A 55,314-nucleotide genomic window follows, 5' to 3' on the forward strand; every position below is an offset into this window, starting at 1 on the left:
AGCCTCGCCTGACCCCGATCCGCCTCGCCCACCGAACAACTCCAACCCGCATCACATTGGAACGGCTACCAAGCCCAGACGAATCGCGCCTATAGACCACGCAACGAAAAATGAGGGGATTCCTGAGACGCCGATCTCCTCCCCGTCGGGGTTTCGGTGAGGGAACCGAAGTCCAGCCTCGCCAGTAAGACCGTGGACCGCGCCCTGTTTTGAAACGTAACTCTCTCAAATTGCACTCGACCTTTGTAAATATCCAGAATAAAATTCTCCTTTCCATCGAAAGACTCAAGATCAACGATTAGCTTTCCACCCATATCAGGCAGATCGAGCTCTGTTGTGCTGGACCTTTTCTTATGCATAAAGAAAAGCATGTCAGCGTCTTCCTGCGAAAGGCCAATCACAGCGCCACCCCCAGCAGCTCGGCGATGCGCGGCGTGGCCTTCAGCCCGCTGCCGGTCAGCACTACCACATTCCTCTGCTCCGGGCTGATGGTCCCGGCCTGCAGCAGCTTGGCGAAGGCCGCCGCCGCCTGGGCGCTGGTCGGCTCCACATAGATGCCGTTCCGCGCCAGCTCGCGCGTCGCGCCGGCGATCTCCGCCTCCGTCAGCATCACCGCCCCACCCTGGCTCTGCCGCAGCACGCCGAGGCATTCGCGCAGGCGCAGCGGCTGGGCGATGGCGGTGCCCTCCGCGATGGTCGGTTGCGGGGCGATGGGCTCCAGCCCGAGGAATTCCCGCGCGATGGGCGCGCACTGCGCCGGCTGGGCGGCGAAGATGCGCGGCAGCCGCTCGATCTGCCCCGCCGCCAGCAGCTCATGGAAGCCGATGCCGCAGCCGAGCACGTTCGACCCCGCGCCGCAGGGCACGATGACGTTGTCCGGTGGCTGGAAGCCCAGATCCTCCCACAGCTCGTAAGCCAGCGTCTTGGTCCCCTGCAGGAAGAATGGGTGCCAATTATGGGAGGCGTAGAAGATATTCGCCGCCTCGCGCAGCGCCGCATCGGCGCAATCCTGCCGGCTGCCTGGCACCAGTTCGATCTCCGCCCCCGCGGCGCGGCTCTGCACCGTCTTGGCCGGGGAGGTGCTGGCGGGGACCATGATCTTCGCCCGCATCCCGCCCGCCGCGGCATAGGTGGCGATGGCCGCGCCGCCATTGCCGGAACTGTCCTCCAGCACCGCCTCCACCCCCTGCGCGCGGAGCAGGGAGAGCATCACCGAGGCGCCGCGATCCTTGAAGCTGCCGCTCGGCATCAGCCATTCGCATTTCAGCAGCGCGGTCGCGCCGGCCAAGGCGCGCGGGAGGAGGTCGCCGGCGATCTCCCGCGGCACCAGCGGGGTGCAGCCCTCGCCCAGGGTGATCGGGTCTCCCGCCAGGGGCGGCAGGGCGGCGCGGTAGCGCCAGAGGCTGCGCGTGCCGCGCTCGATCCGCTCCGGCGTCAGGCCGGGGATGTCGGTCAGCAGCAGCGGCTCCTGCTGGTCGCCGCACCAGCGGGGCGGGTCGAGCGGCCAAGTGCGGCCGGTGCGGGGGTCGAGATAGGCGAGGGGCTCGGGCATGCCGCGAGACTTGCCCTTTGCGCCGCCACCCGGCAAGGCTCCGCCCCATGACCGAGAGTGATATCGCCCGCCTGACCGCCGAGCTGGTCGCCATCGACAGCCGCAGCTCCGTCTCCAACCTGGCCATCGCCGAGCGGATCGAGGCCGAGCTGCCCGGTTTCGAGATCGAAAAGCTGGATTACCGGGACGCCGCCGGGGTGGCGAAGCGGGCGCTGGTCGCGCATCGCGGCCCGAAGGGTGGCTACGCCCTCTCCGGCCATATGGATACCGTCCCGGAGACCGGCTGGACCGAAGACCCCTGGACCCCGCGGCGCGATGCCGAGGGCGTGCTGCACGGCCTCGGCAGCGTGGACATGAAGGGGGCGGTCGCCGCCTGCATCCTGGCCGCCCGCAGCGTGCCGGCGCATGTGCCGGCCACCCTGCTGATCACCACGGATGAGGAGACGACGAAGCAGGGCGCCCAGGCCGTCGCCGCCAGCGAATTCGCCCGCTCGCTCGGCCTCAAGGGCATCGTGGTGGCGGAGCCGACCGGGCTGGCGCCGGTGCGCGGCCACCGTTCCTCGGTGAACATCACCGCGACGTCGCGCGGGGTGCAGGCGCATTCCTCCACCGGCCTCGGGGTGAACGCCAATTGGGCGCTGATCCCCTTCCTGGCGGAGCTGCGGGAGATCCAGGAAACCCTGCGCCACGCCCCGGAATGGCAGGACCCCGCCTATGACCCGCCCTTCTCCGACTTCAACCTCATCATCGACAATCACGGCACGGCGGTGAACGTGACGCCGGCGCTCGCCACCTGCCGCATCAAGTATCGCTCCAGCCATTCCCGCCCGCCGGGGCCGATCCTGGAACGGGTGAAGGCCGCCGCCGCGCGCGCCGGGGTGGAGCTGGCGCTGCGTGCCGAGGGCCCGCCGCCGGAGCTGCCCGTGGAGCATCCGCTGATCCGCCTGGCCAGCGCGCTTTCCGGCCGGCCGGCCGGCACGGCGCCCTATGGCACGGATGCCTCGGAGCTGTCGGCGCTGGCCCCCTGCGTCATCCTCGGCCCCGGCAGCATCGCCACGGCGCATACGCCGCGGGAATGCGTGGCCGTGGCGGCGCTGGAAGCGGCGGTGCCGCTCTTCGCCCGGTTCCTCACGAGCGCGTGACGAACCTCGCCCCATTTCCGCCGTAAGCATTTGTAACGAAAGCGCTGAACCCCGGTCAGGCCCGCCGTGTTAGAAGCCAGCCTGCCCGGATCCGCCGGGCCATGAGAAGACGATCCCCATGATCAGCACCCGTCCGCTTCGCACCCTCGCCGGCCTCGCGCTGCTGGCGCCGCTGGGCCTGGCCGGCTGCACCGTGGCGCCACCCACCGGGCCGCAGGTGCTGGCCATGCCGCCGGCGGGCAAGAACCTCACCATCTTCCAGGGCGAGGATGCGCAGTGCCGCAACTACGCCTCCGCCAGCATCGGCAATACCGATCCGGCGCAGGCGGCGAACCAGTCGGCGCTGGGCAGCGCCGCGGTCGGCACCGCACTCGGCGCCGCGGCGGGGGCGCTGATCGGCTCGGCCACCGGCAATTTCGGCGCGGGCACGGCGATCGGCGCCGGCACCGGGCTGGTCGGCGGCTCGCTGGTCGGCGGCGGCAATGCCCGCGCCTCCGCCGGCGCGCTGCAGCAGCGCTACGACACCGCCTATGCCCAGTGCATGGCGAGCTACGGCAACCAGCTCCAGGCGCCGATCGGCGCCGCCGGCTATGCCTACCCGGCACCCGGCCCCTATTACGCGCCCAGCGGGCTTTCCGTCGGGGTTGGTTACGGCCGCGGCTACTGGTAAGCCGTCACCGCCAGGGTTCCGGGCGCCGCCCTGCCGCGCCGCCCCGGCCTGACGGAGAGAGCCCATGCCTTCGGACAGCCCGTCCTGGACCCCCTGGTCGCCCTGGGATCCGCTGGCGCCGCTCGCCCATCCCAACGCCCCGGCGGGCGGCACCGGGCCGGGCTTCTGCACCCTGCCCGGGCCGGTGGTGGGCGACCATATGTGCCTCAACCTGCCGCATCCGGACAGCCCGGCCGCCATCTACACCTGGCTGGACCCGGCGCGGACGGCGGAGGAGCATGCGGCCCCGAACGACCCGCCAGTCAAGGACCTCAACGACAACGCCCGCAGGCTCGCCGCCGTGGCCTATGGCGAGAGCTCGGTCGCGAACATCTATGAGGAGATGGCGGCGATCGCCAATGTGCTGGTGCGCCAGCAGAAGGCGCGCGGCTACGGGACTGTCTCCACCTTCATCGAGACGAACAAGACCTACGCCTTCGCCGCGCATGACGGCAACCAGCGCTATGCCAGGCTGATGCGGGCGACGCTGAAGCAGATCAACGCCGATGCCGGGATGAAGCTGGCGGTGAAAGGCGCGGTGAACGCGCTCTCCGACAACCCGCAGGACTATTCCAACGGCGCCTATTTCTGGGACGGCGCCGACATCAGGTCCAACTACGCCAAGCACGCCAAGGTGCGGAGGGGCGTGCGCATGACCGACCCCAAGCACAACATCTACGGCATCAAGGACAAGGACGTGCCGGGCGAGGAGTTCTGGCGCGACAAGGACGGCAAGCCGACCAAGAAATCGCGCGGCAAATGGGATTACTGCTACGAATCGACGGCGGCCTGGGGCGGCACCATCTTCTGGAAGTACAATGACGCCTATCTGAAGGCGACGGCGAACAAGGCGCATGACTGAGGGCGGGGGCGCGGAACCTCGGCCGGGCTGAGGCGAGCTGGCTGGCTCCTCGCCGCCCTTCCGTGATTCGGCTGCGGGAGGCGTGCGAAGCCCTGGGTATTCGGGGCCGCCCGGCGCAAGGCCGCGCAGCGGATGCTATTCCAGCTTCAAATCCAGCTCCTTCGCCTTCTGGGCCCAGAAGGCGCTTTCCTGCCGTACCGCTTCGGCGAATTCGGCCAGGGGCCGCTCCGGTGCCGGCTCCAGCCCGTCATGCTCCAGCCTTTCGCGGAATTTCGCCGTGGCGGCGGCGCGCCTGGCAGCGGCGGCAAGCCGCTCGAGCTGCGCCGGCTCCATCCCCGCCGGGGCGAAGACGCCGTGCCAGCCGGTGATGATGGCGCCGGGCAACCCGGCCTCGGTCAGGGTCGGCACCTCCGGCAGGGTGGCGATGCGCTTCTCCCCGGTGACGGCGATGGCGCGCAATTTCCCCTCCCGTACCAGTGGGATGGCCGGCGGCGGGGAGGAGAAATTCATCGTCACCCGCCCCGCCACCACATCCAGCAGCGCCGGCGCGGTGCCGCGATAGGGGACGTGTTCCATCTGCACCTTCGCGGCCTCCGAGAAGAGCAGCCCGGCCAGGTGGTTGGCATTGCCGACGCCGCCCGAGGAATAGGTCAGCTCCCCTGCCGGCCGGCTGCGGATATGGGCCAGCAGCTCCGCCAGGTTCTGCGCCGGCACATCCGGGTGGATGACCAGCAGGTACTGGTAGGAGGAGACCTGCGCGACGGGCGCGAGAGCGGTGGCGAGGTCGATGCGGTCGCCCCGCTGCAGGTGCGGGTTCACCACGATGTTGGTGGAGACGGCGAAGAGCAGGGTGGCGCCGTCCGGCCGCGCCCGCGCGACGGAGACCGAGCCGACATGGCCGGCGGCGCCGCCGCCATTGTCCACCACCACGGTCTGGCCCAGCTCCGGCGCGAGGACCTGGGCGAATTCGCGGCCGGTGATGTCCGTGCCGCCGCCCGCCGCATAGGGCACCACCAGCGTCACCGGCCGCGCGGTCTGGGCCAGGGCCGGCGTAACGGGAAAGGGCGTGGCGAGCAGCGGCGCGGCGAGTAGGGCGCGGCGGGGAAGGGGCATGGCGGGGGTTCCGGTCGGGCTCGGCCGGAGATTGCGGCGGTGGCGATGGGCGCGCAACCGGCGGCGCGCGGCCACGCCGTTGGCGGCTCGCCGCCACCGCCCGAAGCGGGGAGGGGGATGGGTGTCGTCACGCGCTGCCCGGTGCCGGCCGCGGCTTCGCCATGGCCGGCTATGCGAGGCCCCAGGACGCCAGCGACTTCAGGCGTTCCCATGGCGCCGCGCAGCGGCGCCATGGGAAAGAACAGGGGCTCCCACGGAGCCGCGCAGCGGCTTCGTGGGGATTTAAAGGCTCGCCCCGCCATCCACGGCGATCTCGGCGCCGGTGACGTAAGCCGCTTCGTCGGAGAGCAGGAACAGCACCACGCGCGCCACATCCTCCGCCGTGCCCATCCGCCCCAACGGGATCTGCGACAGCCGCTTCGTCCGCTGCTCGTTGCTCCAGACCTTCACCATCTCCGTGTCGATCGGGCCCGGATGCACGGAATTCACCCTGATCTGCTTCGGCGCCAGATCCACCGCCGCCGCCTTCGTCATGCCGCGCAGCGCCCATTTGGTGGAGGAGTAGGCGATGGCGCCCGGGGAGCCGCGCAGCCCGGCCGTCGAGGAGATGTTCACCACGGACCCGCCGCCGCCGCGCTCCATCGCCGGCACCACCGCCTGCATGCCGAGGAAGCAGCCGAGCTGGTTCACCTGGAAATGCCTCTCCCAATGCGCCGCATTGGTCTGCATCAAGGGCAGGGGCTGGTAGATGCCGGCATTGTTCACCAAGCCATGCAGCCCGCCGAATTCCTTCTCCGCCAGCGCCACCGCCGCCGCCCAATCCTCCGCCCGGGTCACGTCCTGGCGGAGGAAGCGGGCGGCCGCGCCGAGCTCCTCGGCCAGGGCCTGGCCCTCCGCCTCCAGCACATCGCCCAGCACAACCCGGCCACCCTCGGCGACGACCTGCCGCGCCTCCGCCGCGCCCTGGCCACGCGCCCCGCCCGAAATCAGCACCACCTTGCCGCTGAACCGCGCCATTCGTCCCTCCCGTGCTTCAAGGTCCCGGCGCAGGATGGACCAGCCGGCGGCGCTACGCCAAGGAGACGCCCGATGCGCCTTTCGCCGACCCTCGCTTTGGCCTTGCTGCTGCCGCCCGCGGCGGCGCGGGCGCAGGATGCCGCGCTGCAGCAGGAACGCCTGGCCTATGGCCGCGCCGTCGCCATCAATTGGTGCGCCAATTGCCATGTGGTCGGCCCCGCCCAGGCCAGCGCGCCCGGCGACGCCGCGCCGCCCTTCGCCGCCATCGCCCGCATGCCCGCCGTCACGGAGATGTCGCTGCGCGCCTTCCTGCGGATGCCGCATGCCGACATGCCCGACTACCGGTTGAGCCAGCCGGAGCTGGACGGCGTCGTCGCCTATATTCTTTCGCTCCGCTGAGCGCGGGGTTGATCGAGGGCAAGGCGCGCGGCGTGAAGGCGCTTGATGCTGCACTGCGATCCGCGCTCATTTGGGCGCATGGGCCGGCGCCGCCGCAGGCTGCGCGCCGCAGGCACGGGAGACAGGGGCATGGCGAGGGTTGCATTGGTCACCGGCGGGCAGCGCGGCATCGGCGCCGCGATCAGCGAGGGGCTGAAGGCCGCCGGGCGGACCGTGGTGGCGAGCTATGCGGGCAATGACGCCGCAGCCGCCGCCTTCACCGAGCGCACCGGCATTCCCTGCATGAAATTCGACGTCTCGGATTATGAGCAATGCGCCGCCGCGGTGCAGAAGATCGAGGCCGAGTACGGCCCCATCGAGATCCTGGTGAACAATGCCGGCATCACCCGTGACGGTACGATGAAGCGCCTCACCCGCAAGATGTGGGAGGAGGTGATCGATACCAATCTCGGCTCCTGCTACAACCTCTGCAAGCTGGTGTGGGACGGGATGACGGCGCGGAAATTCGGCCGCATCGTCAATATCGGCAGCATCAACGGCCAGGCCGGGCAGTATGGCCAGGTGAATTACGCCGCCGCCAAATCCGGCATCCATGGCTTCACCAAGGCGCTGGCGCAGGAAGGGGCGCGGGCGAACATCACGGTGAACGCCATCGCCCCCGGCTATGTGGATACGGAGATGGTGCGCGCCGTGCCGCCGGAGGTGCTGGAGAAGATCGTCGCCCGCATCCCGGTCGGGCGGCTGGGCCGGGCGGAGGACATTGCGCGCGGCGTCGTCTTTCTCACCGCGGATGAGGCGGAGTTCATCACCGGCTCCACCCTCTCCATCAATGGCGGCCAGCACATGTACTAGTTCCCCAAGAAGCCGCTGGCGCGGCTTCTTGGGGGGGCCCGGGGCGCCGTTCTCCGGATGCGTCGCACAGCCTGAAGCGGCAAAGCCGCTTCAGGCTCCGGGCGGCCCGGGTGCAGCTGGGCGCTTGCCGCCTGGCGCTCCGCCGTTCCACCGGAGGGGCGTCGGGAACATCCTGGCGCGCCTGCCGTTGCTGGCGGAGATGGCAGGAGGCAGCCCATGGCCAACAAGCATCCGCAAGGGCCCAACAACCGGGGCGGCGCGATCGACGCGGGCGATACGCCCCGGCCGCCGGACGACCTGAAGCGCAACCCCGGCATCGGCAGCAGCAAGGGCGGCGACCGGGAGGAACTCCTCACCGGTGACAACACCGAGGAAGGCGATGTGATGAACGACACGACGCGGGAAGGCGGCGTCGATCCGGCGCAGCAGGGCCGCACCAACCGGTAGCCTTCGCCGCCATTCGGCGGCATTCTCCCCCGCCGACGCGGCGGGAGAGACAGCATGGCCTATGCGGTGTTCGGCTGGGATGGCGAGGATGACGGCGCCGCCGCCCGGCGCATGGCGGCGCGGGAGCGGCATCTCGCAATCCTCACGGAATGGGCGCGGGACGGGCGGCTGGCGCTCGGCGTGCCGCTCTTCACCGCCGCCGGCAAGGTGGCCGGCTCGCTGATGATCCTCGAAGTGCCGGACCAGGCAGGGCTCGACGCCTATCTGGCGGCGGAGCCGTTCAATGATGGCACGGACCCGGCGGCAAGGGTCTGGCAGCGCGTGGAGGCGCGCCCCTTCCGCATCGCCCCGCTGCCCTACCGCCCGCTGCCGCAGCCGGGCACGCCCATGGCCACCTCCCGCACCCATACCGTCATCCTCGCCATGGACGGCACCGACCCCGGCGCGGAGCAGCGCCGGCTGGGCGTGCGGGAGGCGCATATGGCCCGCGTCAAGCCCATGGCGGCGGATGGCACCCTTTCCCTGGGCGGCGCCATCCTGGACCGGCCGGAGGGGCGGATGATCGGCTCCGTCGTCGTCCTCGCCCGGGACAATGACGCCGCCGCGCGGGAGTGGATGGCGGCCGACCCCTATGTGACGGGCGGCGTCTGGCGGGATGTCACGCTCTACGGCACCCGCTTCGCGCCGCTGCCCTACCGCAAGCTGCCGGGCGCCGCCTGATGCCGCGACTCATCGAATATGACGCGGCGCCGCCCGAGGTGCGCGCCGTGTTCGACGCCATCAAGGCGGCGCGCGGCGTGCCGGACGTGAATAATTTCTGGAAGGCGCTGGCGGTGGATCCGCCCAGCCTGAAGCGCACCTGGGACAGCCTGCAGCAGGTGATGACGCCGGGCGCCCTGGATGCGCGAATGAAGGAGATGCTCTACCTCGCCGCCTCCATGGCTGCGGGCTGCGCCTATTGCACCGCCAGCCACACCGCCGCCGCCCGCCGCGCCGGCATGGATGAGGCGATGTTCGGCGAGCTGCTGGCGGTGGTCGGCATGGCGGCGGAAACCAACCGCCTGGCGGAAGCCCTGCGCGTGCCGATCGACCCGGATTTCGACTGATGCGCGACCTGCGGATCTGCTTCCTCGGCGACAGCTTCACCGCCGGGGCGGGGGATGAGACCGGGCTCGGCTGGGTCGGCCGCGTCACCGCCCATGCCTGGGCGCAGGGCGTGGCGCTGACGCCCTACAATCTCGGCGTCCGCCGGGACACCAGCGCGGACATGCTGCGCCGGGCGGAGGCGGAGGTGCTGGCCCGGCTGCTCGGCAACCCCGGCGATGGGCAGGGGCTGGTGCTGTGCTGCGGCGGCAACGACACCACCTTCCTCGACGACGCGCCGCGCGTGCCGCCGGCGCAGGTGGCGGAGAATGTGGAGCGGATCCTGGCCTGGGGCGTGGCGCGCTGGCCGGTGCTGCTGCTGGGCGTGCCGCCGCTGTGCCATGACGCGGCGCATGATGCGCGGGCCGCGGCGCTGGAGCCGCTGCTGGCGGCGGTGGCGGCGGAGCTGCAGGTGCCTTTCCTGCCCTTGCATGCCGCGCTTTCCGCCACGCCGCACTGGCGCGCCGCGGCGCTGCGGCGGGACGGGGTGCATCCGGACGGCGCCGGCTATGCCGCGCTCGCCGGGCTGGTGGAGGCCTGGCCGGGCTGGCGGGCGATGTTGGCGGGGTAGGCTGGGGAGCTCCGCCGCCCAGCCCCCGGCAGGGGGCGCTGCCCCCGGACCCCGGCGTGAGCTTTGCGCATGACGGTCGAACCAGCAGACTCAAGGCGGGGTCCGGGGGGAAGCTTTCCCCCCGGCGGGGTGCAGGGGCAGAGCCCCTGCCCGGGGTCCGGGGCGGAGCCCCGACCTATTACCTATTCCTCCCGCCCCCTTCCCGTTGCCCAGCTCACCACCGAGACCAGCAGCGCCCCCAGCAGCGCCGGCCCGAACCCCTCCACCCGGAAGCCCGGCAGCAGCCAGGCCGTCAGCCCGAGCATCGCCGCATTCACCACCAGCAGGAACAGGCCGAAGGTCAGCAGCGTCAGCGGCAGGGTCAGCAGCACCGCCAGCGGGCGGATCAGCGCATTCACCAGGCCGAAGACCGCCGCCGCCAGCAGCAGCGAGCCGAGGCCCCTGACCTCGATCCCCGGCACGATCTCGGCCGCGACCCAGAGGGCGAAGGCGGTGAACAGAAGCCGGACCAGGAACCCCATGCCATCTCGCCCCGAAGCTGTCCTGGCGGCATAGAACAGGGTGGCGGCGGGGGAAATGCCCGAAGCCGTGAACCTTCCCCAACCGCAGGAGAATGCCCCTGTCCGCCTCGCGCCGCGCCATCCTTGCGGGCTGCGCCGCCCTTGCGCTCTGGGCCTTCCTGGCGCCGCTCGCGCGCCTGGCCCAGCCCTTGCCGCCGCTGCTCATCACCGCGCTCGGCTTCGCCGCGGGCGGGGGGCTGGGGCTTGCCGTCGTGCTGGCCCGCGGGCGGCTCCGGGCCCTGCGCCAGGGCCCGGCCGCCTGGGCGCATGGGGTGGGGGGGCTGGCCGGCTTCCATGCCCTCTACTTCGCAGCCTTGGCCCTGGCGCCGCCGGTGGAGGCCAACCTGCTGAACTATCTGTGGCCCCTGCTCATCGTGCTGCTCGCGGCGCCGGTCCAGGGGCTGCGCCTCGGGAAGCAGCGCCTGGCGGGGGTGGCGCTGGGGGCGGCGGGGGCGGCTATCCTGCTCGGCGGCGGCGCCCGCTTCCCGGCGGAGGCGCTGGCCGGCTTCGCCTGCGCCCTGGGGGCCGCCTTCACCTGGGCGCTCTATTCCGTCACCGCCGCCCGCTTCGCCCGCGTGCCGACCGAGGCGGTGGCCGGCTTCTGCCTGGCCTCCGCCGCCCTGGCCGGGCTGGCGCATTGGGCGCTGGAGCCGCCGGCGGCGCTGGCGGCGCGGCACTGGCTGGCGGTGCTGCTGCTGGGCGCCGGGCCGATGGGGGCGGCCTTCTTCCTCTGGGATCTCGGCATGAAGCGGGGCGATCCGCGGCTGCTGGGCACGCTGGGCTATGCCACGCCGGTCGCCTCGACCCTGCTGCTGGCCGCGATGGGGGAGGGGCGGCTGAGCTGGCAGGTGCTGCTGGCGACCGCCCTGGTGGCCGGGGGCGGGCTGCTGGCGGCCCTCGCCGGACGCAGCGAGGCCAGGACAAGCGGCCGTCAGGCCGATATCGGCGCGCCCGGCGAAATTTGACGCATATGGCCTGGCTGCCGTGGCGTTGCGGCGACGCCCGTCCATCGGGCTAGAGCAGATCGCCGGAGGGCGGCATCGCCCGGAGGCGTGAAGCTGCTCTACAACCCATAAGCTAGAGGGGTTTCGCGCTGCACAGTCAGCGTGAAACCCCTCTAGGACGGCTGCGCCTGTGTTTCGAGGGCACGCCCAGGCTGACCGCTGCCGGTCAGCGTGAACCTGCCCCCGAGGGCCTCAATCCGGCTTGATGCCCGCCTGCTTCACCACCTCCGTCCAGGCGGCGATCTCCCGTGCCAGCCGGGCGGCGACGGCCGGGGCCTCTGCATAGGTGACGAAGGTGCCGGCCTCCATGGCGCGGGATTGCACGGCGGGGTCGGCCAGCACCGCCTGCACCTCCCGCCCCAGCTTCTCCAGCACCGGCGGCGGCGTGCGGGCGGGGGCGTAGAGCGCGTACCAGACATTCACCGGCATGTCGGCGATGCCGGCCTCCGCCAGGCAGGGCACTTCTGGCAGGGCCGGGTGGCGCTGCTGGCCGGTGGTGGCGATGGCGCGCAGGCGGCCGTCCCGGACGAAGCCGATCACCGGCGGCGGGGAGTTCATGTAGAATTGGATGCGCCCGGCGATCAGGTCGCTGATCGTCTCCCCCGTGCCGCGATAGGGGACATGCACCAGGTCGATGCCGGTGCGGCGCTTCAGCAGCTCCGTCCCGAGATGATGCAGCGAGCCATTGCCGGCCGAGGCGTAGTTGAGCTGGCCGGGCCGCTGCTTCGCATAGGCGACGAATTCCGGCAGGGTGCGGACCGGGAGGGAGGGATGCACTAGCATCACCTGCGGCGTGTCGGTCAGCAGGGCGACGGGGGCGAAATCCTTCTGCGGGTCGAGATCGGCGACGCCCTCCACCGCCGGCCTTCCGGTCATGGTGCCGGAATAGCCGACCGTCAGCGTATGGCCGTCCGGCCGGGCGCGGGCGGCGGCGAGCAGCCCGATGCTGCCATTGCCGCCCGGCCGGTTCTCCACCACCACCGGCTGCCCGAGGCGCTGCGCGAGCGGCTCGGCGATCAGCCGGGCGGAGAAATCCGTGCCGCCGCCGGCGGGGGAGGCGACGAGGATGGTGACGGGGCGGTTCGGAAACGCCTCCTGCCCGCGGGCCGGCAGGGCCAGCAGGGCGGGGGCGGCGAGCAGCGCGCGGCGCGGCATCGGGCCCGGCCGGTGCAGGCCGCCGCGCGATGCGCCGGGCTGTGCCGGCAGCGCCGTGTCAGCGGCGGCGCGCCGGCCACCGGGCGCGCTCATACCGGCCCCGCCGCGGTGAAGCCGCCATCGACGATGATCTCGGTGCCCGTCACGTAGCGCGCCTCGTCGGAGACCAGGTAGAGCACGGCATGGGCGATGTCCCAGGCGGTGCCCATATGGCCCATCGGCACGCTGGCATTGCGCTTGGCGATCAGCGCCTCCGCGTCGTTGGCGCCGAGCTGGCGGACCAGGCGGTGCTCCACCAGCGGGGTGTGCATCAGGCCCGGCACCACCGTGTTGCAGCGGATGCCCTTTTTCGCATAGCCCATGGCGACCGATTTGCTGAAGCCGATGATGCCGGCCTTGCTGGCGGAATAGGCGACATGGACGCGGCCCGAGCCCATGCGCAGCCCGGCCACCGAGGAGAGGTTGACGATCGCCCCCGCGCCCTGCGCCTCCATCACCGGCAGGACGTATTTGCAGCCGAGGAAGGCGGTCTTCAGGTTGAAGTCGATCTGCCGGTCCCACAGCTCCTCCGGCATGTCGGCCGGACCGCCGGGGGCGGAGCCGCCGACATTGTTCACCAGGATGTCGATGCGGCCGAAGCGCTGCATGCAGGCGGAGACGGCGGCTTCCACCGCGGCGCTGTCCAGCATGTCGCAGACATGGGCGCTGGCGGTGTTGCCCTCGGCGGCGATGAGGCCGAGGGTTTCCTCAACGGCTTCGGGCACGATGTCGATGGCGAAGACGCTGGCGCCCTGGCGGGCGAGCAGCACGGCGGTGGCCTTGCCGTTCCCCCAGCCGGGGCCGACGGAGCCCGCCCCGGTGACGATCGCGACCTTTCCGGCCAGGTTGAGCATGCGTTCCTCTCCCCACGGGTGTTGCCTGGAACCCTAGCCCTTGGCGGCGGGAGGGCAAGCCACCGTCCCCTCCCCGGCTGGCGGGGGAGGGGGTGAGAACCTACTCCGCCGCCATGTGGCGGAACATCGCCCGGCGCGCCTCGTCATCCATCTCGGCCTTGAAGGCGTGGCGGTCCTTGATGGCGCTGGCCCGCGCCGCCGCCGGCCGCGCATTGATGGCGGCGAAATGCCGCTGCACATGCGGCACCGCGGCCCAGCCTTCGGCGCCCAGCACATAGGCGGCGGCGCGTTCCCAGCCCCAGGCCGCGATATCGACGATGGAGTAGCTGTCCCCCACCAGCCATTCCCGCGTCGCCAGCCGGTCGTTCAGGATGCCCCAGTGGCGCTTCGCCTCGAAATCGTAGCGGCGGATGGCATAGGGCAGCTTTTCCGGCGCGTGGTTGGCGAAATGCACGCTCTGCCCGGAATAGGGCCCGATGCCGGAGGCGATGAAGAACAGCCAGGAGAGCGTCTCGCCCCGCAGCTCGGCCGGCGGCAGGAACTTGCCGGTCTTCTCCGCCAGGTAGAGCAGGATGGCGTTGCTGTCGAAGACCGGCTTGCCGTCATCGACGATCGCCGGCGTCTTGGCATTGGGGTTGATGGCGAGGAATTCGGGGGTGTGCTGCTCGCCCTTCCGCGTATCCACCGGGATGGCCTCGTAGGGCAGGCCGGATTCCTCCAGGAAGAGCGCGACCTTCATCGGGTTGGGCGCGGTGTGGTAATAGAATTTCAGCATGGCAGGATCCTCCTCCGGCCGGATTGGACGCCGGTTCCGCCTGCCCGGCAAGCGCCGCGCACGCGCCGCGTCACGCCGCGCGCCGCTGCCTCCTGCCCCGGCACGTGCCGGACCCCGCGGTCTTGACAGCAGCCCGCCGGACAAGGCGGATGCGGGAGGCGGCAATGCCGGCCGGACCGACAAAGCGCACCCGTTCAAGCGGTGCCGAGGGGGAAACGAATCATGGCAATGCGAAGGAGAGGGCTGTTCCAGGCGGGTGCCGCAGCGGTGGCGGCCGGCCTGCCATCGGGCACGGCGCGGGCGCAGGGCGCCAATACCATCCGGATCGGCGTGCTCACCGACATGTCGGGACCCTATCGCGACATCAACGGGCCGGTGTCGGTGGCCTGCACCCGCCTTGCGGTGCAGGAATTCGCCGGCCGGGGCTTCGATATCGAGGTGCTCGTCGCCGACCACCAGAACCGTCCGGACGTCGCCCTGAACATCGCCCGGCAATGGTACGACCGCGACGGCGTGGATGCGGTGGCCAATGTCGCCTCCTCCGCCGTGGCGCTGGCGGTCGCCGAGCTGACGCGGGAGAAGAACAAGGTCGCGCTCGCCACCTCGCCCGCGACCTCCGACATCACCGGCCGCGCCTGCACGGCGAATACCGTGCAATGGGTATACGACACCTACATGCTGGCGAATTCCACCGGCGCGGCGACGGTGCGGGCCGGCGGCGACACCTGGTTCTTCATCACCGCCGACTACGCCTTCGGCCACTCGCTGGAACGCGACACGATGAGCTTCGTGCAGGCGGCCGGGGGGCGGGTCGTCGGCACGGTGCGCACGCCGTTCCCCGGGACCACGGATTTCTCCTCCTTCCTGCTGCAGGCGCAGGCCTCGCGCGCCAAGGTCATCGGCCTCGCCAATGCCGGCACGGATACGGTGAACTGCATCAAGCAGGCGGCGGAATTCGGGCTGGCGCGGCGGGGGGTGAAGATCGCCTCGCTGCTGATGTTCCTGCCGGACGTGCATGCGCTCGGCCTGCGAACCGCGCAGGGCCTGGTCTGCACCGAGACCTTCTACTGGGACCTGAACGACCGCACCCGGGCCTTCGCGCAGCGGGCCCGGGCCATGGCCGGGCAGGTGCCGCTGAGCATGATCCAGGCCGGCGAATACTCCTCGGTGCTACACTATCTCAAGGCGGTGGCCGATCTCGGCGTCCGGGCCGCCAAGGCCAGCGGCGCGGACACCGTGGCCCGCATGAAGGCGATGCCCACGGATGACGACGCCTTCGGCAGCGGCACCATCCGCGCCGACGGCCGTAAGCTGCACCCCGCCTATCTCTTCGAGGTGAAGAAGCCCGAGGAAAGCCGCGGGCCGTTCGACTACTACAAGCTGCTGCAGACCACCGACGCCGCCGACGCCTTTCGCCCGCTCAGCGAGGGCGGCTGCGCGCTGGCCCGGGCCTGAGCGCCGGAGCGGGATGCGTTCGCCGTCGCTCACGCATCCCGCTCTGGCTCCTTGTTCGGCCGCGTGATCGGTTGCGGTCGGGTCAACCGCAACCGGTCACGCTCCGGCCCTGCTGCCGCCACCAGGTCAGGGCCGGGGCCGATCTCCTGCCCGCGACCTGCGCCGGCCCGGCCAGCGTCGCAGGCAGGCGGGCCGTTGCAGGCCGTCGCTCCTGCCCGGACTTCTGGGACGTCCGGTCGGATGCGTCCGCCCGGCCGCCATCGCCCGGCGGCGCCCGGGCCGCTGGTGGGAGGATGCGGGGGCGGCGACCCCTCAGCCCAGCGCCGGCGCCGCCGCCAGCCTCGCCCAGCGCCGCAGCATCAGCCCCGCCACCACGGCGAGCCCCGCCGCCAGCCCCAGCCAGATGCCGAGCGGCCCGAGCCCCGCCAGGAAGGCCAGCCCCAGCCCCACCGGCATGCCGAGGCCCCAATAGCCGAGCGCCGCCAGCAGCATCGGCACCCGCGTATCCTTCAGCCCGCGCAGCGCCCCGCTCGCCACCGCCTGCACGCCATCGGCCAGCTGGAACACCCCGGCGACGGTCAGCAGCACCGCCCCCAGCCCGGCCGCGGCGGCGGCCACCGGGTCCCGCTGGTCGAGGAAACCCCAGGCGATCCAGCGCGCGCCCAGCATCAGCCCCAGCGCCGCCGCCGCCATGAAGCCGGCGCCCAGCGCCACCGCCAGCCACCCCGCCCGGCGCGCCCCCGCCGCATCGCCGGCGCCGGTCAGCACCCCGACGCGGGCCGTCGCCGCCTGGCCGATGCCCATCGGCACCATGAAGGTGCAGGCCGCCACCTGCACCGCGATGGCATGCGCCGCGACCGCCGCCGCGCCGAACCAGCCCACCGCCAGCGCCGCGGCGCTGAACACCCCGATCTCCAGCAGCAGCGTGCCGGAAATCGGCAGCCCCACCCGCCAGATTTCGGCGATGCGCGCCGCATCCCAGCGCCAGAACCGCCCGAGCAGGCGGAAGCGGCCGAGCTGCCGGTCCAGCGCCACCACGGCGTAGAGCCCGCCGAACAGGATGAGGTCGGCCAGCAGGCTGGCCAGCCCCGCGCCCGCGATGCCGAACCCGCCCCACGCGCCGGTGCCGAAGACCAGCAGCCAGCAGAACACCGCGTTCAGCCCCACGGCGAGCAGCGTCACCACCAGGGCCGGCCGCGGCCGCTCCATCGCCGCGGTGAAGCTGCGCAGCACGAAGAAGCCGGCGCAGGGGACCAGCCCCCACATCATCCAGTTCAGATAGGTGCCGGCCAGCGCCGCCAGGGCAGGGTCCTGCCCCAGCGCCCGCAGCACCGCCTCCCCCTGCCACAGCAGCAACAGGCAGGGCAGGGTCAGCAGCAGCGCAGCCAGCAAGGCGGCCCGGGCGCCCCGGCGCATCTCCCGCACCCAGCCGCGGCCCGCCCCGCCCTTCAGCCGGCCCCGGCCGCGCGCCTGCGCCAGGATGGGCCCGGCGGCGAAGGCGCAGCCCAGCATCGGCGCCATCACCACCCAGTAGAGGTTGGCGGCCAGCGTTGCCGCCGCCAGCGCCTCGGTGGACAGCCAGCCGAGGATGACGGCGTTGGTCAGCGTCATCGCATGCTGGCTGAGATTGGTCAGCGCCAGCGGCCAGGCGAGCGCGATCAAGGCCCTTACCTCCGCCCCCCGGCTCGGGGGCGGGGCCGTGTGATCCGGTGGTTCCCTCATGCCGCGGCTTGTAGCCCGGCCGGGGGGCCGCCGGGCAGCCCCACCCCCCGCATTCCGGCAGTCCCGCTGGCCTGCTAGCTTCCGGGCAACGCCCTTCCGGAGTGACGCCATGCAGCGCCGCGCGATTCTCGCCGCCCCGCCCCTTCTGGCCGCCAGCGCCGCCGCCCTGCCGGCCGCGGCGCAGACCGCCTCGGCCGCCCCGGTGGTGACCGAGGAATTCATGGTTCCGTCCCGCGATGCGGGGATCGAGCTCTTCGTGCGCAACAAGCGGCCGGAGGGGCTGGCGGCGCGGCCCGACCGCACCCTGCTCTTCGTGCACGGCGCCACCTACCCGGCGCATTCCGCCTTCGACCTGCCGCTCGGCGGCCTGTCCTGGATGGACTACATCGCCGGCCGCGGCTTCGACGTGTGGTGCATGGATCTGCGCGGCTATGGCCGCAGCACGCGGCCGCCGGAGATGAGCCAGCCGCCGGAGGCGAACCAGCCCTTAGTCCGCGGCGAGGTGGCGGTGGCGGATATCGCCGCCGTCGCGGGTTTCATCCGCCAGCGCCGGTCGCTGCCGAAGATCGTGCATATGGGCTGGTCCTGGGGCACCAGCCTGATGGCGCGCTTCGCCGCCGACAATCCGGCGCTGGTGGAACGCCTGGTGCTCTACGCGCCGGTATGGCTGCGGGAAGGGCCGAGCCTGGCCGCCGCCGGCACCGGCGGGGAACTCGGCGCCTATCGCTGGGTGACCCAGGCCCAGGCGCGGGAGCGCTGGCTGAACGGCATGCCGGAGGCGAAGAAGGCGGCGCTGATCCCGCCCGGCTGGTTCGAGCATTGGGCCGGCCTGACCTGGGCGACGGACCCGGACGGGTTGCGCCGCAACCCGCCGGCGCTGCGCGCGCCGAACGGCGTGCTGCAGGACCTGCGGGAGTTCTGGCAGGCGGGCAAGCCCTTCTACGATCCGGCGAAGCTCACCGTGCCCACCCTGCTGGTGGTGGCGGAATGGGACCGGGACACGCCGCCGGCCGAGGCCAGCACGCTGTTCCCGCTGCTGACGGCCAGCCCGGGCAAGCGGCTGGTGGTGCTGGGGGAGGGGACGCATACTATCCTCATGGAGCGCAACCGCGGCGCGCTGTTCCAGGCGGTGCAGGTCTTCCTCGAGGAGGCGATCGGCTAATCCCCATAAAGCCGCTGCGCGGCTCTATGGGGGCCCCGGAGTCGCTGCCTGCCGCAGGGCATCGCACAGCCTGAAGCGGCAAAGCCGCTTCAGGCACCGGGCGGCGCGGTTACGCGGGATGGGCCGCCCTGGATTGAGGCAGCGGCGGAATCATCGCATCCTCCCCGGCAACCAACCCGGGAGGAAACCGCGCATGCAGCGCCGCGCCCTGTTGCACGCCTTGCCCTTGCTTGCCGCGCCGCCGCTGTGGCGCCGCGCCATGGCCCAGCCGCGCTGGGCGCCGGACCGGCCGGTGCGGATCATCGTCGCCTTCCCGCCGGGCGGCTCCACCGATGTCGTCTCCCGTCTTATCGCCACGCCTCTGGGGGAAGCGCTGGGCCAGGCCGTGGTCATCGAGAATCGTGGCGGCGCCTCCGGCATGATCGGCACCGAGGTGGCGGCGCGGGCGGCGCCGGACGGCCACACCCTGCTGATGACGGCGAGCGGCCCGCAGGCGATCAACCCCAGCCTCTTCCCCTCAATCCCCTATGAGCCGGTGCGCGGCTTCGCCCCCATCCTGCTCGTCGCCATCTACCCGCTGCTGATGGTGGCGCCGGTGGACCGGGCGCCGCGCTCCGTCGCGGAATTCGTGGCGCAGGCCAAGGCGCAGGCAGGGCGGCTGAATTACTGCTCCATCGGCACCGGCCAGCCCTCCCATCTGGCGGGGGAGCTGTTCAAATCCATGGCCGGCATCGAGATGACGCATATCCCCTATCGCGGCAGCGGCCCGGCGGTGACGGCCGCCGTCGCGGGCGAATGCGACGTGCTGTTCGACAGCGCCCTCTCCTCCGGCCCGCAGGTCCGCGGCGGCAGGCTGCGCGCCCTGGCGGTGACGACGCAGGAGCGCATCCCCTCCTGGCCCGATCTGCCGACCATCGCCGAGGCCGGGCTGCCCGGCTACGACGCCTATACCTGGAATGCGCTGGTGGCCCCCGCCGGCACGCCGCCGGCGGCGATCGAGCGGCTGAACGCGGAGGTCGGAAAGATCCTCGCCGCCCCCGCTTTCCGCAGCCAGCTGGAAGCCCAGGGCGCTGTCCCCGGCGGCGGCACGCCGGAGGCGATGGGGCGTTTCCTGGAAGCCGAGATCGCCAAATGGGCCGCGGTGATCCGCGCCGGCAACATCCGGCCGGATTGAGCGGCACGGGCCGGCTGGCAGAAAACCCCACCGGGGTCCGGGGAGGTGTCCCCTCCCAGGGGGGCCAGGGGCAGCGCCCCTGGCGGGGGTTTGGGGGCAAAGCCCCCAACCCGCCCTACTTCGCCACATACCCCCCATCCACGCACCAGCACTGCCCGGTGACGAAGCTGGCCCGCGCGGAGGCGAGGAAGAGGATCACCTCCGCGATCTCTTCCGGCTTGCCGTAGCGCCCCATCGGGATGTTCCCGACCATATCCGCGAAGATCTGCGGATCGGCGCGGCTCCGCTCGGTCAGCGGCGTTTCGGTCGGACCGGGCCCCACCGCATTCACCCGCACGCCGCGCGGGGCGTATTCCAGCGCAATGGAGGCGACGAGCCCGTTCAGCCCGAATTTGCTCGCCGCATAGGCCGCGCCGGCGCGGAAGCCGACGGTGCCGAGCTGCGAGGAGATGATGACCGCGCCGGGCAAATTCGGCGAGGCCTCGAGCGAAGGCAGCACTTCCCGCAGCACGCGGAAGCCGCCGGTGAGGTTGATTTCCATCAGCCGATCCCATTCCGCATCGGTCATCGCCGTGGCGGTGGTGCGGATCATGATGCCGGCGCAGTAGATCACCGCATCCAGCCCGCCCAGCTCGCCGGTCAGGCCGGCGAGCACGGGCCCCACCTGGTCGCGCTGCTGCAATTCCAGCTTCCGGACCAGCGCGCCGGGCAGCGCCGCCGCCGTCGCTTCGGCCTCCGCTGCATTCAGCACGGTGACGGCGAGCCGTGCCCCACGCCGCGCCGCCAGACGGGCGGTCGCCTGACCGATGCCGGAGCCGCCGCCGACCACGAGGATGCGCCTTCCGGCCAGTTCCTCGCTTTCCCCGGACGTCACAGCCTGCATTTGCTTGCTTCCCTCGCTATAACCCGATTAGAGCAGACCCCGGAGGACAACACCGGTGTCACACGAAAACCTGCTGGCCGCGCCAAGGCCGCGTGGCCGCCCGCGCCTGGAAGGCGCGGAGGACCGCGCCTTGGACGCGGTGATCGAATTGCTGGAAATCGCGCCCGTCCATGACATCACCATGGAACGGATCGCGGAGCGTGCCGGGCTTTCCAAGATCACGCTCTATCGCCGCTGGCCCTCGCGGCTGGCGCTGTTCATCGACGCCCTGCTGCGGCGTGTCACGGAAACCCAGCCGCTGGACGAGGCGCTGGCGCCGCTGCCCGCGATCGCCAACAACCTGGCGACGATGGGACGGCGGCTGAACGGCATGAACGGCGCGCTGGCCCGGGCCGTGCTGGGCGAGAGCCTGGCCGACCCGGAAATGGCGCATATTCTCCGCGACCGCTGGCTGGCGCATCGGCGCGACGCCGCCATCAGGCTGATCGGCCGCGGCCAGGCGGATGGCAGCTTCCTCGCCGAAGGCGAGGCGGAGGAGTTGCACGACATGCTCTACGGCGCGCTCTGGTACCGCTTCCTGTTCGGCGTCGGCCGCTTCAGCGAGACGGTGGCGCTGGATTTCATGGCGAAGGTGCTGCGGCCGAAGCCCGGCTGGCAGGCAAGCTGGACCGCGCCGGACTGAGACTTCCCGCGGCACCGCTGCGCGGCGCGGCGGGGGCTTATCCCCATGACGCTTATTCCCGTGACGTTGCTGCGCAACGTCACGCGGGCCCCGGCATCCCTGGAAGCCTGAGGCCTCGCGCAGGCTGAAGCGGCGAAGCCGCCTCAGCGCAGCGGGCAGCCCGTGTTGCGCCGTGCATGGCATGAGGCAGCCGCTGCGGCCTGCGGCGCTCAACGCGCCATGGTCACCGGGACGAAATCCTGGAACCAGCTCTGCGCCTGGACGAAGCCCTGCACCCGGCGGGTCATCGCCCGGGCGTTGAGGTCGTGGACGATGAACACCCAGGGGGCGTCGTCCACGAAGATCTCATGCGCCTCGCGCAGCGCTGCCTCGGCCGCCGCCGGGTCCCGCGCCAGCTCCATCCGCTCCAGCAGCGCGTTGTAGCGCGGGTCCTTGTAGTGGGACCAATTCACGCCCGCCGGCGCGGCGGAGGCGGCCGCGGTGTAGCGCACGATCTGCGCCGGGTCCGAGGTGGGCGGCGCGGTGTTCAGCGCCAGCGAGCCGCGCAGCCCGGGGCTGTCCGGCGCCGAGCGCGTCTGGATCAGCACCGTGCCGAATTCCACCACCTCGAAGCTCACCTCCACGCCGCAGCTCTCGCGCATGTTCGCCTGGAGGAATTCGTTCATCGGCAGCGGCATCATGTGGCCGGAGCCGCTGGTGGAGATCAGCACCTTGAAGCGCAGCGGCTTCTCCGGCCCGTAACCGGCCTCCTTCAGCAGCGCGCGGCCGAGCGCCGGGTCATGCCGGTAGCGCTGCTGCGGGCTCCCGAAAATGTTGTCGGCGGTGCGGAAGATGCCGACGGCCGGCTCCGCCGTGCCGTTCAGCAGCGCCACCATGCCGTCCCGGTCCACGCAGTAATTCAGCGCGCGGCGCACCCGCACATCGGTGAAGGGGGTGTTCGGCTTGGCGAGGCTCAGCAGCCAGCCCCAGGTATGCGGGTAGGGGTTGGTGACGATGGTGAAACCGGCCTGGCGCAGGGAGGGAATGGAATCCGGCGGCGGCGCCTCGATCCAGTCCACCTGGCCGGAGCGGAGCGCGTTCACCCGCGTCATCGCCTCCGGGATCGGGATCAGGGAGATGCGTTCGATCTTCGGGCGGCGCGCCGCGTCCCAGTATTCCGGGTTGGGGACGATGTCCGCCTGCACCCGCGGCGTGACGCGTGCCAGGCGGAAGGGCCCGGTGCCGGCCGGCATGGCCAGCGCCACCTTGGCCCAGTCCCGCCCGCCCTTGTCGAAGGAGGCGGGCGAGGTGAGGAGGATATAGACCGCCATATAGGGGAAGTAGGAGGCGGGGCGGGTGGTGGTGATGGCGACGGTCCTGTCGTCGATCTTGCGATAGCTCGCGACCAGCGTCGCCCGGCTGCGCACCACGCCGCTGCCGGCGGCATCGAATTGCGGGCTGTCCTGCTTCCAGAAGCGGTCGAGGTTCCAGATCACCGCATCGGCGTTGAACTCGGTGCCGTCATGGAATTTCACCCCCTGGCGGAGGTGGAAGATCCAGGTCTTCGGGTCCTGCTCATCCTGTTCCCAGCGCTCGGCGAGGCCGGGGCGAAGGCCGGCCCGGACGTCGGAGCGGGAGAGGTCCCAGAGCACCAGCGCCTCGAAGACCGGGTAGCCGAGGACACGCGTCCCTTCGAAGCCGTTGTCCGGCATGCCGCTGGTGGTCGGCACGTCGGTGGCCGTCATGCCGATGCGCAAGGTCTGCGCGGCGGCGGTCTGCGCCAAGCCAAACAGCAGCGCGCAGGTGGCAAGGAGGCGCGGAAGGCGCCACCCGGCCGCCTGCTGTCCTGCCGCGGCTTCGCCGCGGCAGGCGGTGCCGAAGCGTCGGTCGCGGAGCCCTGAACGGGGCCCCCGCGGAGCCGCGCAGCGGCTTCGTGGGGAATGAATCATGCGGCGATCCCGGCCAGCGAGGTGTAGAGGCCGCAGGCGCGGCGATGCGCGGCGCGGGCCTCTTGCGTCAGCTCCTGCGTCAGCCGCGTCTCGCGCTCGAAATGCCCGTAGCGGTCCTCGCCGCGCACCAGCAGGGCGGAAGGCCGCACATCGCCGGTCGGCCGGCAGCGCGTCGGGATGTAGCTGAGGGTGAGGCCGATGCGGCGGTCGTCGCTGTCATTGGGGCCGGAGGCGTGCAGCGTATGGGTGTGGTGCAGCGACATCTCACCCGCCTTCAGCGGGGCCAGCACCCCGTCCTCCCAGGTCAGGCCCTCCACCGTCATGCCGCGGCGGATGATGTTCTCCTCGCCCGGCTTGTCGAAATGGCTGACGGTGCCGCGCTTGTGGCTGCCCGGCAGCATGCGCATGCAGCCGGAGAGGGCGGAGGCTTCCGAGAGCGCCAGCCAGGCGGTCACCTGCTCCGGCGGGTCCAGGCGGAAATAGGCGTCGTCCTGGTGCCATTCGGCATAGGTCGGGCGATGCGCTTCCTTGGTCTGCAGGGTGAAGTGGAAGAGCATGATGTCCGGGCCGATCACATCCTCCACCGCATCCAGCACGGCAGGGTGGTGCACCAGCGCATCCGCCCAGGCGAAGAGCAGGTGGCATTTGGACTTTTCCGGGAAGGCCAGCGGCTTGCCCTTGATGCCCTCATAGGCTTCCAGCGCGGCGCGGTGCTGCCGCACCTCCTCCGGCGTCAGGATGGAGATAGGGGCGGTGAAGCCCTGCTCCCGGTACTCCGTGACCTGCGCCTCGGTCAGCTTCTTCGGCATGGTGGGGGTCTTTCTGATACTGCTGAACCATTAGGCGGGGAGCCGGGCGCGCCTGTCAACGCGGTTGTTGCGCTGCAGCGCGGCTTTGCCATCGTTGACAGGAAAGGGGCGGCGGATTCAGGGTCCTGGCATCAGGGAGTGCGCGCCATGGCCGGTTCCGACCAGACCAAGAAGAGCTTCAAGCTGCGCAGCCAGCGCTGGTTCGACGACCCGGAGGACCCGGGCATGACCGCGCTCTATGTCGAGCGCTTCCTGAATTTCGGCATGACGCGCGGGGAGCTGCAATCCGGCAAGCCGATCATCGGCATCGCCCAGACCGGCAGCGACATTTCTCCTTGTAACCGCCACCACGTGGCGCTGGCCGACCGGATCAAAGCAGGGGTGCGGGACGCCGGCGGCATCCCCCTGGAATTCCCCATCCACCCGATCCAGGAGACCGGCAAGCGCCCCACCGCCGCGCTGGACCGCAACCTGGCCTATCTTTCCCTCGTCGAGGTGCTGCACGGCTACCCGATCGACGGCGTGGTGCTGACCACCGGCTGCGACAAGACCACCCCCGCCTGCCTGATGGGCGCCGCCACGGTGAACATCCCCGCCATCGTCTTCAGCGGCGGCCCGATGCTGGACGGCCATTACGGCGGCCGCCTGACCGGCAGCGGCACCATCGTCTGGGAAGCGCGCAAGATGCTCGCCGAGGGGAAGCTGGACTACAACGGCTTCATGGAGCTGGTGGCGAGCAGCTCCACCAGCGTCGGCCATTGCAACACGATGGGCACGGCGCTCTCCATGAACTCCCTGGCGGAGGCGCTGGGGATGTCGCTGCCCGGCTGCGCCGCCATCCCCGGGCCGTACCGGGAGCGTGGGCAGATGGCGCATGCGACGGGCATGCGCATCGTGCAGATGGTGCATGAGAACCTGCGGCCTTCGGACATCATGACCCGCGCCGCCTTCGAGAATGCGATCGTCGCGGCCAGCGCCCTCGGCGCCTCCACCAATTGCCCGCCGCACATCATCGCCATCGCCCGCCATATGGGCGTGGAGCTGAAGATCGAGGCTTGGGACCGCATCGGCCACGACATCCCGCTGCTGGTGGATTGCCAGCCTGCCGGCCGCTTCCTGGGGGAGGCCTTCCACCGCGCCGGCGGCGTGGCGGCGGTGATGCGCGAATTGCTGTTCGCCGGGAAGCTCCATGGCGATGCCCTGACCGTCACCGGAAGGACCATGGCGGCGAATGTCGAGGCGCTGCCGGAGCCGGACCGCGAGGTGATCCGCGCCTACGCCAACCCGCTGAAGCCGCATGCCGGCTTCGCCATCCTCTCCGGCAATATCTTTGACAGCGCCGTGATGAAGATCAGCGTCATCGACGACGCGTTCCGGAAGCGCTTCCTGAGCAGCCCGCCCGGCGTCTTCGAGGGCAAGGTGGTGGTCTTCGAGGGGCCGGAGGACTACCACGACCGCATCGAGGACCCCGCCCTCGGCATCGATGAGCGCACCGTGCTGGTCATCCGCAATAGCGGCCCGGTGGGCTACCCCGGCAGCGCCGAGGTGGTGAACATGCAGCCCCCCGCCGCGCTCATCCGCGCCGGCATCGACAGCCTGCCGACCATGGGCGACGGGCGGCAGAGCGGCACCTCCGCCAGCCCCTCCATCCTCAACATCTCCCCGGAATCCGTGGTGGGCGGCGGGCTGGCGCTGCTGCGCTCCGGCGACCCGATCCGCATCGACCTGAACACCCGCAAGGTGGATGTGCTGATCCCGGCGGCGGAGCTGGCCGCCCGCCGCGCCGCCTGGGTGAAGCCGGACCTGCCGCACAAGACGCCCTGGGAGGAGATCCAGCGCAGCATGGTCGGCCAGCTCGGCCTGGGCGGTTGCCTGGAGCCGGCGACCGCCTATCTCAATATCCTGGAAACCAGGGGCGAGAGCCGCCATAACCACTGACCCTTCGTCCCCGCTGGCGGGGGAGGGGAGACCCGGATGAGGGGCGGAGCCGGCGCCAGGGCCGCGCCGCGCCCTATTCGCGTCTCGGATGCCCCGCATCAGGCTTTCGCATTTGTGCATTGCGACATTCCTCCCCATCTTGCCGGTCAAGCGCCGGCCTGGGCCGGCAGGATTTCGGGAAAGGGTTCTCTATGCGACGGATCGCATTTGCCGCGGCGCTGCTGCTCGGCGCCATGCCGGCCTTCGCGCAATCCTCCGGCGACGCCGCTGCCGATATCGCGGCGCGGACGCTGGAGCAGAACCGCCGGGTGGTGCTGAGCGCGCCGCCGGCCAGGCCCGCTGCCCCGGCGCAGGCGCGCGCTTCCGCCCCCGCCCCGGCGCAGGCGCGTGCCCCGGCCTCGGTGCCGCGAAATTTGCGCCTGGCGGTGGAGGGCCGCGTCGCCGCCCGCTGAGGCGGCCCGCCCCGCCGGCGGAGTAATTTGACGTCCACCCCGCCGCCGTGATCATGGGCGGCGGGAAGGGACGGAGTCACGGCCATGGCCGGCAGGCTGGCGGGTAAGCGGTGCTTCGTGACGGCGGCCGGGCAGGGGATCGGCCGGGCCAGCGCCATGGCCATGGCGGCGGAAGGCGGCAGGGTCCTGGCCACGGACCGGGATGCGGGCAAGCTCGCGGCGCTCGAGGCGCAGGGCATCGAGACCCGGGCGCTGGACGTGCTGGATGACGCGGCGGTCACCGCCGCCATCGCCGCCGCCGGGCCGCTGGATGTGCTGTTCAACTGCGCCGGCTTCGTCCATCAGAACAGCGTCGAGAGCTGCACCGATGCGGAGTGGGATTTCGCCTTCGCGCTGAATGTCCGCAGCATGTGGCAGAGCATCCGCGCCGCGTTGCCGGGGATGCTGGCCCAGGGCGGCGGCGCCATCGTCAACATGGCCTCCGCCTGTTCCAGCGTGAAGGGCGCGCCCAACCGCTTCCTCTACGGTACCACCAAGGCGGCGGTGGTCGGGCTGACCAAATCCGTGGCGACCGACTATGTGACGCGCGGCATACGCTGCAATTGCCTCTGCCCCGGCACGGTGGATACGCCCTCGCTCGGCGAGCGCATCGCCGCCAATGCCGCGGCGGCGGGCGGGCTGGAGCAGGCGCGCACCGCCTTCGTCGCCCGCCAGGCCATGGGGCGGCTGGCGACGGCGGAGGAGATCGCCGCGCTGGTCGTCTACCTTGCCGCGCCGGAGAGCACCTTCGTCACCGGCCAGGCCATCGTCATCGATGGCGGCTGGACACTCTGACATGTCGCGCCGGCGCGAAGCTGCCGCGCCCACTCTTCGTGCTGGCACGGCGGCGCTTTGCTGCGCCTTCGACACCGTCGAAGGCGATTATTCGCGAGAGCCATGGTCCGGATTTCGTCTCAAGGATGCCGCGAAGCGACACGGCGCCCCGCGCGGCTGCGTCCTTGACACGAATCCGGACCATGGCCGGGGCTTGAGGTGCGCGCGACGTCGCGCCGAAGGCGCGCCCACGGCGCGATGTCGCGCGCGCAAGTTGCGCGCCCGCATGGTAACGCCCAGGAAAAGGCGGTGGCGGTGGCCGGTTGACCGCCGCCCGCGCCGAGATGCAGGCCGGCCCGCTCCGCGTGGCCGCAGGAACCAGCAGTAGGAGACCCACCGATGAAGCTGTTGCGCTACGGCCCCGCGGGCCAGGAGAAACCCGGCCTGCTCGACGCCGGCGGCACCGTCCGCGACCTCTCCGGCGTGGTCTCCGAGCTGGCGGGCGAGGCGCTCTCCCCCGCCGGCCTGGCGAAGCTCGCCGCCCTGGACCCGGCCTCGCTGCCCGCCATCCCCGGCAGCCCGCGCCTCGGCCCCCCCGTCGCTGGCATGAAGAACCTGGTCTGCATCGGCCTGAACTATGCCGACCACGCGGCGGAAACCGGCGCGCCGGTGCCGAAGGAGCCGATCGTCTTCCTGAAGTCGCTCGGCGCCCTCTGCGGGCCGAATGACGACGTCATCATCCCGAAGAACAGCGTGAAGTGCGACTGGGAAGTCGAGCTCTGCATCATCATCGGCAGCAAGGCCAAATGCGTCAGCGAGGAGGCCGCGCTGGACCATGTTGCCGGCTATGCCGTGGGCAATGACGTCTCCGAGCGCGAATGGCAGATCGAGCGCGGCGGCTCCTGGGACAAGGGCAAGGGCTGCGACACCTTCGGCCCGGTCGGCCCCTGGCTGGTGACGAAGGACGAGGTGCCGGACCCGCAGAACCTGGCGATGTTCTGCGACGTGGATGGGGAGCGCATGCAGGACGGCTCCACCCGCACCATGATCTTCGGGGTGAGGACGCTGGTCTCCTACGTCTCCCACATGATCACGCTGCATCCGGGCGACGTGATCTTCACCGGCACGCCGCCGGGGGTGGGGCTGGGGAAGAAGCCCTCGCCCATCTTCCTGAGGGCGGGGCAGGTGATGAAGCTCGGCATCGAGGGGCTGGGCGAGCAGACCCAGAGGACCATCCCCTACGAGGGGTGAGCGGGGGGGCCAACCTTCTCGCCTTTGGCGTCCCCGCCCGGCCCCCGGGCGAGGACGCGCAGCGCGGCCCTGCGGGCCCGGGCCGCCGGCTCTCCGGCGGCGCGGCGGGCGGCCTCGACGCCACCGTCCGGGAGGTCGATGCCGAACCGCCCGGATCGGTCCTGGCCCGGCCCCGCCGCCGCTGGTCGGCGCCGCCCGTGCGCAGGAAGATATCGAATAATCAATAAATTAGCGCCGCTTCCCGCTGGTTTCGCCCCCTGCCGCCGCGCTAGAGCAGATCGCCGAAGGGCGGCATCGCCCGGAGGCGTGAATCTGCTCTACAATCCATAGGCTAGAGCGGTTTCGCGCTGCACAGTCAGCGTGAAACCGCTCTAGGCTCCGCGGCCGGAGGCCCCCCATGTTCGACCTGGAGCGTTTCATCGAGGAATGCCGCCTCGCCCTGGCCGAGGGCGGCCAGCGCGCGGTGCGGGAGCTGATGGCCCGCGCCGTCAGCGAGCCCGGCGCGGTCCTGGCAGGCCTCGGGGCGCCGCAGGCGGGCGGGCTGGTGCCGCTCTACCGCTCGCCGGAGCTGACCATCCTCAACGTCATCTGGGCGCCGCGGATGACGGTGATGCCGCATAACCACAACATGTGGGCAGTGATCGGCGTCTATACCGGCGGCGAGGACAACATCTTCTGGCGCCGCCTGCCGGAAGGGCCGTCCGGCCGCGTGGAGGCGGCCGGGGCGAAATCCCTGCGCGCCGGGGATTGCACCGCACTGGGCCAGGACATCATCCATTCCGTCACCAACCCGCTGGGGCGGCTGACCGGCGCCATCCATGTCTATGGCGGCGATTTCTTCGCCGCCGCACGCAGCGAATGGGAGCCGGACTCGCTGGAAGAACGGCCCTATGACGTGGAGAAGGCGAAGCGGATCTTCGCGGTGGGCGGGTAGAAGTCGCCTTACCTATGGCCGCGGCCGATGCCCCCTCTCGCTGCGACGGACGCGCCAGCGGCGTCAGCCTTCGGCGAGTACCCTCAATACTTGGCGGCGAAGGGTGGCGTCCGGCCCTGAGTGGCCGCGACTTCCTGCAGCCGCGCCAGCAAGGCGCGCTTTTCCGGGGTGCGGCGGCGACCGCTATTGGCCAGCTCCGCCACCGCGGGCAGGCGGAAGCCTGCATCCAGCTTCCGCTGGATCTGCCCTCCCCGTTCCGCGAGGGTGATGCGGGTCACGACCAAAGGCTCCGCAGGAAGTCCATGCCATGGGCTCCGGCGGTTTCGTGCCGGATGCGCCTGTCGAGGTAGTCATCGTCGAGACCGGCAGCAAGACCGTAGAGAGCGGCGGCCTGGGCAAGCATTTCATGGTCCTGCCGGCGGGAGGCCTCCCACTGCCCGATCCGGTCGGCGATCAGCTCCTCGGTCGGCGCCATGCAGATCTCACCACCCTCCAGCTCGACCAGCCGGAGGCGGGACCGCTCCGCCTGACCGTCGAAATAAGCGCCGGAGACCAGTTCCACGCCGATGGCGATCTCCGGATGGTAAAAGCCCCTGCGAAGATGGCCCCGGCGATCCTCCCGCAGGAATCCCACCGCCAGCAACGCCTCGGCAACGGCCTCATCGGCGCCTGCAACGAAGTCGAAATCGCCCGGAGGTGATCTGGCTGCCGGTATCGAACTCGACCACCGCCCCGCCGACCAGGATGGGCAAGGGATGCCCGCCCCGCGCCATCAGGGCGCAGGCGCGGGCCAGCAGGTTCAGCGCGGCAACGAATTCCGGGCGATAGAGCGCCGCGCCATTCACATGGTCGCCCCCAGCACCCAGGGCGCGAATTCCGCCGCGCCGAAATCGAAGCTCTCGCTCTTCGTCCGCTGGCCGCTCGCCGTTGTCAGCATCAATCGGAAGATCCGCTCGCCCACCTGCTGCACGCTTTCCTCGCCGGTCAGGATGGTGCCGCAATTCACGTCCATGTCGTCTTCCATCCGCTGATACATGGGCGTGTTGGTCGCCAGCTTGATGGAAGGCGTCGGCTTGCAGCCGAAGACGCTGCCGCGGCCGGTGGTGAAGCACAGCAGGTTCGCGCCCCCCGCGACCTGCCCGGTCGCGCCCACCGGGTCGTAGCCCGGCGTGTCCATGAAGACGAAGCCCTTCGCCGTCACCGGCTCCGCATAGCGCACCACCTCCACCAGATTGGTGGTGCCGGCCTTGGCCATCGCGCCGAGCGATTTTTCCAGGATGGTGGTCAGCCCGCCCGCCTTGTTGCCGGGGGAGGGGTTGGCGTTCATCTCGGCGCCCTCGCGCGCCGTGTAGTCCTCCCACCAATGCATGATGTCGACCAGCTTCTGGCCCACCGCCGGGCTCACCGCGCGGCGCGTCAGCAGATGCTCCGCACCATAGGTCTCGGGACTCTCGCTGAGGATCACCGTGCCGCCATGCCGCACCACCAGATCGCTCGCCGCACCCAGCGCCGGGTTGGCGGTGATGCCGGAATAGCCGTCCGAGCCGCCGCATTGCAGCGCGACGCAGAGCTCGCTGGCCGGCACCGTCTCCCGCTGCACGCGGTTGGCCTCCGCCAGCACCTCCTTCACGAAGCCGATGCCTGCCTGCACCGTCTTCCGCGTGCCGCCCATCTCCTGGATGTACATGTTGCGCAGCCGGCCGGAGAGGCGCTGTTCCTCCAGCAGCCCGCCGATCTGGTTCACCTCGCAGCCGAGGCCGATGGCGATGACATGCGAGAAATTGGCGTGCCGCGCGAAGCCGCCGAGGGTGCGGCGCAGCAGCCGCAGCGGCTCGCCTTCCGTCATGCCGCAGCCGGTCTTGTGGGTCAGCGCCACCACGCCGTCCACATTCGGCCAGGCGGCCAGCGGATCCTCTCCCGTCAGCGGGTTGCGGCGGAAGGCCTGGGCGATCAGCTCCGCCACATGCGCGGAGCAATTCACGCTGGTGACGATGCCGATGTAGTTGCGCGTCGCCACCCGGCCATCGGCGCGGCGGATACCCTCGAAGCTGGCCGGCACCGCCGCCTTCTCGGTCGGGCGGGCATCGACGCCCCAGGCATAGTCGCGGGCGAAATCCCCCATGGCGAGGTTGTGGGTATGCACCCATTGCCCCGGCAGGATGGCCTCGGTCGCGAAGCCGATGATCTGGCCGTAGCGCCGGACCGGCTCCCCCTTCGCATGCGGCACCACCGCCACCTTGTGCCCGGCCGGGATGCGCACGGCGGTGGCGATGCCCGGCGCCACGCGCGTCCCCGGCGGCAGCACCTGGCGGGCGATGACGACGCCGTCTTCCGGGTGCAGGCGAATAACGGGGGGCTGGGTGATCGCGTCCATGGGTTTCTCCCTGTGGCGGCGATCCTAGAGCAGATCAGGGAAAGGCGGGAACGTCCCGGTGCTGGCCTGCAGGCGGGTGACGGGGCAGGGAAGAGCCGGTGGCCGCCGCAGCGGCGGAGGCTGGGGCCAGCGGGCTGGGGCCCGGTCCGGAAAGGCCGTTGCGCCGACGGCTGCCCGCTCCGCACCAAACGCCAGCCGCTTCAGCCCGCACGGGCAGGCAAGCCCGGCCTTTCGCATCCATGGCGCCGCCCGGGCAGCGCCATGGGGCAGGCAGCTACAGCGGCTTGAGATTGGCCGCGGCGGCCTTGCCGCGCTCCATCACCACCTCGTAGCTGAGCTTCTGGTTCTCCTGCAGCCCCTGCAGCCCGGCCTTCTGCACCGCGGTGATGTGCACGAACACGTCCTTGCCGCCATCCTGCGGGACGATGAAGCCGAAGCCTTTGGTGGCGTTGAACCACTTCACGGTGCCAATCGCCATGCGATGCACCCTCCTTCGCAATGCGGGGGCGCCAATCGCCCGCCGCGGCTACAACCGGTGGGATCGGCTTGGTGGGCAACCGGGTGATCCGGCAGGCACGGCAAGGCGGTCTTGGCACGGCTGACGGTGCCAGTGGACACAGGTCTGCCGGTTGAAGTCAACGGAATCGTACACGCAAGACCGTGAGGATTTCCCGGCCACGGCGCGGAAAAGTTGTGGCGCCGGCCGTCTCCGCTGCAACCGTATTGCGGGTGAAAAAAAGGCGGGGCCTCGCGGCCCCGCCCCTTCCGTTGCAGCGCGGAGGGCTGGATCAGAAATCCATGCCGCCCATGCCGCCCATATCGCCACCCGGTGCCGGCGGGGCCTTCTTCTCCGGCCGCTCCGCCACCATCGCCTCGGTGGTGATCAGCAGCGCGGCCACCGAAGCGGCGTCCTGCAGCGCGGTGCGCACGACCTTGGTCGGGTCGATGATGCCGGCGCCCACCAGGTCCTTGTACTCGTCCTTCTGGGCGTCGTAGCCGTAGGTGTACGCGCTGTTGCGCAGCACCTCGCCGGCCACCACGGCGCCGTCCTTGCCGGCATTCGCCGCGATCTGCTTCGCCGGCGCCTGGATCGCCTTGCGGACGATCTCGATGCCGACCTGCTCGTCGTTGTTCACGCCCTTCAGGGAGCCGAGGTTCTCGGAGGCGCGCAGCAGCGCGATGCCGCCGCCCGGCACGATGCCTTCCTGCACCGCGGCGCGGGTCGCATGCAGCGCGTCATCGACGCGGTCCTTGCGCTCCTTCACCTCGACCTCGGTCGAGCCGCCGACGCGGATGACGGCGACGCCACCCGCCAGCTTCGCCAGCCGCTCCTGCAGCTTCTCGCGGTCGTAGTCCGAGGTGGTCTCCTCGATCTGCGCCTTGATCTGCTCGACGCGGCCGTTGATCGCCTCCTTGGAGCCCGCGCCATCGACGATGGTGGTGTTCTCCTTCTCGATCCGCACGGTCTTGGCGCGGCCGAGCTGGGCGAGGGTCACGTTCTCCAGCTTGATGCCGAGGTCTTCGGAGATGACCTCGCCGCCGGTGAGGATCGCGATGTCCTCCAGCATCGCCTTGCGGCGATCGCCGAAGCCGGGCGCCTTCACCGCCGCGACCTTCAGGCCGCCGCGCAGCTTGTTCACCACCAGGGTGGCGAGCGCCTCGCCCTCGACATCCTCGGCGACGATGACCAGCGGCCGGCCGGACTGCACCACGGCTTCCAGCAGCGGCAGCATGGGCTGCAGGCCGGAGAGCTTCTTCTCGTGGATCAGGATGTAGGGGTTGTCCATCTCCGCGATCATCTTCTCCGCATTGGTGATGAAGTACGGAGAAACATAGCCGCGGTCGAACTGCATGCCCTCGACGACGTCGAGCTCGGTCTGGATGCTCTTCGCTTCCTCGACCGTGATCACGCCCTCATTGCCGACCTTCTCCATGGCCTTGGCGATCATCTCGCCGATCTCGGCCTCGCCATTGGCGGAAAGGGTGCCGACCTGGGCGACCTCGGCGGAGGTGGTGATCTTCTTGGTCTTGGTCTCGAGCTCGGAGACCACCTGGGCCACGGCCTTGTCGATGCCGCGCTTCAGGTCCATCGGGTTCATGCCGGCGGCCACGGCCTTGGCGCCCTCGCGGACGATCGCCTGGGCGAGCACGGTCGCGGTGGTGGTGCCGTCGCCGGCCAGGTCGTTGGTCTTCGAGGCCACTTCGCGCACCATCTGCGCGCCCATGTTCTCGAACTTGTCGGCCAGCTCGATCTCCTTGGCGACGGTCACGCCGTCCTTGGTGATCCGCGGCGCGCCGAAGCTCTTGTCGAGCACGACGTTGCGGCCCTTCGGGCCCAGCGTCACCTTCACCGCATCGGCCAGGATATCGACGCCACGCAGCATCCGCTCGCGCGCGCTGGCGCCGAACTTCACGTCCTTCGCAGCCATCATGTGTCTCCTTCGTTGGGGACGAGTGCTCCCCTGCCCGCGGCGTCAGGCCGCGGGGTGGCGCTGCTCGTCAAGGTTCTGGATCGGGCGGAGCCTGGTGGTCAGGCGGCCTTGGCGACGGAAGGGGCGTCCAGGATGCCGAGGATGTCGCTCTCCTTCATGATCAGCAGCTCCTCGCCGCCGAGCTTCACCTCGGTGCCGGACCACTTGCCGAACAGGATGCGGTCGCCCGCCTTCACCTCCAGCGGGACCAGCTTCCCGGCCTCGTCGCGGGTGCCGGCGCCGACGGCGATCACCTCGCCTTCCTGCGGCTTCTCCTTCGCGGTGTCGGGGATGATGATGCCGCCCGCGGTCTTCTCATCGGCCGTGACGCGGCGGACGAGAACGCGGTCATGCAGGGGACGGAAGCTCATCTGCGGTCCTCTCCTGATGCCATGTGGGGATATGGCTTTGGACACCTCACGGGGCGGTGCCAGCGGGATCGCTAGCACTCCCACGTGAGGAGTGCCAGCGATCTAAGGAAAAGCGGGGAACTCGTCAAGGGTTTGCAGCACTCCCGGAGTGCGAGTGCTAATCGGCTGATATTAAAGCTTTTCCTTGCCGGCCACCGGGAAATCCGTGGCAAGCTGATGACGTTGAGGAGGAGGAAGCGCGCCAGCCAAGGGCGCCGCATTTGGTTCAAGGAGAGGAGTTCCGCGTGCTCGACAGCCTTGATCGCTTCGTGAAGCTGCAGATCCCCGACTGGCACCTGACCACCGCCGAGATCCTGTACCACATGCCCGACAACCATGCGCTGCTGCAGACCTTCATCTGGCAGAAGGTGGACCTGGCGCCGAGTTTCCCGGAGCTGAGCCGGTTCCTGGCTTTCTGGCAGCGGGAGATCGAGGGGCCGCTGCATTCCGTCCGGGTCGCCTCCGCCGCCCTCACCCGCCCGGCCGAGCTGCGCTATGCCGGCGGGGAGTTCCGCCTGCACTAGCTCCCCACGACGTCGCTGCGCGCCGCCATGGGGACCCCGGGCTTCCCTCACGACCGGCGCCTCGCGCAGCCTGGCGCGGCGAAGCCGCGCCAGGGCAACGGGCAGCCGGGTGGCGGCGGGACGCCTTCGGCCCGGCTTATTCCTCGGCCAGGGCGCGGGCCGCCCTGGCGCGGCGCAGCAGCCAGAGGCCGATGCCGATCGAAAGCGCGAACAGCCCGGCCGAAAGCCCCAACTGCCAGGCGCCATCCACCCGCACCCCCTTGCCCAGCAGGGCGAAGACCAGGGTCTGCGGCAGGTAGCCCAGGGCGGAGCCGGCGAGGAAGGGCAGCACCGGCAGCGCCGCCAGCCCGGCCAGCAGGTTCAGCGCCAGATTGTTTCCCACCGGCAGCAGCCGCAGCGCCAGGGTCGCGCCGAAGGGGTTGGCCGCCAGCACGTCCCGCACCGGCCGCAACCGCCGGCCGAAGCGCCCGGCCAATTGCCGCTCCGCCCAGCCCCGCCCCACCAGCCGGGCCCAGCCCAGGGAGAGCGCCGCCCCCAGCACCGTCCCGGCCACCGCCAGCGCGCTGCCCGCCAGCGCCCCGAAGGCATAGCCGCCGAGGAAGGCCATCCCCTGCCGTGGCACCCCCAGCGCCGTCGCCGCCGCCGTGACGAGCAGGAACATCGCCTCCCCCCACAGCCCCTGGCCCCGCACATGCCGGTCCACCCATTCGGTGCCCGGCACCAGCCCGATGCCGCGCAGCGCCAGCCCCGCCGCCACCAGCCCTGCCGCCAACAGCAGCAGCCTGCCGATGGCCCGCCAGCGCCCGGCCCCGCCGTCGGGCTCCCCGCCGCCCGGCGCCGCGCCACCGGCCCCGACGCCGCCAGGCGCCGTGTCGCTCGGCGGCGCACCGCCAGGTTTCTTGTGAACTGGCGCCACGCCACCGGCCCCCATGCCGCCCGGCCCCACGCCGCCCGGCCCCGTGCCGGCTGGCGCCGCGCCGCCCGGCCCGGTGTCGCCGGACCCCATGCCGCCGGGCGCTGCACCGGCGGCGGCCGCCCTGCCTGCCGCCATGCTCAGGTCCTCGGTCCGGTCCCGGGCGGGGTCTCCGGCTCGACCTCCGGCCGCTTCCAGCGCCGCTGCAGCCAGGCGACCCCGGCCAGATCCACCAGCCCCACCAGCAGCCGGTCCAGCGTGCCGTAATTGGAGACGCCCCGCACCCGCGGCCGGTGGTTCACCGGCTCGCTCACCACCCGCCCGCCCTGGCGCAGCACCAGGGCCGGCAGGAAGCGGTGCATATGGTCGAAATGCGGCAGCTCCAGGAACAGCGCGCGGGGGAAGACCTTCAGCCCGCAGCCGGTATCCGGCGTCGCATCCTGCAGCAGCCGGGACCGCACCGCATTGGCCACCCGGCTGCTGCGCCGCTTCACCCAACTGTCCCGCCGCGTCACCCGGTGCCCGGCGACCAGTATCGCGCCGCCCTCGGCCGCCGCCTCCCGCTCGGCGCGGGCCAGCAGCCGGGGGATATCGGCCGGGTCGTTCTGCCCGTCCCCGTCCAGCGTGGCGATCCAGCGGCCGCGCGCCGCCTTCACGCCGGTCACCACCGCGGCGGATTGCCCGCAGCTCCGCCGGTGCCGCAGATGCCGCACCGGCGCCCGCGCCGCCGCCGCCGCCAGCTCCGCCGGCGTGGCGTCCGAGGAGCCGTCATCCACATAGACGATCTCATGCGCCACCCCCGCCAGCGCCGCCTCGATCTCGGCGACCAGCGGGGCGATGTTCGGCGCCTCGTTCCGCACCGGGATGACGACGGAAACCAGGGGCGGGGCGGGCGGCTCGGCCGTCGCCGCCGGGCGGGTATCGGGGGCTTCGGGCATGGCGGCGCGCGGTAGCAGCATGGCGCCCGCGCGGCAAGCGCAAGGCAATTTCACCTGCCTGCCGTATAAAGGCAGCCATGCCCTTCGACACCGCCCGCCCCCACCCCCAGCCCCTGGCCGCCGGCGCCGAGGCCGGCACCATCGCCCGCTGGCTGCTCACCGTCGCCGGCATGGTCTGGATCATGATCGCCCTCGGCGGCGCCACCCGCCTCACCGGCTCCGGCCTCTCCATCATGGAATGGGCGCCGCTTTCCGGCACCCTGCCGCCGCTCTCGGAAACAGAGTGGCAAAGGCTTTACGATCTCTACCGGACGATTCCGCAATATGCGCTGGTGAACCAGGGCTTCGGCCTCGCCGGGTTCAAGGAGATCTTCTGGCTCGAATGGATCCATCGGCTCTGGGGGCGGCTGATCGGCCTCGCCTATGCCCTGCCGCTCGCCTGGTTCTGGTGGCGCGGGCGCATCCCGGCCGGGCTCAAGCCAAGGCTGCTGCTGCTGCTGCTGCTCGGCGGGCTGCAGGGGGCGGTGGGCTGGTTCATGGTCGCCAGCGGGTTCGAGGCGGACCGCACCGCCGTCTCCCCCTACCGGCTCGTCATCCATCTGGCCCTTGCCCTCGGCCTTTACGCCGCCCTGCTCTGGACCGCCTTCGGCCTGCGCCACCCCGCGCCGGCGCCGCTGCCGGACCGGGCGGGCAGCGTGCGGCGGCAGGTGAAGGCCGCCTTCTGGCTGGTGCTGGCCGCCATGCTGGCCGGCGGCTTCGTGGCCGGGCTGCGCGCCGGGCTCGACTACAATACCTTCCCGCTGATGGATGGCAGGCTGGTGCCGGAAGGCTATGCCAGGCTCTCGCCGTTCTGGCGAAATTTGACCGAGAATATCCCCGCCGTGCAGTTCAACCACCGGCTGCTGGCAACCCTGGCAGGGCTGGCGGCCCTCGGCGCCGCGCAGGCCGCCTGGCGGCATCTGCCGCCGGGCCGCGCCCGCAGCGCCTGCCTGCTGCTCGGAGCCGCGGTCTGCTTGCAGTACGGCCTCGGCATCGCCACGCTGCTGCTGGTGGTGCCGGTCTGGCTCGGCACCCTGCATCAGGCGACGGCCGTCCTGGTGCTGACGGCCTCCCTCGCGGCGCTGCACGCCCTGCGCCGGCAAGCGGCCTGATGGACGGTCGGCGCGCCCCGCTGCCCGAGGAGGATGGGGATGACTGAGGCGATCGCGACCGCCGCCGAGCCCACAGCCCTCGCCGCGCTGGCGGCGCTGCCGCAGCCGGTCTTCGGCTTCGCCGCGGATGGCCGGCTGGTCCTGGCCAACCCCGCCGCCCGCGCCGCCGCCGGGCTGGGCGAGGCGCGCGGTGGTCTCGACCTGGCGGCAATCGCCCTCCGCCTGGCCGAGCGGGGCGAGTTGGGCGCGGGCGAGCCGGCGGCGCTCGCCGCCGCGCTGCTGGCCGCGCCCGGCCCCGACCCCAGCCGCCGCCTGCTGCGCCGCCCCGCCGACGGGCTGTGGCAGGAGCTGCAGAGCCTGCCGCTGGCCGGCGGCGGCCGGCTGCTGCTGCTGCACCCCTTGGCGGAACCGCCGCTCGGCGCCGTGCTGGCGCCGCTGCAGGGCGGCGTGGCGGTGGTGGATGCCGCCGACCGCCTGGCCTTCTGCAACCCCGCGGCGGCCCGGCTGAGCGGGCTGCGGCCGGAGGCGCTGCGGCCGGGCATGCCCATGGAGACGGTCTTCGCGCTGATGGCGGCGGCGGGGGAGCTGGATGCGGCGGAGCTGGCCGGCATCCGCGCCATGCGCGCGGCGCGGCCGGCGGGCGCCAGCAGCACCTATATCCGCCGCCGCCCGAACGGCGACAGCCAGCGCTGCTGCAGCACCCCCATCGTCGGCGGCGGCCGGGTGCTGGAGATCGCCGATATCTCCGAACAGGTGCAGGCGGCCGAGGAGGCGGAGCGTCGCGCCGCGGTGCTGGACGGCGTCATGGCCACCCTGCCGCACGGCGTGGTGGTGTTCGACGCCGAGGACCGCGTCAGCCTGGTGAACGCCGCCTATCAGCGGATCGCGGCCGGGGGCGAGATCGCCCTGGGCGAGACGCGTGCGGCACTGCTCCGGCGCCGCGCGGCCGCCGGGGAAGGCGCGGATGAAGCGGTCGCGACGCCGGCCGGGCCGCCCGGCCAGCCGCACCTCGTCGAACAGGTGCGGCCGGACGGCACCGTCATCGCCTGCCGCGCCGCCGCCCTGCCCGGCGGCGGCCGGGTGGAGGTGATCACCGACATCACCGGCCTCGCCCGGGCGCGGGCCGAGGCGACCGAGCGGGCGGCCCAGCTCCAGCGCATGCTGGACCATATGCGCCACGGCATCTGCCTGTTCGACGCGGCGCACCGGCTGGTGGTGGCCAATGCGCTGGCGCACCAGCTCACCGGCCTGCCGCCGGAGGTGCTGCGGCCGGGGCGGCATATCCGCGAGCTGCTGCAGGAACAGGCGGCGCGCGGCGTTTTCGGCGTGGGGGAGGCGGCGCAGGCCGCGCTCGCCCGCAACCTCGCCCTGGACCGCAGCCGGCAGACCGGCCATCTCCGCCCCGGGCCCGGCGGCACCACCATCGAAATCATCGTCGAGCCGACCCCGGATGGCGGCTATGTCGTCACCTTTAGCGACGTCACGGCGCATGTGGCGGCGGAGGAGGCGGCCCGGACCCAGGCCGCGCTGCTGCAGGCGACGCTCGACAACCTCCGCACCGGCATCACCCTGTTCGGGCCGGACCAGCGGCTGCGCTTCGCCAATGCGCTGGCGCAGGACCTGGCCGGCTACTCCCCCTCCCGCCTGCAGGCCGGGGCGAGCATCGCCGAGCTGCTGGACGATCTGCGGACCAATGGCGAATTCGCCGAGGCGCCGGGGATGGATGAGCGTGCCCTGGCGCTGCGCCATGCCAACCGCTCCGTCCCGCGCCGCCACCTCCGCCGCAAGGCGGATGGCAGGGTGGTCGAGGTCCGCTCCGACCCGCTGCCGGATGGCGGCTTCATCCTGACCCATGCCGACGTCACGGCGCTGGCCCGGGCGGAGGAGGAGGCGCGGCAGCGCGCCGATGAGCTGCAGCTCATCCAGGACAGCATCCGCCACGGCCATGCGCTCTACGGCGCCGACCGCAGGCTGATCGCCGCCAACCGCCTCGCCGCCCTGCATGCCAGCCTGACGCCCGAGGAGTTCATCCCCGGCCGCAGCTTCGAGGAGCTGGTGGAGCTGCAGCGCCGGCACGGCGCCTTCGGCCCGCCGGAGAGCCAGGCGGCAGCGCGGGAGGTGGCGCGCATCCTCGGCTCCGACCGGCGCCTGCCGGACCGCTACCAGCGGACCCTGGCGGATGGCCGGGTGATCGAGGTCTGCTCCGACCCGACCCCGGCCGGCGGCTTCGTCATCACCTGGAGCGACATCACCGCCCTCGCCCGGGCGGAGGCGGCGGCCAGCGAGCGCGCCGCCATCCTGCAGGGCATGCTGGACCATCTCCGCCACGGCATCGTGGTGTTCAACGCGGCGGGGATGGCGGTCGCCGCCAACCCGCTCTGCAGCGAGCTGGCCGGGCTCCGGCCCGGCGTGATCCGCCCCGGCCGGTCCTTCGCGGCGACGATGCGCGACGCCTTCGGGCCGCAGGAATGCAACGACCCGGCGGGGGCGGAGGCGGCGATCGCCCGTGACCGCTCCAGGCCCTATCGCGGCCGGCAGCACACCCAGAGCGGCAAGGTCGTCGACATCTTCTCCGACCCCATCGCCGGCGGCGGCTTCGTCATCAGCTATGTGGACGTGACGGCGGAGGCGCGGGCAGAGGCGGAGGCGAAGGCCCGCGCCGCGACGCTGCAGCGGGTGCAGGAGACGATCCGCCACGGCATCGCCCTGTTCGATGCCGAGGGCCGGCTGATCAGCGCCAACCGCCTCGCCGCCGGGCTGGCCGGGGTGCCGGAGGCGGCGCTGGCGCCGGGGGCGACGCATGCAGCGCTGACCGCGGCGCAGCTCGCCGCCGGGGTGTTCGGCGAGGGCGCCGAGGCGGCGGCGGAGGCGGCCCGGCTGCGCCGGGCGGATCGCCGCCGGCGGCTGCAGCACCAGCGGCGCATGCCCGATGGGCGGGTGGTGGAAAGCGCCTCCGACCCCGTGCCGGAAGGCGGCTTCGTCATCACCTGGAGCGACGTGACCGCCCTTGCCGAGGCGGAGCAGGCGGCGGAGCAGCGGGCGGCGACGCTGCAGGCGATGATCGAGAACATGCGCCACGGCGTGGCGCTGTTCGGGCCTGATCACCGCCTGCTGGCGGCCAACCGGCTGATCGAGGAGCTGGGCGGCTTTCCCCCCGGCGCCGTGCGCCCCGGCCGGAGCCATGCCGAGCTGGTGGCGGAGCAATCCGACCGCGGCGCCACCGGGGACCCGGCGCTGGATGCCGCGCTCGCGGCCCGCGGCCTGGCGGCCGACCGCCGCCAGAAGCTGCGCTACACCCGCCCGGCGCGGGATGGCCGGATCCTCGAGGTCGCCTCCAACCCCATGCCGGATGGCGGCTTCGTCATCACCATCACGGATATCACCGCCCTGGCCTGGGCGGAGGCGGCGGCGCAGCAGCGCGCCGGCCAGCTCGGCGCGCTGCTGGACACCATCCGCCACGGCGTCAGCCTCTACGGGCCGGACCGCCGGCTCATCCTCAGCAACCGGCTCTGCTACAGCATCAGCGGCACGCGGCAGGCGGGGATCGAGCCCGGCATGACGCTCGAGGAGGTGATGCAGCAGCAGCTCCGCATCGGTGCGCTGGGGCCCGAGCCGGCGGCGACCGCGCTGGTCGAATTCGTCCTCGGCATCGACCGTTCGCAGCCCTACCGCTACCAGCGCCGCACCCCGGATGGCAGGCTGATCGAGGTGGTCTCCGACCCGACGCCGGATGGCGGCTTCGCCATCACCTTCACCGACATCACCGCTCTGGCGGCGGCGGAGGCGGAGGCGGCCAGCCGCGCCGCCATGCTGCAGGACGCGCTGCACACCATGCGGCACGGCTTCGTGCTCTATGGGCCGGACCGGCGGATCCGCGCGGCCAACGGCCTGGCCGCGACCTATGGCGGGCTGCACCCGGACGATATCCGCGTCGGCATGACCCTGGATGACGGGCTGCGGCAGGAACATGCCCGCGGCGGCTTCGGGCCGGAGCCGGAGGCCAGCGCCACCCTGCGCGAGCGGCTGGGGCGCGACCGCGGCAAGCCCTACCGGGAGACGCGGCGGCTGGCCGACGGGAGGGTGACGGAGATCTCCTCCGACCCCACGCCGGATGGCGGCTTCATCCTCACCTTCAGCGACGTCACCGCCCTGGCCCGGGCGGAGAGCGAGGCGCAGGACCGCGCCGCGACGCTGAAGGTGGCGATGGACAGCATCCGCCACGGCATGGCCTTCTACGGCCCGGACCGCCGGCTGCGCCTGGCCAACCGGCTGGCCAACCCGGATTACGGCCTGCCGGAGCTCAGCGGCCGTACCGGCACGCGGTTCGACGACCTGGTCTGCGAGCAGCTCCGGCTCGGCCTGTTCGGCGACGGGCCGGAGGCGGCGCGGCTGGCCGCCGAGGTGATCGGCTTCGACCGCAGCCAGCCGCTGCGCTACCAGCGCCGGCTGCGCGGCGGCCGGGTGATCGACATCTCTTCCGACCCGACGCCGGATGGCGGCTTCGTCATCACCCATTCGGATGTGACGGAGCTGGCGGAGGCCAAGGCCGAGGCCTCCGCCCGCGCCGCCACGCTGCAGGTGATGCTGGACAATATCCGCCACGGCATCTCCTATTTCGGCCCGGACCACCGGCTGATCGCGCACAACGCCCTCGCCGAGGCCTCGATCGGCATCGGTCCCATGGAGGCCGGCCTGCGCATCGAGGAGCTGGTGCGGCTGCAGCGGGAGAAGGGCGTGTTCGGCGAGGCGATGGCCGGGGACCGCGTCATCTCGCCGGCTGTCCTGCTCGACCGCTGCGAGCCGATCCGCTACCTGCGTCACACCCCGGATGGGCGGCGGCTGGAGGTCTCCTCCGAGCCGGCGCCGGATGGCGGCTTCGTCCTCACCCACACCGACGTGACGGAGCTGCTGGAGGCGCAGGCCGCCGCCGCGCAGCGCGCCGTGGTGCTGCAGGTGATGATGGACAGCATGCGCCACGGCATCGCGCTCTATGACCGCGACCGGCGGCTGATCTCCGCCAACCGGCTGGCCGCCGAGCTGAACGCGGTGGCGCCCGAGGTTTTCACCCCGGGCCGCACCACGCTGGAAGTGGCGCGGGACTTCGCCGCGGCCGGCGCGATCACCATGGCGGAGGCGGAGATGACCGCCGCCGATGATTACGCCACGCCGAAGCGCCGGCTGCGCCACCTGCCGGATGGCCGGATCGTCGAGGTCTCCGTCGATCCGACGCAGGATGGCGGCTTCGTCGCCACCTATACCGACATCACCCCGCTGACCCGGGCGGAGACGGCGGCGCGGCACCGCGCCGCGGTGCTGCAGGTCATGCTCGACAACATGCGCCACGGGATCATCTACTACGATGCCGAGCACCGGGTGGTGGCGGCGAATTCCCTGGCGGCGGAGCTGGGCGGCCACCCGCCCGGCTCGGTGATGCAGGGCCGGCGCTTCGAGGCGCTGATCGACGAGCAGGTGGCGCTCGGCGCTCATGGCGGCGCCACCGAGGCGACCGCCCTGATGGCCAAGGCGATCGACCACCGCAAACCCGCCCGCTACACGCGGCCCGGCAGCGGCGGCCGGACCATCGAGGTGACCTCCGACCCGACGCCGGATGGCGGCTTCGTCGTCACCATGACCGACATCTCGCCGCTGGCCGAGGCGGAGCGCGCGGCCAAGGAGCGGGCCGGGGTGCTGCAGGCCATGCTGGACAACATCCGCCATGGCATCGCGCTGTTCGATGCCGAAGGGCGGGTGCAGGTGGCGAATCCGGTCTTCCTCCGCCTGCTGGACCTGCCGGCGGAGGTGATGGCGCCGGGTCGCCCCATGGCCGATTTCGTCAACCTGATGCTGGCGCGGGGCGAGTATGGCGAGGGCGAGGCCGGCATCGCCGCGGCCCGCGCCATGCTGGGGCGGGACCGCACCCGGCCGCTGCGCACCACCCGGATCAGGCCGAATGGCGTGGCGGTGGAGACCGTCTCCGACCCCATCCCGGGCGGCGGCTGGGTCATCACCTATACCGACGTCACCGAGGACCGCCGCATCCGCGCCGAGCTGGAGCGGGCGAAGAACGCGGCGGAGACGGCGAACCAGGCGAAATCCCGCTTCCTCGCCGCCATGAGCCATGAGCTGCGGACGCCGCTGAATGCCGTGATCGGCTTCTCCGAGGCCTTCCTCGCGGCGCCGGAGGCGGAGCGGGGGCTCGACTATGTCCGCTCCATCCATGAGGCGGGGCGGCATCTGCTCTCCCTGATCGACGACATCCTGGACGTGACGCGGGCGGAGACCACCGGCTTCGTCGTGACCAGCACGGAGGTGGATCTGAAGGCGCTGGGCGAGGGGGCGGTGCGGGTGATAAGGACCGTCGCCGGCGCGGCGGGGGTGGAGCTGCATGCGGTGCTGCCGCCCTCCCTGCCGCGCATCCGGGCGGATGAGCTGCGGATGCGCCAGGTGCTGCTGAACCTGCTCTCCAACGCGGTGAAATTCACCCCGGAGGGCGGCCATGTGACGCTGTATGCGGAGCGCGACCCGGGGGGCGATCTGCTGGTGCGGGTGACCGATACCGGCATCGGCATGAAGCCGGAGGACATCCCCCGGGCCTTCGAGCCCTTCACCCAGCTCGATTCCTCCCTGGCCCGACGCTTCCCCGGCTCCGGCCTCGGCCTATATCTGTCCAAGGCGCTGGCCGAGGCGCAGGGGGCGAGCCTGACCCTGGACAGCACCCCCGGCCGGGGCTCCACCGCCCTGCTGCGGATTCCGCAGGCGCTGGTGCTGGACAGGCTGGCCGTCTGAGCGCGGCCGCAACATTTCGGAGAGCCCCATGCCGCTCGACACCCCGCTTTCGGTCACCGACCGCCTGTTCTTCGGTGCTGGGGATTCCGGCTCCGCCGGGGGGCTCGACCGCGCCGCGGCCGAGCGCCGCGTGCGGGAGGCGCTGGCCGGCGCCGAGGATGGCGAGCTGTTCCTGGAATACCGGGAAAGCGAAGTCATCTCGCTGGACGATGGCCGCATCCGCAGCGCCTCCTTCGACGCCACGCGGGGCTTCGGCCTGCGGGCCGTGGCCGGGGAGGCGGCGGGCTACGCCCATTCCGGGGAAATCTCGGAAGCCGCCCTGGCCCGCGCCGCCGCCACCGTGCAGGCGGTGAAGCAGGGCCATGCCGGCACGCTGGACGTGGCGCCGCAGGCGACCAATGCCCGGCTGTACGAGGCGGCCAACCCGCTGGCGGCCATGGAATTCGCCGCCAAGACGAAGCTGCTGGCGGAGATCGATGCCTATGCCCGCGGCCGCGACCCCCGGGTGAAGCAGGTGATGGCCTCGCTCGCCGGGGAATGGCAGGCGGTGCAGGTGCTGCGGCCGGATGGCACGCGGGTCGCCGACCTCCGTCCGCTGGTGCGGCTGAACGTGGCGCTGGTGCTGGAGCAGGATGGGCGGCGGGAGACCGGCAGCCATGGCATGGGCGGCCGCTTCGACTATGCCCGCATCCTCGGCGAGGCGAGCTGGAAGGGCGCGGTGGACGAGGCGCTGCGCCAGGCGCTGGTGAACCTCGAGAGCATCCCGGCCCCGGCGGGGGAGATGGAGGTGGTGCTCGGCCCCGGCTGGCCCGGCATCCTGCTGCACGAGGCGATCGGCCATGGGCTGGAGGGCGATTTCAACCGCAAGAAGACCAGCGCCTTCGCCGGGCTGCTGGGCCAGCGCATCGCGGCGCCGGGGGTGACGGTGGTGGATGACGGCACCCTGCCGGACCGCCGCGGCAGCCTGACGGTGGATGACGAGGGCACGCCGAGCCACCGCACCGTGCTGATCGAGGATGGCGTGCTGGTGGGCTTCCTGCAGGACCGGCAGAATGCCCGGCTGATGGGCGTGGCCCCCACCGGCAACGGACGCCGGCAGAGCCATGCCCATATCCCGATGCCGCGCATGACGAACACGGTGATGCTGGGCGGGGCGCATGCGCCGGAGGAGATCATCCGCAGCGTGAAGCGCGGCCTCTATGCGGTGAATTTCGGCGGCGGCCAGGTGGACATCACCAGCGGCAAATTCGTGTTCAGCGCCTCGGAGGCCTACCTGATCGAGGACGGCAAGCTCGGCGCGCCGGTGAAGGGCGCGACGCTGATCGGCAACGGCCCGGACTCGCTGACCAAGGTGGCGATGGTAGGAAATGACATGGCGCTGGACCCCGGCATCGGCACCTGCGGCAAGCAGGGGCAGGGCGTGCCGGTGGGCGTCGGCCAGCCGACCCTGAAGCTCGCCGGGCTGACGGTGGGCGGCACGGCGGTATGAGCATCCGCCCGGCGCGGCCGGAGGACGCCGCGCGCGTCGCCGCCATCGTGGAGGCGGCCTATACGCCCTGGGTGGCGCAGATCGGCCAGCGGCCCGGGCCGCTGGATGACGATTACGCCGCGCGCGTCGCCGCCGGCGAGACCTTCGTGCTGGAAGCCGGGGGCGCGATCAGCGGCATTCTGGTGCTGGAGGACCACCCCGACCACCTGCTGCTGGACAACATCGCGGTGGACCCGGCGCGCAAGGGCATGGGCGATGGCCGCGTGCTGCTGGACTTCGCGGAGGCGGAGGCGAAGCGGCGTGGTTTCACGGAGATCCGCCTCTACACCCACCAGAAGATGGCGGCGAACATCGCCATCTACCTGAAGCGCGGCTATGTCGAGACCGGCCGGCGGGTGGATAAGGGCCTGCCGCGGGTGTTCATGGCGAAGCTTCTGGCGGGGTAGGGCGGGATCGGCCGGGCCTCGCTCACCCCGTCCCGCCCCGGCTCGTCGCTTGGCCGCGCGATCCGCGGTCACGCTCCAACCACGCCGCCCGACTCAGGCAACCAGGTCGACATCCACCGTCAGCCGGTCCGCCGTGGCCTGCAGGCCGGCGGCGGAGCGCTCGAGGAGCCCGGCATTCTCCAGCGCCACCACATCGCCATGCACCCGGCGGTAGTCCCGCTGAAGTTCCTGCGACAAGGCCCGGATGGACCGCGCCGGATGCTGCCGCACATGCTTCAGCAACCGCATCCGCTCCGGCGTCAGCACTGAGGCCATCGCCTCCAGGCTTTCGAAGGTGAGGATGCGCTGGGGCGCCACCGCCTCCCCGGAAGCGGCGCGGTGCCAGGTGTCGAGGAAGGCCGCCGCGGCCTCCTCGAAGCCGGCTTGCCCGATGGTGATCCGCGTCCGCCCCGTCATATCGGCTCTCCCCGCAGCCGGGCGACATCCGCGCGGAAATCCGCCATCAGCCGCTCCGGCGTGGTGAAGCGGTAGGGTTCCTCGCGCGCGCCATAGTAGCGGTGGTCGCCCTTGCCGGCTTCGTTGTCGTAGCCCACCAGCCGCACCCCGTCCCTGCCATAGAACAGGCTGTATTTCAGTTGGTGCGCGGAGCCGCGCACCGGCGCCGGCACCAGCCAGATGCGCATCTGGATGATGGCGCCATCGGCCAGCACCGACTTGCTGTCGAAGAGCAGCGTTGCCCGGGCCACGCACCGACTATGCCGCAACAAGGCATATGGCGTCAAGCATCATATGTCCTCCGCCGGCACAGGGCGTTCCGGCACAGGGCGTTCCGGCTCAGGGCGAGGCCGGCCTGGCCGGCCGGCGCGGCCTTTCGCGCCCGGTCAGCAGGTTGTCGCCGTTGCTGTCCAGCGAGCGGAACCACATCTCGGACAGCGGCCGCAGCTCCTCCGGCGTCAGATGGCCGTTGCGGTCGGCATCGGCGGCGCGGAAGGTGGCCTGGGCGCGCCGGTGGCTCGGCACTTCCTCGGCGCTCAGCCGGCCGTCGCCATTGCGGTCGGCCCGGTCGAAGCCCTGGCGCAGCCAGGCCCAGACCTCGTCATGGGTGATGCGGCCGTCGCGGTCGGCATCGACCTCCAGCGGGCTGCCGCCGAACAGCCCACCGGGGCTGTCCGGCCCGCCCCAGGGCGAATACGGAACCTGCGCCGCCGCCGGCAGCGCCAGGCCCAGCGCCACCGCCAGGGCCGCACCCCATCGCATTCCCATCATGCCGTCTCCGCCTGCCTGCCCGGGCCGCAGCCCCGCCCGCATTGCACCCCGCGCCGGGCCGCCCTCACAGCTCGGCCTGCAGCAGCGCCTGGCGCGCATCGCCGCGCCAGGGGCCGTGATACAGCGCCAGCAGCCGGTCCGCCTGGGTCAGGCCGCTCGCCACGATCTCCTCCAGCGGCGCGAGATAGACCTCCTCGCCCAGGCCGCGGGCCTGCAGCCCGTCCCGTGCGATGGCCAGCACCTCCCGCGCCACCTCCCGCACCGGCCGGCCGCGGATCTGCGCCCCCAGCGCCTCTCGCGGCACCGCGGCGCGCAGCGCGCCGATCTCCTCCACCCCCCACTCCCGCACCAGCGCTGCCGCCGCCTTCTGCGCCGCATCGTCGTACAGCAGCCCGACCCAGAGCGCGGGCTTGGCCAGGATCATCGCCGGGCTGCCGACATCCGAGCCGCGCATCTCGAGGAAGCGCTTCAGCCGCACATCGGTGAAGGCGGTGGTCACATGGTCGGCGAAATCGCCGATGGTGGCGCGTTCTCCGGGCAGCACGTCCAGCCTGCCGTCGAGGAAGCTCCGAAAGCTCTTCCCCGCCGCGTCCAGCCACTTCCCGTCCCGCATGACGAAATACATCGGCACGTCGAGCAGCCATTCGGAGAAGCGCTCGAAGCCGAAGCCCTTCTCGAACACCACCGCGGGGATGCCCGTGCGGGCCTTGTCGGTATCGGTCCAGACCTGGCCGCGCATGCTGCGGAAGCCGTTCGGCCGGCCCTCGGTGAAGGGGGAATTGGCGAACAGCGCCGTCGCCACCGGCTGCAGCGCAAGGGAGACGCGCAGCTTCTCCACCATGTCGGCTTCGTCGCCGTAATCCAGGTTGGCCTGCACCGTGCAGGTGCGCGTCATCATGTCGAGGCCGAGGGCGCCCACCGTCGGCATGTAGCGGCGCATGATGGCGTAGCGCCCCTTCGGCATCCAGGGCATCTCCGCGCGGCTGTGCAGCGGGTGGAAGCCGAGGCCGGCGAAGCCCACCCCCAGCGGCTCCGCCACCGCATGCATCTCCCGCAGATGTCCGCCCAGCTCCCGCGCCGTGGCGTGGATGTCCGGCAGGATGGCGCCGGAGAGCTCGAGCTGCCCCGCCGGCTCCAGGCTGATGGAGGCGCCGCCGCGCTTCAGCCCGATCGGGTTGCCGTTGTCGAGGATCGGCGCCCAGCCGCGCGCCATGAAGCCTTCCAGGATGGCGCGGATGCCGCCCGCCCCCTCATAGGGCGGAGTCGCGAATCCCCCGCGGAAGAAGCCGAATTTCTCGTGCTCCGTGCCCACGCCCCAGTCCCGGCGCGGCTTGCTGCCGGCGGCGAACCATTCGGCCAATTGCCGCACCGAAGTGATCGGCGTCAGATCCGCTTCGCCGGGGTTGGACATTGTGAGCTTCCCTGTCTCGGCGTTGCGGGCGGGGCGCCCGGCATTCGCTCAACCGTGGTTCCAATCGCCCGCCCGGGCCTGAAGAAGGGCCAGCCCGGCCACCGCCGCCGTCTCCGCCCGCAGGATGCGGGGCCCGAGGCCGACAGGCGAAACAAAGGCACGCCGGCGCAGATCGTCAAGCTCCGCCCGGTCGAACCCGCCTTCCGGCCCCACCAGCCAGGCGGCGGGAAGCTGCAGCCCCTCCAGCACCGTGGCGAGGGGCGGGGCGCCGGCGCGTTCCGCCGCCACCAGCAGGGAGGTGCCGTCCCAGCCATCCAGCACGCCGTGCAGCGGGCGGGCCTCCGCCAGCGCCGGCAGGTCCAGCCGCTCGCATTGCTCCGCGGCTTCCCGGGCGATGGCGGTGAGGCGGGCGAGGTTCACCCGGTCCGCCACGCTGCGGCGCGTCAGCACCGGCTGGATACGGGCGACGCCGAGCTCCGTCGCCTTCTCCACCACCCATTCCATCGCCTCCCGCTTCAGCACGGCGACCAGCAGGCGGAGGTCCGGGCAGCCGGCCTGGGGGCGGGTGCGGCGTTCCGGCACCAGGCTGCCGCGGTCTTTCCTGATGCCGGCGATGCGCGCCAGCCATTCCCCGTCGGCGCCGTTGAAGGCCAGCACCGCGTCCCCCGGTCCGCGCCGCATGACGCTGCCGAGGTAATGCGCCTGTGTGGGCGGCAGGGCGACCTCCCGCCCTGCCTCCAGCGGCGCATCGAGGAAGAGGCGCGGGGTGGACATGCCGCCCTTTCGCTGGAAGAGAGGCGGAAGGCAAGGCTTGCCCCCGGGGCGGGTGTCAGGGTGGGTCCAGGGGCAGGTCGGGGCATGGGCGCGAAAGCGCGGCTCCCGTGGCGGCACCCAAGGGTGGCTCTCAGGGGAAGGGCGCCCAGGGGACGGCACTCAGGGAGGATGACCCCCATGAGACGGCACCCAGGGGGAGCTCCCAGGGGACGGCTCTCAGGTGGTGGCTCCCAGGGGACACCTAAGGGGACCACCTAAGGGGCGGGTCCCAGGGGACGGCCCCAGATGGTGGCTCCAGGGGGACACCTAGGAGTGGCTCCCGGGGGGAGCTCCCAGGACGGCTCCCAGGGGGACACCTAAGGGGCGGCTCCCAGGGGACGGCCCTCAGGTGGTGGCTCCCAGGGGGGCACCTTGGGGGGGCGGCTCCCCGGGGGGATGGCCCCCAAGGTGGTGGCTCCCAGGGGGACACCTAGGGGGGCGGCTCCCGGGGGAACGGCCCCCAAGGGGTGGCTCTCAGGGGAACGGCTCCCCCAGGCAGCGGCTCCCGGAAGGCGGCCCGGCCTGGGGCGCGGGTGGAGAAGCGGGCAGGGGCGCGGGCGGAGATGCAGGGCCATACGGATATCGCGGCCGGCGGCTGGGTGGGGCGGCTGCCCCAGGGCTGGCGGCCCTATGCGCTGCTGGCGCGGCTGGACCGGCCGATCGGCGCCTGGCTGCTCTTCCTGCCCGGGCTCTGGGCCTTTGCCCTGGTGGCGCCCTCCTGGGCGGAGGGGGTGCGGCTGACCCTGCTCTTCGCCATCGGCGCGGTGGCCATGCGCGGCGCCGGCTGCGTGGTGAACGACCTCTGGGACCGCGACATCGACCGGCTCGTGGAGCGCACCCGTGGCAGGCCGCTGGCGGCCGGCACGGTCTCGCCGCAGCAGGCGCTGGCCTTCCTGGCCGGGCTGTGCCTGATCGGCCTTCTGGTGCTGGTGCAGCTCAACCGGGCGGCAATCCTGCTCGGCCTCTGCTCGCTGCTGCCGATCCTGCTCTATCCCCTGGCCAAGCGGGTGACGAACTGGCCGCAGGCGATGCTCGGCCTCACCTTCTCCTGGGCGGCGCCGGAGGGGGTGGCGGCGGCGACCGGGGAGGTCGGTGTGCTGGCGCTCATCCTCTGGGCCGCGGGCTTCATGTGGATCCTCGGCTACGACACGATCTACGCGCATCAGGACCGGGAGGATGACGCCGCAGTCGGCATCGGCAGCACGGCGCTCCGCTTCGGGGAGCGGACGCGGCCTTTCCTGGCGGCCTGCTACGCCGCCACCCTGGCGCTGCTGGTGCTGGCGGGCTGGGTGGCAGGGCTGCACTGGCTGTACCTGCCGGCCCTGCTGCTGCCGGCGGCGCTGCTGGCGCGGCAGGTCCTGGCGCTGGATATCCACGACCCGGCGCGCTGCCTGGTGCTGTTCAAGGCGAACCGGGAGGTGGGGCTGGCCGTGGCGCTGGCCTTCCTGATCGGGCGGCTGTGAGCGGGGACGCGGCACGCCGGGGCGATGAGGGGCCTGGCGGGGCCGGTGACCGGCCCGATGGGCAGCGGGAGGTGGGCGGCGGGGGCGCGACATCCTCCCGTGCCGCTGCCTTGCCGGACGGCCCCGGCCAGCTCGGTGACGGGCCCGGCGAGCGGTGCGAGGTGAACGGAGGGGGCGCGGCACCCGGCGGCGGCGCCTTCCAGGACCGCCCCCAGCTCGGCGGTCGGCCCGGCGGGCGGCGCGAGGCGGGGGAGAGCGCGGCGGCTGCCGCCGCATCCTCCCCGCCCGGTCGCCCGGGCCAGGGTGGCCGCCCCTTCCCGGACCGCTCGGGCGAGGCCGCCGAGGCCTTCATCCTCGCCCATACCGCCCCGGCCACCCCGCCGCTGGTGCCCGAGATCACCCTGCAATTGGCCTCTGAGATCACCCCCATCTGGCAGGCCACCGAGGCCTGGCTGGCGCAGGAGGGCATCGAGCCGCCCTTCTGGGCCTTCGCCTGGCCGGGCAGCATCGCCACGGCGCGCCTGCTGCTGGATGAGCCGGCGCGGGTGCGGGGCAGGCGGGTGCTGGATTTCGCCGCCGGCTGCGGCCTGGCCGCCATCGCCGCCGCCAGGGCTGGCGCCGCGCTGGTGGAAGCCGCGGAGATCGACCCCCTGGCCGTCGCCGCCACCAGGCTGAACGCGGCGCGCAACGGCGCGGCGGTGGTGGCGCTGGCGGGCGACCTGGTCGGTGCCCCCTGCCGCTGGGACACCGTCCTCGCCGGCGATGTCTGCTACGAGGCGCCGATGACCGGGCATATCCTGCCCTGGCTGCGCGCCCTGGCGGCGGCGGGGGCGGAGGTGCTGCTGGCCGATCCCGGCCGCGCCTATCTGCCGCGGGAGGGCCTCTCCCCGGTCTTCCGGCTGGCGGTGCCGGTGACGCGGGAGCTGGAGGACCGGGAAATGCGCGCCGTTACCCTCTACCGCCTGCTGCCCTGAAGCGGCGATGCGCCGGCTCGCCCTGCTGCTGGCCGCGCCCCCGAACCCCCACCGGGGACCGGACCGGTCCTCCGGACCCCGGTGTGAGTTTCAGGCCCGGCGATCCAACCGGCCGACTCACGGCGGAGTCCGGGGGGAAGCCTTCCCCCCGGCGGGGGGTGCAGGGGGCAGCGCCCCCTGCTGAGGAGCGTGGCCAAAGCCCCCAACCTACCGCGTCGCCTCCTCCAGGAAGTGCAGCAGCGCCGCCATCTCCGCGGGGTTTTCCAGCCTCTGCACCGGCATGCGCGTCCCCGGCGTCACCACATCCGGCCCGCGGGTGAAGAGCTCCGCCACCGTCTCCCTGGTCCAGGTGATATCGCCCCGCGCCAGGCGCTCCGAATAGGGGTAGCCGGGCACGCTGCCCATGCGCCGGCCGAACAGCCCCTGCAGATGCGGCCCGGCCATCGGCCCGGCCTCCGCCCGCAGCGCGTGGCAGGCGACGCAGGCACGGAACGCCCATGCATCCTCGCCCCCCGCCGCCGCGGCCGGCACCGCCGGCTGCAGCGGCCCCAGGGGCTGGCCCGCCAGCGACCAGCGCCGCACCACCCGGTCCTGCCCGCCGGTCCAGAGGCTCTGCCCATCCGCTGCGAAGGCCACGGCCCAGACCGGCAGGCCGGGCCCCTCCAGCCTTGTCACCAGCCGCCCCTCCGGCAGGGCGAGGAGGCTGACGCTGCCGCCCAGCGAGGCCGCGGCCAGCAACCCGCCATGCCCTGCCCTCGGGGGCGCCACCGCCAGCGCCACCACCGGCCGCGGGCCCACCGGCAGTACCCGCACCGTCCCATCGGGGCCGAGCAGCCGCACCATCCCATCCGCCCCGGCCGCCGCCAACCCGCCGAAGGCTTCCCCCTGGGGCAAGGCCGCCAGCGCGTTCTGCGGCACGCCGAATTCGCCGATCACCCGGCCCGAGCCATCCGCGGCCCAAAGCCGCAGGCTGCCGTCATAGCCCGCCGAGGCGAGCCCCGCCGGCAGGAAGGCCAAGCCGTTCACCGGGCCCCGATGGCCTTCCAGCACTGCCGCCGTGCCATCCGGCCGCCAGCGCCGCACCGTGCCGTCCCAGCCGGCGGAGGCGAGTTCGCCGCCCGGCCCCACGGCCAGCGCCGCGACGGGCGCGGCATGGCCCTCCAGCACCTGGCGCGGCTGCTCCGCCCCGCCGGGTGGCCAGAGGGCGATCCGCCCATCCTCTCCGGCGCTGGCCAGGCCGCCATCCGGCAGCGCGGCGAGCGCATTCACCGCCCCGCCATGCCAGCGCATGACGCGGCGCGCCCCGGCCTGCGCGGGATCCCAGAGGATCACCGCTTGGTCGAAGCCGGAGGAGGCGAGGCCGCCCGACGCGCCTTCCCCCGGCAGCACCGCCAGCGCCCGCACCGGCCCGCCATGGCCGGCCAGCTCCTGCGCAGGCACGGCGTGCGCCCCGGCGAGCAGGAGGCAAAGGGCGGCCGGCAGCAAGATAAGCTTGCACCGCATGGGCGGAAACTTAACTTCTTCCATGGAGCCGGTCACCAAGACCGGCCCGGGAGGTAACGAACATGATCGAAACCCCAAGACGGGAGGGGGCGGGGCTGGTGCTGCTCGGCGCTGCCATCCTTCTTGCCGCCGCGGCCGCGCTGTTCCTGCCGGCGCTGCATGTCCGCGGGGCGGAGCAGCAATTGCTCGGCCTGTCCGCCTGGCAGGCGGTGCCCATCCTCACTTCGCTGAAATTGCTGGCGCTGGTGGCGGCGATCCTCGTCGTGGTCTCGCCGCGGCTGGCGGCCTACCGGCCGCCGGTGCTGGCGCTGGCCGCCTGCATGATCTTCGTCCCCGCGGCCGGCGCGCTGCTGGCCGGCGTCAGCCCGGGGACCGATGTGCGGAACCGGCTGATCGAGCTCAGCGGCAACCGCACCCCTTGGGTGGATCCGGGCTGGGGGCTGGTGGCGCTGCTGGCGGCGGTGGCGCTGCTGGTCCTGGCCGCCGCCTGGGGCGCGCGGAAGAACGCGCCATAGGCAGGCGACGGCGCGGGCCGGCCGGGTGCCGTGCCGCGCCGGTCCTGGTCGTCGTGGAAGGGCGCGAAGGCGCCCGCGGGCGACAGCCATGGCCCTGGCCGGGACCCTGGCGGCCGTGCCGCGGCGGTGCTGGCCACCGTGCGGTGGGGCACTCCTGCCGGCGATGGCGGGGCCGGCCGGGCCGTCATGACCCGCGCCGGTTCCGGCCACCATGATGGACGCGCGGAACGGCCCCGGGCAGGGGGCGGCCGCAGCCTGGCCGGAGACCCCGGAATAGCCGTGCCCTCGCCGGCCCCCGTCTCAAGGGGAGAGGGCGCTCGGAGGCGGCGGGCCCGGCCTCCGGGCCGGAGGATGTCGCCCCCCTTCAGCCGGGGGGCCGGGTCGCGTTAGCCTGGATCCGTCCAAGAACGACAGGGGAGGATCCTCCATGGCCATCACCCGCCGGGACTTTGGCGTGGCTTTGCTGGGCG

At 72.1% G+C, this 55,314-nt stretch carries 55 protein-coding genes (1 of these 55 only partly in view); 28 read left to right on the plus strand and 27 right to left on the minus strand.

The window, feature by feature from the left end; translation table 11 throughout:
- Positions 1-89: 89 nt before the first annotated feature.
- Complete coding sequence (locus E5N76_RS31415) at positions 90-401, minus strand: DUF6978 family protein (protein WP_408021722.1); 312 nt, start codon at positions 399-401, stop codon at positions 90-92.
- Positions 398-1,552, minus strand: a complete 1,155-nt coding sequence (locus E5N76_RS22010) for a threonine synthase (RefSeq protein WP_149539487.1) — start codon at positions 1,550-1,552, stop codon at positions 398-400. Before E5N76_RS22010 ends, E5N76_RS31415 begins: the two co-directional genes overlap by 4 nt.
- Positions 1,553-1,599: 47 nt before the next feature.
- Between E5N76_RS22010 and E5N76_RS22015 the strand changes: the two genes are divergently transcribed.
- The 3 genes from E5N76_RS22015 to E5N76_RS22025 all read left to right on the plus strand — a co-directional run bounded on the left by E5N76_RS22015 (position 1,600) and on the right by E5N76_RS22025 (position 4,265).
- A complete protein-coding gene (locus tag E5N76_RS22015; protein WP_149539488.1) occupies positions 1,600-2,694 on the plus strand; it encodes a M20/M25/M40 family metallo-hydrolase in 1,095 nt (364 codons plus the stop codon).
- Positions 2,695-2,812: 118 nt separating this feature from the next.
- Entirely contained in the window at positions 2,813-3,364 is a 552-nt protein-coding gene (locus E5N76_RS22020; protein ID WP_149539489.1) for a glycine zipper family protein, read from the plus strand.
- A gap of 64 nt (positions 3,365-3,428) precedes the next feature.
- Positions 3,429-4,265: a hypothetical protein gene (locus E5N76_RS22025; RefSeq protein ID WP_207792068.1), complete on the plus strand. Its 837-nt coding sequence runs from the start codon at positions 3,429-3,431 to the stop codon at positions 4,263-4,265.
- Between the two features lie 135 nt (positions 4,266-4,400).
- Here the strand turns inward: E5N76_RS22025 and E5N76_RS22030 are convergent, their stop codons facing one another.
- A complete protein-coding gene (locus tag E5N76_RS22030) occupies positions 4,401-5,378 on the minus strand; it encodes a Bug family tripartite tricarboxylate transporter substrate binding protein (RefSeq protein ID WP_149539490.1) in 978 nt (325 codons plus the stop codon).
- 282 nt (positions 5,379-5,660) lie between these two features.
- A complete protein-coding gene (locus tag E5N76_RS22035) occupies positions 5,661-6,395 on the minus strand; it encodes an SDR family NAD(P)-dependent oxidoreductase (protein ID WP_149539491.1) in 735 nt (244 codons plus the stop codon).
- Between the two features lie 72 nt (positions 6,396-6,467).
- Here E5N76_RS22035 and E5N76_RS22040 point away from each other — a divergent pair, with 72 nt between their 5' ends.
- The 6 genes from E5N76_RS22040 to E5N76_RS22065 all read left to right on the plus strand — a co-directional run bounded on the left by E5N76_RS22040 (position 6,468) and on the right by E5N76_RS22065 (position 9,807).
- Complete coding sequence (locus E5N76_RS22040; protein WP_149539492.1) at positions 6,468-6,794, plus strand: c-type cytochrome; 327 nt, start codon at positions 6,468-6,470, stop codon at positions 6,792-6,794.
- A gap of 129 nt (positions 6,795-6,923) precedes the next feature.
- The gene (phbB, locus tag E5N76_RS22045) at positions 6,924-7,646 is read left to right on the plus strand and encodes an acetoacetyl-CoA reductase (RefSeq protein ID WP_149539493.1); all 723 of its coding nucleotides are present in this window, start codon (positions 6,924-6,926) and stop codon (positions 7,644-7,646) included.
- Positions 7,647-7,862: 216 nt separating this feature from the next.
- Positions 7,863-8,093, plus strand: coding sequence for a hypothetical protein (locus E5N76_RS22050; RefSeq protein WP_207792069.1), 231 nt, complete (start codon positions 7,863-7,865; stop codon positions 8,091-8,093).
- A 54-nt stretch (positions 8,094-8,147) separates the two neighbouring features.
- Positions 8,148-8,813, plus strand: a complete 666-nt coding sequence (locus E5N76_RS22055) for a YciI family protein (protein WP_149539494.1) — start codon at positions 8,148-8,150, stop codon at positions 8,811-8,813.
- Entirely contained in the window at positions 8,813-9,199 is a 387-nt protein-coding gene (locus E5N76_RS22060; RefSeq protein WP_187830325.1) for a carboxymuconolactone decarboxylase family protein, read from the plus strand. Before E5N76_RS22055 ends, E5N76_RS22060 begins: the two co-directional genes overlap by 1 nt.
- Positions 9,199-9,807, plus strand: coding sequence for a GDSL-type esterase/lipase family protein (locus E5N76_RS22065; RefSeq protein WP_149539495.1), 609 nt, complete (start codon positions 9,199-9,201; stop codon positions 9,805-9,807). The genes E5N76_RS22060 and E5N76_RS22065 overlap by 1 nt, the downstream gene beginning before the upstream one ends.
- A 182-nt stretch (positions 9,808-9,989) precedes the next feature.
- On the opposite strand, the gene E5N76_RS22070 is transcribed toward E5N76_RS22065, so the two are convergent.
- On the minus strand, positions 9,990-10,328 hold the full coding sequence (locus E5N76_RS22070) for a phage holin family protein (protein WP_149539496.1): 339 nt from the start codon (positions 10,326-10,328) through the stop codon (positions 9,990-9,992).
- Positions 10,329-10,420: 92 nt separating this feature from the next.
- Between E5N76_RS22070 and E5N76_RS22075 the strand changes: the two genes are divergently transcribed.
- On the plus strand, positions 10,421-11,332 hold the full coding sequence (locus tag E5N76_RS22075; RefSeq protein ID WP_149539497.1) for a DMT family transporter: 912 nt from the start codon (positions 10,421-10,423) through the stop codon (positions 11,330-11,332).
- 231 nt (positions 11,333-11,563) lie between these two features.
- Here the strand turns inward: E5N76_RS22075 and E5N76_RS22080 are convergent, their stop codons facing one another.
- From E5N76_RS22080 to E5N76_RS22090, 3 genes are all read right to left on the minus strand, one after another.
- Positions 11,564-12,619 carry a Bug family tripartite tricarboxylate transporter substrate binding protein gene (locus E5N76_RS22080; protein ID WP_149539498.1) on the minus strand — a complete coding sequence of 352 codons (1,056 nt, stop codon included), beginning with the start codon at positions 12,617-12,619 and terminating at the stop codon, positions 11,564-11,566.
- Positions 12,616-13,419: an SDR family NAD(P)-dependent oxidoreductase gene (locus E5N76_RS22085; RefSeq protein ID WP_149539499.1), complete on the minus strand. Its 804-nt coding sequence runs from the start codon at positions 13,417-13,419 to the stop codon at positions 12,616-12,618. Before E5N76_RS22085 ends, E5N76_RS22080 begins: the two co-directional genes overlap by 4 nt.
- A 100-nt stretch (positions 13,420-13,519) precedes the next feature.
- Positions 13,520-14,194: a glutathione S-transferase family protein gene (locus E5N76_RS22090; protein ID WP_149539500.1), complete on the minus strand. Its 675-nt coding sequence runs from the start codon at positions 14,192-14,194 to the stop codon at positions 13,520-13,522.
- Positions 14,195-14,416: 222 nt separating this feature from the next.
- On the opposite strand from E5N76_RS22090, the gene E5N76_RS22095 reads away from it, so the two are divergent.
- Complete coding sequence (locus tag E5N76_RS22095) at positions 14,417-15,649, plus strand: ABC transporter substrate-binding protein (protein WP_149539501.1); 1,233 nt, start codon at positions 14,417-14,419, stop codon at positions 15,647-15,649.
- Positions 15,650-15,961: 312 nt separating this feature from the next.
- On the opposite strand, the gene E5N76_RS22100 is transcribed toward E5N76_RS22095, so the two are convergent.
- Positions 15,962-17,311, minus strand: coding sequence for an MATE family efflux transporter (locus E5N76_RS22100; RefSeq protein ID WP_235907823.1), 1,350 nt, complete (start codon positions 17,309-17,311; stop codon positions 15,962-15,964).
- A 169-nt stretch (positions 17,312-17,480) separates the two neighbouring features.
- On the opposite strand from E5N76_RS22100, the gene E5N76_RS22105 reads away from it, so the two are divergent.
- The gene (locus tag E5N76_RS22105; protein ID WP_149539503.1) at positions 17,481-18,533 is read left to right on the plus strand and encodes an alpha/beta hydrolase; all 1,053 of its coding nucleotides are present in this window, start codon (positions 17,481-17,483) and stop codon (positions 18,531-18,533) included.
- Positions 18,534-18,726: 193 nt separating this feature from the next.
- Complete coding sequence (locus E5N76_RS22110) at positions 18,727-19,707, plus strand: tripartite tricarboxylate transporter substrate binding protein (protein WP_207792070.1); 981 nt, start codon at positions 18,727-18,729, stop codon at positions 19,705-19,707.
- Positions 19,708-19,822: 115 nt separating this feature from the next.
- Here the strand turns inward: E5N76_RS22110 and E5N76_RS22115 are convergent, their stop codons facing one another.
- A complete protein-coding gene (locus tag E5N76_RS22115; RefSeq protein WP_149539505.1) occupies positions 19,823-20,590 on the minus strand; it encodes an SDR family NAD(P)-dependent oxidoreductase in 768 nt (255 codons plus the stop codon).
- Between the two features lie 55 nt (positions 20,591-20,645).
- Here E5N76_RS22115 and E5N76_RS22120 point away from each other — a divergent pair, with 55 nt between their 5' ends.
- Positions 20,646-21,272, plus strand: a complete 627-nt coding sequence (locus E5N76_RS22120) for a TetR/AcrR family transcriptional regulator (protein ID WP_149539506.1) — start codon at positions 20,646-20,648, stop codon at positions 21,270-21,272.
- A gap of 209 nt (positions 21,273-21,481) precedes the next feature.
- On the opposite strand, the gene E5N76_RS22125 is transcribed toward E5N76_RS22120, so the two are convergent.
- Positions 21,482-23,035, minus strand: coding sequence for an ABC transporter substrate-binding protein (locus E5N76_RS22125; protein WP_207792071.1), 1,554 nt, complete (start codon positions 23,033-23,035; stop codon positions 21,482-21,484).
- Between the two features lie 161 nt (positions 23,036-23,196).
- Positions 23,197-24,009, minus strand: coding sequence for a phytanoyl-CoA dioxygenase family protein (locus tag E5N76_RS22130; RefSeq protein ID WP_149539508.1), 813 nt, complete (start codon positions 24,007-24,009; stop codon positions 23,197-23,199).
- Positions 24,010-24,156: 147 nt separating this feature from the next.
- Here E5N76_RS22130 and E5N76_RS22135 point away from each other — a divergent pair, with 147 nt between their 5' ends.
- The 5 genes from E5N76_RS22135 to E5N76_RS22155 all read left to right on the plus strand — a co-directional run bounded on the left by E5N76_RS22135 (position 24,157) and on the right by E5N76_RS22155 (position 29,397).
- Positions 24,157-25,947, plus strand: coding sequence for an IlvD/Edd family dehydratase (locus E5N76_RS22135; RefSeq protein ID WP_149539509.1), 1,791 nt, complete (start codon positions 24,157-24,159; stop codon positions 25,945-25,947).
- Between the two features lie 191 nt (positions 25,948-26,138).
- The gene (locus E5N76_RS29735) at positions 26,139-26,399 is read left to right on the plus strand and encodes a hypothetical protein (protein ID WP_187830326.1); all 261 of its coding nucleotides are present in this window, start codon (positions 26,139-26,141) and stop codon (positions 26,397-26,399) included.
- An 84-nt stretch (positions 26,400-26,483) separates the two neighbouring features.
- A complete protein-coding gene (locus E5N76_RS22145) occupies positions 26,484-27,233 on the plus strand; it encodes an SDR family oxidoreductase (RefSeq protein WP_149539510.1) in 750 nt (249 codons plus the stop codon).
- Positions 27,234-27,611: 378 nt separating this feature from the next.
- On the plus strand, positions 27,612-28,463 hold the full coding sequence (locus E5N76_RS22150; RefSeq protein ID WP_149539511.1) for a fumarylacetoacetate hydrolase family protein: 852 nt from the start codon (positions 27,612-27,614) through the stop codon (positions 28,461-28,463).
- 397 nt (positions 28,464-28,860) lie between these two features.
- Positions 28,861-29,397, plus strand: coding sequence for a cysteine dioxygenase family protein (locus E5N76_RS22155; protein WP_149539512.1), 537 nt, complete (start codon positions 28,861-28,863; stop codon positions 29,395-29,397).
- An 83-nt stretch (positions 29,398-29,480) separates the two neighbouring features.
- Here E5N76_RS22155 and E5N76_RS22160 read toward each other — a convergent pair whose 3' ends face one another.
- From E5N76_RS22160 to groES, 7 genes are all read right to left on the minus strand, one after another.
- On the minus strand, positions 29,481-29,675 hold the full coding sequence (locus tag E5N76_RS22160) for a hypothetical protein (RefSeq protein WP_149539513.1): 195 nt from the start codon (positions 29,673-29,675) through the stop codon (positions 29,481-29,483).
- Positions 29,672-29,959, minus strand: coding sequence for a hypothetical protein (locus tag E5N76_RS22165; RefSeq protein WP_149539514.1), 288 nt, complete (start codon positions 29,957-29,959; stop codon positions 29,672-29,674). Before E5N76_RS22165 ends, E5N76_RS22160 begins: the two co-directional genes overlap by 4 nt.
- A gap of 97 nt (positions 29,960-30,056) precedes the next feature.
- Entirely contained in the window at positions 30,057-30,242 is a 186-nt protein-coding gene (locus E5N76_RS22170) for a hypothetical protein (protein ID WP_149539515.1), read from the minus strand.
- Complete coding sequence (locus E5N76_RS22175; RefSeq protein WP_207792072.1) at positions 30,239-31,771, minus strand: UxaA family hydrolase; 1,533 nt, start codon at positions 31,769-31,771, stop codon at positions 30,239-30,241. The genes E5N76_RS22170 and E5N76_RS22175 overlap by 4 nt, the downstream gene beginning before the upstream one ends.
- Before the next feature lie 274 nt (positions 31,772-32,045).
- Entirely contained in the window at positions 32,046-32,249 is a 204-nt protein-coding gene (locus tag E5N76_RS22180; protein WP_149539516.1) for a cold-shock protein, read from the minus strand.
- Between the two features lie 310 nt (positions 32,250-32,559).
- A complete protein-coding gene (gene groL / locus E5N76_RS22185) occupies positions 32,560-34,200 on the minus strand; it encodes a chaperonin GroEL (protein ID WP_149539517.1) in 1,641 nt (546 codons plus the stop codon).
- A gap of 101 nt (positions 34,201-34,301) precedes the next feature.
- Positions 34,302-34,613 (minus strand): co-chaperone GroES, encoded by a 312-nt coding sequence (gene groES, locus E5N76_RS22190; protein ID WP_149539518.1) that lies wholly within the window; start codon positions 34,611-34,613, stop codon positions 34,302-34,304.
- Between the two features lie 284 nt (positions 34,614-34,897).
- Here groES and E5N76_RS22195 point away from each other — a divergent pair, with 284 nt between their 5' ends.
- A complete protein-coding gene (locus tag E5N76_RS22195) occupies positions 34,898-35,176 on the plus strand; it encodes an usg protein (RefSeq protein WP_268921321.1) in 279 nt (92 codons plus the stop codon).
- A gap of 136 nt (positions 35,177-35,312) precedes the next feature.
- Here the strand turns inward: E5N76_RS22195 and E5N76_RS31115 are convergent, their stop codons facing one another.
- A complete protein-coding gene (locus E5N76_RS31115; protein WP_268921322.1) occupies positions 35,313-36,227 on the minus strand; it encodes a TVP38/TMEM64 family protein in 915 nt (304 codons plus the stop codon).
- A gap of 2 nt (positions 36,228-36,229) precedes the next feature.
- Positions 36,230-37,027 (minus strand): glycosyltransferase, encoded by a 798-nt coding sequence (locus tag E5N76_RS22205; protein ID WP_149539519.1) that lies wholly within the window; start codon positions 37,025-37,027, stop codon positions 36,230-36,232.
- Positions 37,028-37,104: 77 nt separating this feature from the next.
- On the opposite strand from E5N76_RS22205, the gene E5N76_RS22210 reads away from it, so the two are divergent.
- From E5N76_RS22210 to E5N76_RS22225, 4 genes are read left to right on the plus strand one after another with little or no spacing between them, the layout of a single operon-like run.
- Complete coding sequence (locus tag E5N76_RS22210; RefSeq protein ID WP_149539520.1) at positions 37,105-38,178, plus strand: COX15/CtaA family protein; 1,074 nt, start codon at positions 37,105-37,107, stop codon at positions 38,176-38,178.
- Positions 38,179-38,217: 39 nt separating this feature from the next.
- Positions 38,218-44,964, plus strand: coding sequence for a PAS-domain containing protein (locus E5N76_RS22215; RefSeq protein ID WP_187830327.1), 6,747 nt, complete (start codon positions 38,218-38,220; stop codon positions 44,962-44,964).
- A gap of 28 nt (positions 44,965-44,992) precedes the next feature.
- Positions 44,993-46,453 carry a metalloprotease TldD gene (tldD, locus tag E5N76_RS22220; RefSeq protein WP_149539522.1) on the plus strand — a complete coding sequence of 487 codons (1,461 nt, stop codon included), beginning with the start codon at positions 44,993-44,995 and terminating at the stop codon, positions 46,451-46,453.
- Positions 46,450-46,899: a GNAT family N-acetyltransferase gene (locus tag E5N76_RS22225; protein WP_149539523.1), complete on the plus strand. Its 450-nt coding sequence runs from the start codon at positions 46,450-46,452 to the stop codon at positions 46,897-46,899. Before tldD ends, E5N76_RS22225 begins: the two co-directional genes overlap by 4 nt.
- A gap of 93 nt (positions 46,900-46,992) precedes the next feature.
- Here the strand turns inward: E5N76_RS22225 and E5N76_RS22230 are convergent, their stop codons facing one another.
- The 5 genes from E5N76_RS22230 to E5N76_RS22250 form a co-directional block, all read right to left on the minus strand.
- On the minus strand, positions 46,993-47,355 hold the full coding sequence (locus E5N76_RS22230; protein ID WP_149539524.1) for an HVO_A0114 family putative DNA-binding protein: 363 nt from the start codon (positions 47,353-47,355) through the stop codon (positions 46,993-46,995).
- Positions 47,352-47,645: a toxin-antitoxin system TumE family protein gene (locus E5N76_RS22235; RefSeq protein ID WP_149539525.1), complete on the minus strand. Its 294-nt coding sequence runs from the start codon at positions 47,643-47,645 to the stop codon at positions 47,352-47,354. The genes E5N76_RS22230 and E5N76_RS22235 overlap by 4 nt, the downstream gene beginning before the upstream one ends.
- An 88-nt stretch (positions 47,646-47,733) precedes the next feature.
- Complete coding sequence (locus E5N76_RS22240) at positions 47,734-48,156, minus strand: EF-hand domain-containing protein (protein WP_149539526.1); 423 nt, start codon at positions 48,154-48,156, stop codon at positions 47,734-47,736.
- 73 nt (positions 48,157-48,229) lie between these two features.
- Positions 48,230-49,576, minus strand: coding sequence for a glutamate--cysteine ligase (locus E5N76_RS22245; protein WP_149539527.1), 1,347 nt, complete (start codon positions 49,574-49,576; stop codon positions 48,230-48,232).
- Between the two features lie 48 nt (positions 49,577-49,624).
- Entirely contained in the window at positions 49,625-50,350 is a 726-nt protein-coding gene (locus E5N76_RS22250; RefSeq protein WP_149539528.1) for a 16S rRNA (uracil(1498)-N(3))-methyltransferase, read from the minus strand.
- Between the two features lie 602 nt (positions 50,351-50,952).
- Between E5N76_RS22250 and ubiA the strand changes: the two genes are divergently transcribed.
- Complete coding sequence (gene ubiA, locus E5N76_RS22255) at positions 50,953-51,852, plus strand: 4-hydroxybenzoate octaprenyltransferase (protein ID WP_149539574.1); 900 nt, start codon at positions 50,953-50,955, stop codon at positions 51,850-51,852.
- A gap of 350 nt (positions 51,853-52,202) precedes the next feature.
- Positions 52,203-52,826: a class I SAM-dependent methyltransferase gene (locus tag E5N76_RS22260; RefSeq protein ID WP_149539575.1), complete on the plus strand. Its 624-nt coding sequence runs from the start codon at positions 52,203-52,205 to the stop codon at positions 52,824-52,826.
- Between the two features lie 207 nt (positions 52,827-53,033).
- Here the strand turns inward: E5N76_RS22260 and E5N76_RS22265 are convergent, their stop codons facing one another.
- On the minus strand, positions 53,034-54,266 hold the full coding sequence (locus E5N76_RS22265) for a c-type cytochrome (RefSeq protein WP_235907824.1): 1,233 nt from the start codon (positions 54,264-54,266) through the stop codon (positions 53,034-53,036).
- 125 nt (positions 54,267-54,391) lie between these two features.
- Between E5N76_RS22265 and E5N76_RS22270 the strand changes: the two genes are divergently transcribed.
- Together E5N76_RS22270 and E5N76_RS22275 are read left to right on the plus strand one after the other, a co-directional pair.
- A complete protein-coding gene (locus E5N76_RS22270; RefSeq protein ID WP_149539530.1) occupies positions 54,392-54,844 on the plus strand; it encodes a hypothetical protein in 453 nt (150 codons plus the stop codon).
- 427 nt (positions 54,845-55,271) lie between these two features.
- Positions 55,272-55,314 carry the beginning of a Bug family tripartite tricarboxylate transporter substrate binding protein gene (locus E5N76_RS22275; protein WP_149539531.1) on the plus strand. 974 nt of this gene lie beyond the right edge of the window, so the window shows 43 of its 1,017 coding nt (coding positions 1-43); the start codon lies at positions 55,272-55,274; its stop codon lies beyond the right edge, outside the window.

The sequence above is a fragment of the Siccirubricoccus phaeus genome (genome assembly GCF_008360935.1).
Classification (GTDB): domain Bacteria; phylum Pseudomonadota; class Alphaproteobacteria; order Acetobacterales; family Acetobacteraceae; genus Siccirubricoccus; species Siccirubricoccus phaeus.

Bases quoted from the DNA above. Each gene is read 5' to 3' on its own strand.
- E5N76_RS22225 (WP_149539523.1), top strand. From the start codon at position 46,450: ATGAGCATCCGCCCGGCGCGGCCGGAGGACGCCGCGCGCGTCGCCGCC.
- E5N76_RS22065 (WP_149539495.1), top strand. From the start codon at position 9,199: ATGCGCGACCTGCGGATCTGCTTCCTCGGCGACAGCTTCACCGCCGGG.
- groES (WP_149539518.1), bottom strand. From the start codon at position 34,613: ATGAGCTTCCGTCCCCTGCATGACCGCGTTCTCGTCCGCCGCGTCACG.
- E5N76_RS22270 (WP_149539530.1), top strand. From the start codon at position 54,392: ATGATCGAAACCCCAAGACGGGAGGGGGCGGGGCTGGTGCTGCTCGGC.
- E5N76_RS22095 (WP_149539501.1), top strand. From the start codon at position 14,417: ATGGCAATGCGAAGGAGAGGGCTGTTCCAGGCGGGTGCCGCAGCGGTG.
- E5N76_RS22090 (WP_149539500.1), bottom strand. From the start codon at position 14,194: ATGCTGAAATTCTATTACCACACCGCGCCCAACCCGATGAAGGTCGCG.
- E5N76_RS22210 (WP_149539520.1), top strand. From the start codon at position 37,105: ATGCCCTTCGACACCGCCCGCCCCCACCCCCAGCCCCTGGCCGCCGGC.
- E5N76_RS31115 (WP_268921322.1), bottom strand. From the start codon at position 36,227: ATGGCGGCAGGCAGGGCGGCCGCCGCCGGTGCAGCGCCCGGCGGCATG.
- E5N76_RS22085 (WP_149539499.1), bottom strand. From the start codon at position 13,419: ATGCTCAACCTGGCCGGAAAGGTCGCGATCGTCACCGGGGCGGGCTCC.
- E5N76_RS22145 (WP_149539510.1), top strand. From the start codon at position 26,484: ATGGCCGGCAGGCTGGCGGGTAAGCGGTGCTTCGTGACGGCGGCCGGG.
- E5N76_RS22250 (WP_149539528.1), bottom strand. From the start codon at position 50,350: ATGTCCACCCCGCGCCTCTTCCTCGATGCGCCGCTGGAGGCAGGGCGG.
- ubiA (WP_149539574.1), top strand. From the start codon at position 50,953: ATGCAGGGCCATACGGATATCGCGGCCGGCGGCTGGGTGGGGCGGCTG.
- E5N76_RS22010 (WP_149539487.1), bottom strand. From the start codon at position 1,552: ATGCCCGAGCCCCTCGCCTATCTCGACCCCCGCACCGGCCGCACTTGG.
- E5N76_RS22025 (WP_207792068.1), top strand. From the start codon at position 3,429: ATGCCTTCGGACAGCCCGTCCTGGACCCCCTGGTCGCCCTGGGATCCG.
- E5N76_RS22080 (WP_149539498.1), bottom strand. From the start codon at position 12,619: ATGAGCGCGCCCGGTGGCCGGCGCGCCGCCGCTGACACGGCGCTGCCG.
- tldD (WP_149539522.1), top strand. From the start codon at position 44,993: ATGCCGCTCGACACCCCGCTTTCGGTCACCGACCGCCTGTTCTTCGGT.
- E5N76_RS22055 (WP_149539494.1), top strand. From the start codon at position 8,148: ATGGCCTATGCGGTGTTCGGCTGGGATGGCGAGGATGACGGCGCCGCC.
- phbB (WP_149539493.1), top strand. From the start codon at position 6,924: ATGGCGAGGGTTGCATTGGTCACCGGCGGGCAGCGCGGCATCGGCGCC.
- E5N76_RS22155 (WP_149539512.1), top strand. From the start codon at position 28,861: ATGTTCGACCTGGAGCGTTTCATCGAGGAATGCCGCCTCGCCCTGGCC.
- E5N76_RS22040 (WP_149539492.1), top strand. From the start codon at position 6,468: ATGCGCCTTTCGCCGACCCTCGCTTTGGCCTTGCTGCTGCCGCCCGCG.
- E5N76_RS22030 (WP_149539490.1), bottom strand. From the start codon at position 5,378: ATGCCCCTTCCCCGCCGCGCCCTACTCGCCGCGCCGCTGCTCGCCACG.
- E5N76_RS22135 (WP_149539509.1), top strand. From the start codon at position 24,157: ATGGCCGGTTCCGACCAGACCAAGAAGAGCTTCAAGCTGCGCAGCCAG.
- E5N76_RS22115 (WP_149539505.1), bottom strand. From the start codon at position 20,590: ATGCAGGCTGTGACGTCCGGGGAAAGCGAGGAACTGGCCGGAAGGCGC.
- E5N76_RS22230 (WP_149539524.1), bottom strand. From the start codon at position 47,355: ATGACGGGGCGGACGCGGATCACCATCGGGCAAGCCGGCTTCGAGGAG.
- E5N76_RS29735 (WP_187830326.1), top strand. From the start codon at position 26,139: ATGCGACGGATCGCATTTGCCGCGGCGCTGCTGCTCGGCGCCATGCCG.
- E5N76_RS22020 (WP_149539489.1), top strand. From the start codon at position 2,813: ATGATCAGCACCCGTCCGCTTCGCACCCTCGCCGGCCTCGCGCTGCTG.
- E5N76_RS22205 (WP_149539519.1), bottom strand. From the start codon at position 37,027: ATGCCCGAAGCCCCCGATACCCGCCCGGCGGCGACGGCCGAGCCGCCC.
- E5N76_RS22070 (WP_149539496.1), bottom strand. From the start codon at position 10,328: ATGGGGTTCCTGGTCCGGCTTCTGTTCACCGCCTTCGCCCTCTGGGTC.
- E5N76_RS22175 (WP_207792072.1), bottom strand. From the start codon at position 31,771: ATGGACGCGATCACCCAGCCCCCCGTTATTCGCCTGCACCCGGAAGAC.
- E5N76_RS22180 (WP_149539516.1), bottom strand. From the start codon at position 32,249: ATGGCGATTGGCACCGTGAAGTGGTTCAACGCCACCAAAGGCTTCGGC.
- E5N76_RS22015 (WP_149539488.1), top strand. From the start codon at position 1,600: ATGACCGAGAGTGATATCGCCCGCCTGACCGCCGAGCTGGTCGCCATC.
- E5N76_RS22245 (WP_149539527.1), bottom strand. From the start codon at position 49,576: ATGTCCAACCCCGGCGAAGCGGATCTGACGCCGATCACTTCGGTGCGG.
- E5N76_RS22240 (WP_149539526.1), bottom strand. From the start codon at position 48,156: ATGCGATGGGGTGCGGCCCTGGCGGTGGCGCTGGGCCTGGCGCTGCCG.
- E5N76_RS22110 (WP_207792070.1), top strand. From the start codon at position 18,727: ATGCAGCGCCGCGCCCTGTTGCACGCCTTGCCCTTGCTTGCCGCGCCG.
- E5N76_RS22060 (WP_187830325.1), top strand. From the start codon at position 8,813: ATGCCGCGACTCATCGAATATGACGCGGCGCCGCCCGAGGTGCGCGCC.
- E5N76_RS22150 (WP_149539511.1), top strand. From the start codon at position 27,612: ATGAAGCTGTTGCGCTACGGCCCCGCGGGCCAGGAGAAACCCGGCCTG.
- E5N76_RS22130 (WP_149539508.1), bottom strand. From the start codon at position 24,009: ATGCCGAAGAAGCTGACCGAGGCGCAGGTCACGGAGTACCGGGAGCAG.
- E5N76_RS22075 (WP_149539497.1), top strand. From the start codon at position 10,421: ATGCCCCTGTCCGCCTCGCGCCGCGCCATCCTTGCGGGCTGCGCCGCC.
- E5N76_RS22105 (WP_149539503.1), top strand. From the start codon at position 17,481: ATGCAGCGCCGCGCGATTCTCGCCGCCCCGCCCCTTCTGGCCGCCAGC.
- E5N76_RS22215 (WP_187830327.1), top strand. From the start codon at position 38,218: ATGACTGAGGCGATCGCGACCGCCGCCGAGCCCACAGCCCTCGCCGCG.
- groL (WP_149539517.1), bottom strand. From the start codon at position 34,200: ATGGCTGCGAAGGACGTGAAGTTCGGCGCCAGCGCGCGCGAGCGGATG.
- E5N76_RS22035 (WP_149539491.1), bottom strand. From the start codon at position 6,395: ATGGCGCGGTTCAGCGGCAAGGTGGTGCTGATTTCGGGCGGGGCGCGT.
- E5N76_RS22050 (WP_207792069.1), top strand. From the start codon at position 7,863: ATGGCCAACAAGCATCCGCAAGGGCCCAACAACCGGGGCGGCGCGATC.